Source organism: Variovorax gracilis, assembly GCF_030317115.1.
GTDB lineage: Bacteria > Pseudomonadota > Gammaproteobacteria > Burkholderiales > Burkholderiaceae_C > Variovorax > Variovorax gracilis.
This window is the reverse complement of record NZ_JASZYF010000030.1, coordinates 1-56884: the sequence shown is the minus strand read 5'-3', so window position 1 is coordinate 56884 and position 56884 is coordinate 1. Positions and strand designations below refer to the sequence as shown.

Below are 56884 nucleotides of genomic sequence, written 5' to 3'. Positions count from 1 at the left end.
GACGTGTCGAAGCCAAACGCTGCGGCCGGCGTGTCACTGCTGCCCCCGCCGCAAGCTGCAAGCGCCAATGCCGCTGCCATGGACAGAACGACGGGGCGAACTTGGCTGGTTGGATTCACGTTCATCTTCGCTCTCCTGTGGATGTGATGGGCGCCGAAGTCGTGGGCTCTGGCGCGCGCAGGATCAGCGAAACCGGTTGGAATTTCCTGAAAAAAAGCCAAAATTCGGCTGAAGCTTGGCTGAATCGATTTCCCGCCCGTGGGGGGAGGGCTCGCATGGATGCCGGACCGCATGCTCGAACCGGGCCCGCTCGACGGACCTTTGGCCCGTTCCTGATCGACTCGGATCGGAGCGAGCTCACGCGTGAGGGAGCAGCCGTCGCACTGCGACCGAAGACCTTTGCGCTGCTTCAATATCTCGCCGATCGCGCGGGGCACGTCATTGGCAAGCAGGAGCTCCTCGACGGCGTTTGGCCCGGTGTCGTGGTGTCCGACGACTCATTGACCCAGGCCGTGAGCGAGTTGCGCAGCGCGCTGGCCGATCGAGATCAGCGGCTGATCCGGACGGTGTCGCGAAGAGGCTACCTGCTTGACGCCAAGGTGCTGCCGGCGCCGCCTTTCAAGGACGCGCCTGAGACCTTTGCGGCGGATTCACCCATCGAACGCAAGCGCAGGCCGCTGGCAGCCGTGGTCGCGGTCTCGGTACTCGGGACGGTGCTGATCGTGGGTCTTGCTGACGCGGTGGTGCAATGGCAGCAGGACCGGGCGCCGATCCAGACCATCCGCGCTGCGGTGATTGAAGGTCGCACGTTGGTCGTGATGCCATTCACTGACCTGAGCGAGCCTCCCGCACCTCATATTGCACTGGCGGTGGATACCGAGCTCACAGTCGACCTCGGGCGATTGGCAGACGTGCGCGTCATGGCGCGGGGCTCTGCGGCGTCCCTGGGGGACAGTGCGAGCGCTGATGTGAAACGCATTGGCAAGGCGCTGGATGTGCGCTACGTCGTCACGGGCAGCGTCAAGCGCGAGGGCGAGAGGCTGCACATCACGACGCAGATGGCCCGAGCCGATACCGGTGCGCTGGTCTGGACGGAGCGCTTCGACTACGTCTCGGTGGCCGACTGGGCCGCGCGGCGCGACATTTCCGCTCGCATCGCCAACGTGCTCGACACCCGGATGCGCGATGTTGCGTGGCAGCAGACCCGGGGCGCGACGCCGGACCGTGCGGCCGTGGACCACTGGATGCGCGGATCCCTCGTTCTGTCTCGTGTCAGGACCAGGGCCGAACTGATCGCGGCGCGCACTGAGTTCGAGGCCGCGGTTGCTGCGCAACCCGACTCGAGTCATGCCCTGGCCGGCTTGGCCATGACGTACGTGGACGAGGTGATGTTTCGCTGGACCGAGGCGCCGGAAGACCGCCGCAGCGTCCTCGAAAAGGCGGAACGTATCGCGCGTCGCGCCTTGGCGATCGAATCGACCAATCAGGCAGGGCTGCTGGCGCTGGGCGGCAGCTTGATCTTCAATGGTCGCCTGGACGACGCAGCGGTCATCACCCGCAAGCACCTGGAACTCAATCCCAACGATGCCGCGGCGAACCAGGCCCTCGCCGCGGAACTGTATTTCTCCGGAAGATGGCAGGAGTCGATCGATCAGGCCGAATGGGCAATCCGGTTGAATCCACTGGACCGCAAGAACACCGCCATGTGCGAGAGCCTGATCGCGACAGCCCTGGTTCCCTTGCGCCGATACGATGAGGCGGTAGAGCGTGGCCGCAGGGTCCTGGATGGCCCAAGAGCCCCTGGCAACTTGATGATCGCCTCGGCGGAAGCATGGAGGGGCAACATGGATGCGGCGCGCGCTGCCGCGGGCGACTTTCTCAAACGCAATCCGACCAGCACCATTGCCCGCGACCGTGCGCTACGGGGCTCCACGGACCCGGCGTACCTGGCTGGAATGGATCACTTCTACGAAGGGCTGCGGCGCGCCGGCTATCCCGAGGGTGAGAGCCAGCCTAAATAGAGCGCCTTCGTCGAGCGAACTTCCGAACGCAAGGCCATCCGTGCGCCGAACATCCATGCGAAGCCGATCTTTTCCCGCGCGGCAGCGACGATCGCAACGTTTGGGCTCCTGCCCTTGGCGACCAGCCAGTCCTGACGGCGCTGACCCCCCGACGAGTGCTCCGACGGGATGTCGAGATCTCACGTGCGCGACCGTCGGCGCCCTTCCGGTGTCGGAAACCTAGCGCACGTCTGTCGCCAACCGGAGCGGGCCTTGTTCCAGCGATGCAGCCGGCGCGAGCATGCTGCCGCGGCAGGCGGGCGAACCACAGCGGCACAGATAGGCCGAGGGCGGCGAGCCGTCGTCACCCGTCAGGCTGTAGTCGATGAAGAGTTCGTCCCCTGCGCTCACGGCAACGAGGGTCTGGAACTTCAGCAGCAGGCGACCCGCCTCGTCGTACTCTTCGACTGCTTCGCAATTGGGCTCGCAGGAGTGATTCAGGTGGCGAGTGCCGTTGCCGCCCTTGGCGCCATCGATGAATTCATCGTTGGAGAGGCCGAACAGGTAGGTCAGCTGGTCGTCCCAAGCCCTGGCGTCGACCTCGGCCTGCGTGTAGCGCCGACCTTCATACAGGCCGAGGAATGCCTGCGCAGGCAGGTCACGCGTTGCGAAGGCGCCAATGCCGTGGATCCCGCTGGGTGCGACCCTGATGCAAGGGGTCGAGGAAATGCGTTTGCGAGGCTTGGACATGAAGGTGAGGCTTGGACATGAAGGTGAGGCTTGGACATGAAGGTGAGGCGGAGCGCGGACGCGGGAGGTGGACGAGGGGGACAAGGTGCGGCCGTCGGTTGTCGACGGTGTGCATCACCGGCGACGCTGCGAACCCACCACTTGACGCAGCACCGACGCTGTCGCCTGGCCGTGACCCATGCACTCCAGCCCACGTCGCAAGGCGTTGCAAGGCGTCCTGCATCCCCGCGAGGCGCATTCTGCACGCTGCACAATGCCACACGCCGTCGCAGGGGCTCGCAAGTGCCGTCGCCGGCCGCGCGTCGGCTCGGCGCTCGTCGCGCCGCGAGGGGGTCCAAGGTGGCGCGTGGTGGGCGGGGGGCGACCGGCCGAGCGTCCTCGGGCGGTGCGCGGCCCGTCGGCGTTGATCGCTAGACCGGCAACACCTCGAGCCCGCTGGCGCCGGGCAGGGCATGCAGGCTCATCGCCACGCGGGCGCTGTAGTCGCGACTCAGCACGGTGCTGACCTCGACGAAATCCGCGCGCGCTTCGGCCGGGGTCAGCGTCAGGACGAGGTAGCCGCGCTGGCTCGTCTCGGCGTAGCGCAGGTCTTTCACCATCTTCGGAAAGGCATCGGACAGCACCGTGTTGCCGATGAGCGGCAGCACGCGCTCGAAGCCGGGCGATGAGATCGAGGCGGTCGCGAACTCCACGCCGACGCGCTGGCCGCTGTCATCGGTCAGGTTGCTGGCCCAGGCGTTGTGCGTGTCCCCTGCCAGCGAGACGAGGCTCTTGCCCATCGAGCGCGCAGCAGCGAGCACGCTTTCTCGCGCGGCGGGGTAGCCGTCCCACGCATCGAGGTTGTAGGGAACACGTCGCTGCGCCAGCAGCGCGCGCTGCTCGTCGTTGCGCAGGGCCTCCGGGGTCGACTGGGCGAGCACGAAGTCGCCGAGGGTCTGCGCATTGAACGCGCTGGCCACGCTCAGCGGGATCTCCATGCGCGCCATCAGCACCTGCGAGCCGAGCAACTGCCAGGTCGCAGGCGAAGTGGACAGGCGCGTCGACAACCAGGCGGACTGCTCGGCGCCGAGGAGCTGGCGCGAGGGGGCGGAGGCACCGCCCGCGAGGTACGTGTCGAGCGTCACCTGCTCGTCCCGACCGATCAGCCGCGTGTCCAGCATGTGCAGCGACGCGAGCGTGCCGAAATCGAACGAGCGATAGATCTTTCGCGGATTGGCGGCATCGGGCATGCGAACAGGCAGCCATTCGCGAAACGCCTGCGTCGCGGCCGCACTGCGCGCGGCGAAGCTTCCCTCGCTCGCCGGATCGTGGTTCTCCGCGCCACCGGACCATGCGTTGTTGGCGATGTCGTGGTCGTCCCAGACCGCGATCACGGGCAGCTTGGCGTGCAGGGCGATGAGGTCCGGGTCCGATCGGTTCTGGCGATGGCGCTGGCGATAGTCGTCGAGCGACAGGATCTCGCGCGAGGGCTGCGACTCGCGGTCGATCGCGATTGCGAGTTGCGAGGCATAGCCCAGCTCGCCGTACTCGTAGATGTAGTCGCCCAGGTGCAGCACCACGTCGATGTCCGTGCGCTTGCCGAGATCGGCACAGACGTTGAAGTAGCCCGCCGGAAAGTTCGAGCACGAGACGACCCCGAGCCGCAGCTGCGAGACATTGCCCACCGGCAGGGTCTTGGTGCGGCCGACGGGCGAGGCCTCGGAGCCCAGGAAGAAGCGATAGAAGTAGACGCTCGCGGGCTGCAGCCCGCTCGCATCGACCTTGACCGTGTAGTCCTGTTCGGGCCCGCTGCCGATGCTGCCTCGGGCGACGATGGCGCCGAAGTTGGCATCGCTCGCGACCTCCCAGGTGAGATTGAGTGCGCCGGGGCTCGCGACCGTGACGCGCGTCCACAGGATGACGCGATCGGACAGCGGGTCGCCGCTGCCGACGCCTTGGGCGAAGGTCGGCGTCGACTCGGGCGGCGGGCTGCCCGCGCCGCCGCCGCTGCCGCCAACCCCGGGGCTGAAGCCGCCGCCTCCTCCGCCCCCCCCGCAGCCGTACATGCTCACGCCGCTGCCTGCGAACATCGCGTAGAGCACGGCACTGCGCAGGAACCCGCGTCGCGACGGCTCGGAGGGCCGCGCCTCGGAAGGGGACCGTGGGTCCGGGCCGGCAGGGCGGGTGACGTCGCGCATGGTTCGCTCCTTGAGCCCGGCAACCCGTTCACGACCGCCGTGTCGAGCCCTGCCGGATGGAAGCTGCATTTGAAGATGTCGCCGGCGGTGCGCCCTGTAGGCACGCGCCAAGGGGTAGCGTGCGACAAGAACTTACAAGTAGTCGCATCCGGTAGCGTTCCGACGCAAGTGGCAGCGTCGCCATTCGAGCGCGATCTGTCCCTGACAGCGACCTCTCGATCCGGCACGCCGCATCAGGAAGGGCTGCATGGAAGCATCAGCGACAGGGACCCTGATGAAGCTCGCACGCCCGCGCAGGACGCCAGGCTCGAGTCCTCAATCAGGGTCGCCGCGAGATGAGTTCGCGCCGCTTCGGGTGCTGCATCGACCGACCCGACAGGATCGAGGGTAGGCGCATGCCCACAGTGAGCAGCGGCGACGGCGCGCAGTGGATCCCCGCCAAACGGCGCCCAGTGGTGACCTCGAATCATCTGCAAGGAGACACCATGAGAACAGTCACAACGGCGGTGCTCGCTGCCTGCCTGGCACTCGGATCTGCTTCCGTGATCGCGCAGACCGCAGCCCCTGGCGGCGGCTCGACCGGGCCGACCGCGCCGAACCCCCAAGACCCATCCGTGACCACCAAGGATGCCAAGCCACTGAGCGACCATCCGGCTGTGAGCAAGGAGGAGAAAGCAAAGAGCACGGCCGCCGCAGCCCCGGAGCCGACGGGCAAGGATTCCATGGCAAAGGACAACAAGCCCAAGCATCCGGCAGCAGCCGACGGCAAGAAGGCGCCTGATTCCAAGTGAGAACCAGCGACGCCGACCGGCAAGGCGCCGCCGGCGTTTGACGCCGCGAGATGGCTTGAAGACCTGGCCGTGGGGCAGGCGTGCCGAACGGCAGGCTAGGCGCCGGGAGGGCTGGCCTTGTCAGGGGCTTCGGGTTGTTTCGCACTCGAAGCACCCTTGAACACGCTGAGCTTGCCGTCGCCTTCGAGGCGTGCCACCCGGACCTCCGACACCTTCTCGACGCCCGCTTCTCGCAGTTTGCTTTCCAGCTCGTCCATCGTGATCATTTCACGCTTGAGGGCCTTGCGATTCACACGCCCGTGTCGGATGAGCACCTCGGGCTGGGGTTCCAGGAACCTGGCCACGGCCTCGAAGCGATAGCTGAGCCAGTCGAGCCCGAAGTTCCACGCGACGAGCGTGGCGAGCAACACCAGGCCATCGTTGATGGACTTGTATTCGCCTTGCATGGCATTGCTGGCCGCATCGGCCACCAGCACCACGAAGAGGAGATCGGCCACCCCCATCGAGCCGACATCCCGGCGCAGGACGAAGCGGAAGACCAGCAGGAGGAACCAGTAGACCACGGTGCCGCGCGCGATCATGTGCCAGACGGGAAAGTCGCGCGCGAAGAGTTCCGCGAGTTCGCTCATGGCGCCGCTCCCAGTGGCGTGGCATCGGCCGACGCGGCCGCCAGGCGCCAGGCGACGGCGTGGATCAACGCGTCCGCGAACCCGCCGGATGCGCGGGCCACGCGCCTGGCGCTCGTGGTGACCCGCGGGCGGGAGGTCCAGGCGATGCGCGCACCGGTGGCCTCGAGGGCCTTGACCAACTCGACGTCCTCGCTGCAGGCGAGCGGCCGAAAGCCGCCGGCGCGCAGATAGGCGTCGGCGGACACCCCGAGGTTCGCCCCGTGCACATGCCGATGTGACTCGACGTCGAAATAGGTCTGCGAGAAATGCCAGCGCAACAGCTCCGCATGCTCCCCGTGAGGCGTCCAGTCGTCGACGCCGACGGTGCCGCAGACCACGTCGGCTTTCAGGTCGAGCTGCTCGGCGATCCAGTCCGGCGAGACCAGGGTATCGGCATCGGTGAAGGCGAGCCATCGGGCACCTTTGGCGAGGAGCGCGTCGGCACCGGCGGCGCGCGCTGCGCCGACGTTGCGGGCATTCACCGCCAGCGTTGCGGCTCCGGCCTGGCGCGCCAGCGCCGAGGTGTCATCGGTGCACGAATCCGCCACGACCACCAGTTCGACGGGCTCGCCGTCCAGGCGCCTGCTCCCCGCAGCGTGGAGAACGGCTCGGACGCAATCGACGATCACCTCCTGCTCGTTGTGTGCGGGAACGACGACGCCGATCATGTCACCAGGTCGGGCGAGGACCGTGAACGTCGCAGCGACGGCGCCTTGCTTGACAGCGGTTGGGAACGTCATCGTGAGGAGCCCCGCACTCGGCTGCCGCAACGGGCCGCGACGACACCGCGCCCGGAGGCAGCGCGCGCGCCTGGGACCTGGGGTCGAGCGGAGGAAGGCTCGCATGCTGAGGCTGGCACATCTTGGCGCGGGTTGCGAAAGCCATCCGGTCAACGCCTCGCCGGCTGGGCATAGGGCTCGAGATACCGGGCCTGGACATCGAGCGAGGACTCGGCACCGATCCTTGCGAGGTTGTCTTCGAGCCACCGTTCACACGCCTTGTGCCCGTCTTGCCGGAGGGCCTGGAACAGGCCTGCGCCGACGGTGCGCTTGATGGAGGGCTCGATCCGGATCTCGGAGCCTTCCTCGGGCAGGCTCAGCAGATGCATCCGGATGTCCGCCTCGGCCACGTTGCGGTTGATGCTGTCCAGCGCTCGCAACTCCGAGACCAGCCCGTTGATCGAGGCAATTTCATTGATGCGGTTCAGGATGTTCTTGGCCGTCGTCGGCGTTTCCGGCCGATGAAGCGGCGTGAGCTCGACCATCAGGATGTCGACGTCGAGGCGGTGCTGGTACAGGGGCCACAGCATCGGGTTGCCAGCGTAGCTGCCGTCCCAGTACGACTCGCGCTCGATCTGCGCAGCCTGGAACATGAGGGGCGCACAGGCGGACGCCAGGATGGCATCGAGCGACATGTCGTGCGGCCCGAAGACGCGGGAGCGCCCGGTGTGCACGTTGACGGCGTTGACGAAAAGCTGCGACCTGGACGTCCTCAGCGCGTCGAGGTCCACCACGGCGCCCAGCACATGCCGCAGGGGCTCCAGCGCCACCGGATTGGTCTGGTACGGCGACAGCAGTGGCATGGCGTCGTCCCAGACGCCCATGCCCGGCTTGCGCAGGGGCAGCAGCAGGAAGGTCAGCGGCGCACCGACCTGGGCGACCTTGTGCCAGAGCAAGGCCAGACTGTCCTTGGCAGCTGCCTTTCCGCCAGCGGCCAGGCCGCTCACCAGCGCGGCACCGTTGAGGGCGCCGGCGCTGGTTCCGCTGACATGGCCGATGTCGAAGTCGTCCTGCTCCAGCAGGCAGTCAAGGACGCCCCAGGTGAAGGCACCATGCGCCCCGCCGCCTTGCAGCGCGAGATTCAGGACCGGTCGGCCGGCCGCCGCGCGATGCGTGGCCATCAGCAACGGCCTCCGCGGCCGTGGGCGAAGCGCTCAGGCAGGACCCGGGCGCGATGCCGTTCCATGGCTCGCCCGGCCGAAGCGCCGGCGGCGTTCGACAGCAGAAGGTCGAGGGATTCGGCGGTGGGGTCGGCGCACTCCGCCTTGAAGGGCCCGCATGCCAGGAATGCCCCCCCCCGCTGCGTCCTCCAGCCCACTGGGCGCCGTGGTTGAACGCGGGTCCGAGGGGTGAGGGTTCGTGCGTGGCGTGGCATGGTGCCGAGAGCCTGCGTCACGCCAGCGCGCCCCAAGCTAGGCCGAAGGACTGTTGCCTTGTAGGCGCATATGACGGCGGCGCACGGACGGCGGACGCGCCGGTGGCGCGCCTGCGCGGCGTCACCTTGCCTGCCGGCGAGACGGCTGCCGCGGGCGCCGGAGGTGGGGTGCGCGTCGGGTCGCGGGCGTTGACTGCACCGGTCCCTCGGGGCGATCGGGCGCTGACAGGAGCAGTTCGAGCCTTTCGATCACAGAGGCGGCAGAGAGGGGCGTTCGATGAAAGGGGGTCCAGCCGAAACCGGGATGGCAATAGCGCACGATCGGGCGCCCTTCAAGCCCCGCGGAGACGCTGACGCGTGGGTCTTCGCACATCGCGACCCTGTCGAACTGCTGGAGATCCCACCGCAGTCGACGCTTGCGACGGTTTTATGGACGGGAAGGAAAAGAGCCGGAGGCCCAACGACACACGCGCTGCCGCGTTCATGCCCGGTTTGTTCGGCCCCACCACGCGAGCGGCGGCCCGGTGGGGAGGGCCGGGGTCCCGCGACCCGGCGCGTCCGACTCTCAATGGCCTGCGGGGAACAGCAACCCTCTCAGGGAGGAGGTTCGTGCCTGCACCCCGGTTTGAATGGAAGGTTGGCTCCACCACTCACCCAGTGATCCCGACGGACGGGATCGAGCCGTGCGGAGAGGTTCAGAAAAGCCCCTGCTGTGCGCTTGTCACGGACAGGAAGTTCTCCCCCATCGGCTGGAGGATGGCGTCGGCGATCGGCTGCAGCTGCTTGCTCAGGTAGTGCTCGTAGTCGATGCGGGAATGGCGCGTTTCCAGGGGCTCGGGCCCGTTTTGCGTCATGACGTACCGGATCCAACCGCCCTTCTGATACTGCCGAGGTCGATTCATCCGCCCGTTGTACTCGTCCGCCATGCGCGCGGCGCGCACCTGCGGCGGCACGTTGACCAGGTAGGCATCGAGGCGATGGCGCAAGCGCTTCGTGTAGATGAGAAGGTCATCCTTCCGGCCGGCGAGTGTCGACTGCGCGTAATCGATCACGAACTCCTGGTAGGGGTCGCCGCGGAAGATGCGCGAGAGCAGGCCCTCCTGGAACTGGCGCGCCAACGGGGTCCAGTCGCTGCGGGCCATCTCCAGGCCGCGGTAGACCATCTGCTCCTTGCCCGCGGCATCGACGCTCAGGCCTGCGTAGCGCTTCTTGCTGCCGACGTCCGAGCCGCGAATGGTGGGCATGAAGAACTTCTTGAAGTGGGTGTCGAACTCGATTTCGAGGAAGTTCTCCAGGCCCTGCTCCTCGCGGAGGGTCCGCGTCCACCAGTCGTTGATGTCCCTCACCAGGGTTGCCGCGATGGCGTGAGCTTCCTCGTTGGTGTGGCTGCGCTTCAGCCAGATGAAGATGGAGTCGGTGTCGCCGTAGATGGCCTCGTAGCCCCGCTCCTCGACGAACGTGCGCGTGAGCTTCATCATCTCGTGCCCGCGCAGGGTGATGGCGGAGACGACCTGGGGATTGAAGAAGCGGCAGTCGGCTGCGCCGAGTACGCCGGCGAAGGAGTTCATGAGCAGCTTCAGGGCTTGGGACAGTGACGCGTTGCGGACCCGCTTGGCCTCGTCCCGGGACCGCCAGAGGGTGGTCACGATCTCCGGCAGGCAATGCTTCTCGCGCGAAAAAGCGGTCCCTCGCGGTCCCTGGATGACCATTGCCGGGTCGCTGGCGTTCGAGCCTTCCACGAAGCCCACGGGGTCGACCAGGAATGTTCGAATGATCGAGGGGTAGAGGCTCTTGTAGTCCAGGACAACGACGGAGTCGTAGAACCCTGGTTTCGAGTCCATCACGTAGCCACCAGGAAAGGCCTTGCTGGGAATTTCTCCCACGTTCGGCGCCACGTAGCCCAGGCGATGCATCCGCGGCAGATAGTGGTGGCTGAAGGCAGCGATGGAGCCGCCGAAGTGGTCCATCGGCAGGCCCGTGGCGTGCGCACGTTCCATCATGAATTGCAGCAGCTTCGCCTGGTCGAAGATGCGCAGCACCAGTTCGCAGTCGCGGAGGTTGTAGGTGGCGAGCGCGGGCTTGTCTTCCTGGTACCGTCGCTCGATCTCGGCCATCTTGTCGTACGCGTCGCCGATGGCCTTGCCCTCACCCAGCAACGCTTGGGAGACGGCTTCAAGGCTGAAGGAAGGAAAGCTCCACGACGCGGCCTTGAGCGCGTCGATGCCGTCGATGACCACCCGGCCGGGCACGGCAGCGAACAGGTAGCCCTGCTTTCCGGGATGGGTCCGCCAATCGATGGCTCCGCGTTCTCGCCCGAGCAGGAGCTGAGTCCCGCAAGCGTCGGCGGCCTTTTGCAGGACGCGCAGGTCGAACTGGATGACGCTCCAGCCGATGATGACGTCCGGGTCGTTCCGCGCGAACCAGTCGATGAGCTGCTCGAGCATCGCCGTGCGGCTCGGGCAATAGACGAGCGAGAAGTCCAGGGGCTCCTCCGGCTCGAAAGGCGGCTCGCCCAGCATGAGGACCACACGATCCGCCGTGCCGTCCAGTGCGATCGAATAGAGTTCCTCGTCCGGGCTGGTCTCGATGTCCAGCGACACCACTTTCAGCGCTGGCCGGAAATGAGGCGCAGGCTTGAGCTTGCAGTCCAGGAGGGTAGCGCCCTCTGCCCTGCCTCCTTCCACCCGCACGCCCGCCGTGATGAACCGTTCCATCAGATAGCGCTCGGGCGGGCGCACGTCGGCCTCGAGCAGGGCGATGCCCTGGGCCTGGAGCGCGCGAGCCAGTCGACCCAGCGGGCGGAAGTGCTTTGCATAGACGCCGACGACAGGTTCCTGACGGAACGTCTTCAGGTCGAGTTCCCGCACCTCCAACCCTGGCAGGGCGGCGAGGTGCGCTTCGACCGACGCCCTGTGCTTCGTTTCGACGAATGCGACCGAGGTCTGGGAGGACAGGACCACTTTCATGGGCCCCGCATCGGTGGCGAGCCAGTACTCGATCTCGGTGCCGGCCGCGACATCGCGCCAGCGGCGCGTGAGGATGAAGCCCTTGAGTTCAGGGAGGGACACGAGAGCTGAAGGAATCGGGTGACAAATGCAGGGGGCTGGTATCGGCGATTTTCGCCCGGATGGGGCTGCATGCCGCAGGCACGCAGCGGCGCATCGTGCCGCGAGGCGTGGGTGACGCACTCCATGTTAAAACCGGCGCCGACCGCTCTGCCTCGTGGGGCGCCAGAGCAGTCGTCAAGTGACGCAGTAGCCGTTGTCCCCAGTCAAGAATGAGTGCCGCAGATTTTCTCCTCGCTCCGCAAGTCCAGAAGTTGCTGAAGGTTGTTTTCGCAGCACCGACCCACCGGTTTTCCGTGGCTGACCTTGCCAAGAAGGCGAAGTTGGATGCGGGTGATGTGGAGCGGACGCAGGAGCATCTCGTGAGCAGCGGCATCCTGACCCGCCACAAGCCGGTGGACGACGGCGCTGCCACGGTCGGCGCGAACGTGTCGTTCGTGTTCTACAACGAGCTTCGCTCGATCGCGCTCAAGTCGTTCGCGGCGGCGGAACCGATCCGCACCATGCTGCGTTCCAGGTTCAAGGACTCCGTGCTGTGCGCCTACATCCTTGGAGAAGGCAAGGACGCGACGATCGAACTGCTGGTGGTGCACGGCCAGCAGGTCCCCGATGAAGCGGCCATGTCAGCGGCCTGCCAGAAGGTCTCGGCCACCATCGGCCGGCACCTCCAGGTCCACGTGATTTCCAGCAGGCGCCACGCCGCCCTCACGACGCGCGACCACCTTGGCAGGCTGCTGGCTGCGGCCACTGCGTTCGAACTCATCGCGGAAGGTGAGACCAGGGCGAAGCGTGGCGTGGAGCGCGCAGGCTTCCTGCAGAGTGCCAAGGAGAAGCTCGCGGCCCTGGCCAGGTAGCCACGATCTTGCGTGGTGGCGGCGCGATCGACCGGAAAGAAGGCGATGCCCGACGACTCGAGTTGGCAACTCCTCGCCGGCGCGACGTTGCGCCCACAGGCGACATCCTTCGCGTCGCGACGGACAACGACAACGTCGGGTATACGCGCGGGTGCGGGCCGCTCGAAAGCCCCCTCGACAGCCGGAAGGCGCCACACCCTGCGACCGACGTGATCCCGCTCGCCCCTGCGCCATGCACCGGGCGACGTTCGTCGCCAGGAGCGTCCCGGGCATCCACGCCTGGCGACGTGATTTGCCGCGGTTTCGCGCAGTGCATCACGCCCTTGTCAGCGGGCCCCTGTCAGAATCGAGCGAATGCACCTTCCGGCCACGGATTCAGATTCGCACGCAGACGATGCCGTGCGTCCCGCACGGGGCGCGCCCGCCCCTGATGGCGATGCCCCGGAGCAAAAGCCCGAGCCCGTCAGTCGGTTCGGGGCGGCCGCAGGTCTCCTTGACCGCCTCGATACCCGCCCTCTTGACCTCCGCCGTCGGCGACCGTGGTGGCGCTTCTGGTAACCGTACCCGAGCGGCTCACGGCTCCGGTGTGCGCGACCGAGCGCTCGGCACATCCTTCGCCCGGCAGACGCGCTGCCCGCTGAGTGCTGCCAAGGTGGTCGCGCTGGATTACCGAGGAGATCAACAGCTTGCGAGCCCCACTTTCAGGTTGCGTCGCCCGCCTCTTCAATGCGGTTGGCCGGCCGGGATCACCGACGTCAAAGGACCGCTTCCGGGCGGCGACTCTGCTATCCGCCGTGGGTCGGCTGCGGCCCATGAGCGAACCTTCGATCACGGGGTTCGACATGCGTGCGCACTGACGGCGAAGCCGGCAACGATGAGCCACCATCGCGGCATGGAAGCGGCACTCAAACATGAAGTTCAGCCTTCGTCCGGCGGGCTATTGCAGCCCGAGGAGAAGCCCTATCCCTACGACTGCAACGAGTTGCCGAAGGCAACTTAGACGGTCGGCACGGGCGCTCTCAAACCCCTTCGTCGGAGCCGTGAGCGTCAATGGTCGCAGCGTCAAAAGATGCTCAGTCTCAGGTTCACCAGCGGCCCAGGCAGGACGCTGCCATCGACCGCTACGACAAGACGAATGGAGAGCGCGACAACGCAGCCTTGCCTCGGCAAAGTGACTGCGTGGTTGAAACCTCAAGAAGCCGAGGGGACGCCTCTTGCCGACTCGCGCTGCCGGCCGCCATCGCCTACCCACTCGGCTCGCCCTCCCCTGGGCTCGGCACCCTGCCGCGCGCCCGCTTTTGCGCAGGACGGCCTTTGGAGCGAGAAACCGTCTGAGACGTCACAAAGGCCCGCGGCAGCACCCGTTTTTTCCGAACGGAGCCAGGCCCTGCAGCCCTCGCACCGCAGCAGCGCCCGCGATCAACGCCTTTAGAGAATGAAGTGCGGCGGTGGGTGCGGCATCCACGGGCTCCTAGCTCAAGCACTCCTCGGATTCGGCAGCTTCCATCACAACCCGACAGGCCGGCCCTTCATCAAGATCGCGCTTCAACCCATTCATGTCTTCAAAGGCGACGCTTGCCCTCGCAGGAGGGCACCTACAGGCGGCGCTGGGCTGTCTCTACCGTTCCGATGGGCCGGGGTTCCCAAGGTGAAGTGGCCTTCCACTCGGAGATTTCGATGAAAGCTGGTGACTACGAGGGCCCCCGCAAGATTTCGGTGAAGGATGTGCCCGATGCCAGGATTGAGCGACCGACCGATGTTCTGGTCCAGATCATGAGTATCAATATTTGTGGCTTGACCCGCTCATGTACGAAGGCCGAACCGACATGGAGACCGGGAGTTGTGAGTTGCCTTTGCCGAAATGTTTGGATGCCACTTGGGGTTCGCTCGACCCATCGAATTGCGATGGGAGCGGCACCGCGAGTCGCATCGGCAAGGTGATTCCTTGATTTGGTCGCTTAAGACGCCGAGGAGACGTTGGCGCGCTCACCGTCGTCTGAGGCGACACGGATGCCCACGGCCACAAGGGGGTTTCCAAAGGGGGAGAGGCCTTGCAGAGCTCGAACTGCAGCCGCGCCTTCGATCAGCGACTGCGAGTAATCGAGCGCGGCCGTGGTCGCTGGATCAACGGGCGCATAGGTAAGGCATTCTTCAGATTCGGCGTCGACAGCTTCCATCACAACCCAGAAGAACTGCCCTTCTTCGAGTTCCAGCACAGTAAGGGCCAGATCGCGTTTGCTCATGTGATTCCGCTCATCGTCGTATTGCAATCGGCCCATTTTCAGAGACGGCAGCCTTGGGTACCAAGGAAGTTCCACACGCGAATCACAGATCACGAGCACCTCGATGGAGGCATGCCCCACCGGGAGTCCAGCGCTCTAGGCCAACTCCGCGCGGGTAGCCGTCCAGAACCAGTGGCGGAAGCGCCGTCCGCGGCTGGAGTGCAGCTCAAACGAAATCCGCACGCGTCCAATGCCTGGCACGTCGACTTCGACGGTGGCATGCGTGTCCTCGCCCGCAGAGGCAGGCGGCAGCAAGTTGCTGGCTCGGGCGATGTCGTCCCCGCGAATCTGAGCGAGCATTCCGTTGTCGTCGTCGACAGGGTTCATGCAGGCAGGATGAGCGCGCCGGCCTGTGCAAAAGCCGAGTTGTTGCGCCGACTCAGTGTCGGAGAGGATCGCCCTCCCCATTTCTGACCCAGCAGCGCGTCGATGAGAGATCGCCTTGGCCGGCCGGGTGCGGCCGGTCGTTGTGCGGCGCGAACAGCGGGGCGTTGACCGTGATCGCAGGCTCTTTGCCGCCCGCCCCTGCCCCGTCGCCTCAGGCCGGTGCAGCCTCAATATACGGCGACCGATTCCTCATCAAAGAACGACTCGCTGGCGCGCACCATCGTCAAACTTAGGCCTCAATTTGAATGACGGCAGGATCGCGCGCATGCGAACTCGTCACTTCTGACGCCCAGCGCAATCGGTGTTCCGCACAGCGGTACGGTTTCAAGAGAGATGTCATTCTTCGGAGACAACGCAGATGCAAACAAATCCTTCCGGTAGATGGGTCCTGGCGGCAGCGACGATCGGCGTGTCAGCGGCCGTGCTCGTCGCTTGCGGTGGCGGCGACCACAGGCCATTGCCTATCGTTGATAGCCCTCCCGCCGCAGCTACCCGACCGGTCGCCGATACTCGGACACTGTCGAACCGCGCAGACCTGATCAGCGATGGCGACGCGCTGGTGGAGATCGTCGTCCCGAACGGAACCGATTCGAGCGGCTTGAATGTCTCGGTCGATGGCCGCGATGTCACGAGTGCGTTTGCAAAGGGCAGCGACAGACGCATCACGGGCCTCATCGCCGGTCTCGCGATTGGCAACAACGTCGTGGTTGCCAAGACCAAAGGCACCCGCGCGGCGAAACTGACGATCACCAACGTCTCTCGGGGCGGGCCGGTGTTTTCGGGCGCCCAGCCGACACCCTTTGTCTGCGCCACTCCAACGCCGGCCAGGGCCTCCGGCAACAATCCGGCGACGAACGCGAGTGGACTGTCCACCGCGGCGACGGACGCCCAGTGCAACATCGCGACCGAAACCAAGCTTTGGTACAAGACCAACGTCGCAGGCTGCAATCCGGGGCTGCCGGATCCCAGCCCATCGGTGCTGCCCACGGCGACCAACCCGCCGCAGACCGGCACGCCGCCGGCGAATCCCTGCTTCAAGCCCTACACCGTCGGCACCACGCCTGCAGACCTGGCCATGACGACGACCGACAACGGCGCTACTGTCCCCTACATCGTGCGGGTCGAACGCGGCACGATGAATCGCGGCCTCTACGACATCGCCGTGCTGTTCGATCCCAGCAAGTCCTGGTCGGCGAATTCGGCTCAACCTCAATGGAACGGCAAGGTGCTCTACCAGTTCGGTGCCAGTACCGGACAGCCGCGACGCCAGCTTCGTCCGGCGCCGAGCTGGACTGATGATCGATCGCTCTCTCGCGGCTACCTGGTGGTGCAAAACAGCATGACCGACTCGCTGCAGAACTCGAACCGAGTCATGATGACCGAGACCGTGATGATGATGAAGGAGCACATCATCGACACCTACGGCAGCATCAAGTTCACGATGGGTAGTGGCTGCTCGGGCGGTTCGATCAACTCCCACATGAACATGTCCATCGCGCCGAACTTGATCGATGGTTTCACGGTGTCTTGCGCATTCCCGGACTCCGAGACGACAGGCATCGAGGTCGGAGATTGCGTGACCCTGGTCGAAGCTTATCAAAAGCCCGCCTGGCTGAACCTGATGGCCGCCAACTTTCAGACCCAGGCCCAGATCAACGCCAAGAAGGCCGCGATCAACGGCCACGAGGACCAGACTGCGTATCACGGATGGATGAATCTCTTCGGGAGCAACGCCAAGGCCGGGAACTACTTCGCACGCACGATTCCGCCGGCCAACAACGCCACGGGTGTGATCGTCCAGTCTGCGACGGAGACCAACAACTGCCAGTTGCCCGCCAGCCAGGTGTACGACGCGGTGACCAACCCCACAGGCCCGCGTTGCAACGCCTGGAGCTGGGCCGAGTCGATCTTCGGCAAGGCCAATGCCACCCAGGCCAACGACACACGTGACAACGTCGGAGTGCAGTACGGCCTGAAGGCGCTCAGGAACGGCAGCATCACAGCCGAAGAGTTCGTGACGCTCAATGAGATCGTCGGTGGTGTCGACCGGGACTCGAACCTGATGGCCAACCGCAACTCGGCGGATACGGCGCTGGCTCCGGGCTCGTTCCTCACGGGCATCCATCACGTACGCAGCTTCGCGATCCGCGATCGTCTCGACCGCGACGCCGGTGGACACGACAACCAGGTGATGTGGCGCTTCGGGCTCAGTGGCTTCATTGTCCCGCCGGGCACCATGGCCAGCGACGCGTTCCTCACGATGGACAAGTGGCTGACGAATCTGAAGGCCGACACCTCGACGGCAGCCATCGAGCAGAAGGTGAAGTCCTCGAAGCCCGCCGAGGCGTTCGACTACTGCGTGCTCAGCACGGATGCCGCGCAGTCGACGAAAGTCACCGACAAGTCAACCTGCGATGCCGACCCACTGCTGAACCCGGAGTCGTCGCCGCGTCAGGTCGCCGGTGGCCCGCGCGCGGAGGACATTCTCAAGTGCCAGTTGAAGGCGATCGATCCGGCTGACTACGCGCCGGTGACGCTGACGGGCGGACAACTCGGTCGGCTCCAGGCGGTATTCCCCACCGGCGTGTGCGACTGGAGCAAGCCCGGCGTGAGCCAGCAAGCGGCCGTCAGCCCCCTGACCTTCAAGTCGGGCCCCGGCGGCCAGGCCATGCCGCAGGCGCCGAGTGCCGTTGCGGCTGAGTGAAGACTCCGTTGCAGACAAACTGACTTGTGCCCAAGCCGGGGCCTTGGCCCTGGCCTTCCTCTTCGCTCGAAAGGATGACGATCAGGAACATGGCTCTCGCGATCCCACGCCCCTCTTCGATTCCCGCCGGGCCGTCCTCGCGAGCGCGGCAGGCGACGAGCGCGCCGACACGACAGCCCCATACCTGCTACGACTGTGTCATCAACCACGTCCCGCAGATCAACCTGGGCATGGCGTGGGTGCAGCCCTTCCTCGACTCGTTCACGGATGTTCCGCCGCGGCAGAGGCGGCGAGCTTTTCTCGATCAAGCCCTCGAAAAGACGAAGCAAGCCATCTCCGGACGGTCTTGCGCAAGAGTCGAAGGACCGTGGAGCAAACATCCAAGCTATCGCCCGCGTTGCCGCACTGTCGATGGAAGCAGCAGCAGCTTTCAGAGGCACCAAGCTCCCCCCGGGCCGTCAAGAAGAGCACGTTGAGTTGGGACGATGCGAGAGCGTTGCCAGCCTGTCAGCTCCAGATGGCGACCGGCTCGGCAGTTTTTCGTCATCGTGTCTTCCATCGGCATTTTGGGCGCACCAAGTTGCGGTGGGTCGCACAGGCGGCATAAACTGCACCACTATGCCTTCAGAGCCCCTCCGCGAACTGGCCGTGACCGTCCGAGAGCATGGCCCGCGGACGTTCTACTGGGTTTTGATTGAACGCGCGCCTGCTGGCGAGTGGGATGAAATCGCTGTGTCGAACGACTATCAGTCCAGTTGGATTGAAGCTTTCGACGCCGGCATCATTGAGTTGTACAGGCGTGTTCCGGACGAGCAAGGCGGCCCGCGCGAAGGCAGCTGAATGTCGCGGGGCAGCTCGCCCGTCGACATCGGATGGCGTTCCGAACGTCGGTCGTGGCCGAGAGCGGCTGCCTCAGAATCGGTAGTCCAGGCGCGAACACTCCGCCGGGCAACGGGCCAACTACAGGTTCAAGACGCTAGAGAAGAACGGCAACGAGGCTCGCGTCTACGGGACATGCGCTTGTCCCAGGTGCCCGATCAAGGATCAATGCACGCCGAGCGACCATCGGTGCACATCCGTCGATGGGAGCACGAAAAACTTCTCCAGCAACGCTTAGACCGCAAGCCCGTCGCGATGACTTTGCGAAGAGGCACGGTGGAGCACGTGTTCGGGACTCTTCAACACTGGATGGGCTGGCTTGCAAGATGGAAGCGAGTGATCGCGAACTTGGCTATCTGCAGAACAATGCGGGCAATCAGGTTGCGGGGGGGCGTGAGCCTTTTGATGTTCTCTGCCGCTCGCGGATCACTCACGAGCATGGTCAAGGCACACGGTGGCCGCGACAAGACGACGGGAGGACTCGATCGTTTCAATGACGGTCGTCCATTCGGCATGCTCGCAAGTCAAAGCCGTTTGCACACGGCCTCCGCCGACTGGCGCACAGTATGGAGGAATGCGCCGTCGGCTTCTCGAAGCCGAACAACCCATCACGGGGCAAATTCGAACTTGGCTTCACAGGCCTCGCAACGGACCGCTGCAAGTTGGCTGTCGACGGGCAAAGGCACCAGGCGCTCGATGCGCCCATCGAGGAAGCACGCCGGGCATGGCAGCGGCTCGTCAGGAAACGACAGCGCTGTGTGCCAGGCAAGCTCCCAGCCCTCGATCACAGGCTCCGTGGCGCCTTCAGTTTTCAGGAACCGAAGCAGCTCAAGTTGAAGACTTTCCATTCATCTCGCGCTCCAGCGGATTGATCGCCAGAGTATGTCGCTGACGAGGCACGAACTTCAAGGCGCAGGGACGGCTTCGTGACTCATCGACCTTCCGCGCACTGGCCAGCGCCATCGCGCGCGCCGTGCGCAACCAGCACTGACCGGCCCCTGCTTTCCGCCGCGCTGACCCGGTGCGCGTCTCCATGCGCTGCGTTGAGTGCAACGGCTGTCTCGAGCGCATGCATCCGCTGTTTCGGGCAAGACCACGGGTCGCGGCGCCAGCTCAGCGCCTCGCCAGGTTTTCTTTCTGCGCGATCTGACCCAGCGTCTCGTACACCAGACGGATGGGCGCAACGTCCCAGCCCAGGCGCTCGCGCATGGCGAGCACCGCGCGCATGGCCAACAGTGAGTGGCCTCCCAGGTCGAAGAAGTTGTCCAGCGGCGAGAGGTCCTCCACGCCAAGCAGGTCGGACCATATGCCGGCCATGGTGATTTCTTCCGGCGTTTGCAGGCGGGCGCTGCGGCGCTGCGGTGTCATCAAGACCTCGCCGACCGGCTTGGGCAACGCATGGCGATCGATCTTCCCGTTCGGAAGCAGCGGCAATTCGGGGAGTCGAACGATGTGCTGCGGCAGCATGTACTCGGGCAGGTGTTCACGAAGGAATTCCCGCAGTGCCGCTGGGTCGATCAGGTGCCTTTGTGGCACGCAGTAGGCAACCAGCCGGACATCGTCTTCGCCTTCGACGTGCGTGACGACCACGCAATGTGAAACCGACGGATGTGCCGTCAGCGCGGCCTCGATCTCGCCCAGTTCGATGCGAAAGCCGCGCACCTTGACCTGGTGATCGAGCCGGCCCAGGTGTTCGAGCAGGCCGTCGTGGCGCCAGCGAACCAGGTCACCCGTGCGGTACAGGCGCGCGCCGGGCTCGTCGCTCCAGCGGTCCGGCACGAAGCGTTCGGCCGTCAGCGCATCGCGTCGGTGGTAGCCCAGGGCCACACCCATCCCGCCGATGCACGCTTCACCCGGCACGCCGATGGCACACGGCTGGCCGTGCGGATCGAGCACCCACACCGACGTGTTGCCGATCGGGCGGCCGATGCTGATCCCCTGCGCCGGCGATTGCACCTGCCAGCAGGTCGACCACACGGTGGTTTCGGTCGGGCCATACATGTTCCACAGCGCCGTGCTACGTTCCATCAGTTGCTCGGCCAGGGCGAGCTGCAGCGCCTCCCCGCCCACCAGCGCACGAAAGCCGGGTCCGCCGGTCCAACCCGTGTCGACGAGGGCGCGCCAGGCCGACGGCGTGGCCTGCATCACCGTGGCCTCGCGGCGCTCCAGCAGTTCCCGCAGTTGCGTCGGCTCACCGACCTGCTCCCTGCTGGCCACGATGACCTCGGCACCGACGGCCAGCGGCAGCAGCAGCTCGAGCACCGCAATGTCGAACGACAAGGTGGTGACTGCCACCAGGCGATCGCTTTCGAGCAGCCCCGGCTCACGCGCCATCGCCACCAGGAAGTTGACCACCGCCCGGTGCGGCACGACCACGCCCTTGGGCTGCCCGGTGGAGCCGGAGGTGTAGATGATGTAGGCCGCATCCAGCGGCTGGGCGTCCAGCGCCACATCGGGCGCGAGCGCGAGTGGCGATGCATCGGCAGCCGTCCCGGGATCGTTGGGGTCGAGCAAGGGCACGCCGACGTCATCGAACGGGGCGCCAAGATCCGGCGGGACCAGGATGGCGGACAGATCCGCGTCCTGGGCCATGTAGCGCAGCCGGTTCACCGGAAAGGCCGGGTCCAGCGGCACATAGGCCGCGCCCGACTTCAGCACGGCGAGCAGGGCCGCCAGCATGCCGGCGTTGCGCCGCAGGCAGAGCCCGACGCGGTGCCCGCGGGCGATGCCACGCGCGCGCAGCGCACGGGCCAGCACGTTCGACTGCGCCTCGAGTTCCCCGTAGCGCATCTGGCGCCCCGACGCGTCCACCACGGCGACCCGGTCGCGCAACGCCTCGCTGGCGGTGCGCAGGTGGCGATGCAGCACCTGCTGCACCGGCAGTTGCAGCTGGGTGCCATTCCAGATGTTGCGCAGCAGGGCCAGTTGAGCCGGTGCAACGACCGAGTAGGCGGACAAGCGCCGCTCCGGTTCGGCCAGCACCTGCTCGATCACCGCGATGAAGTTCTCGAGCATGCGTTCGGCGGTCACGCTCGCATAGAGCTCGGTGGAGTATTCGAGGCGGATGCGGTGTGCGAACTCGGTGTCGATGTGAATCGAGAAATCGAATTGCGAGGCCGTGTGCTCGTGCTCGAAATCCTCGTAGCTGAAGTCCACCGGCTCCAGTCCGCTCACCGGTGCGTTGAGCACATTGAACAGCACGCGCACCAGGCCGTCGGGTTGCGTCATTCCGCCTTGCCCCAGGGCTTCCACGAGTTCGTCGTACGGTGCGTCCTGGTTGGCATAGGCCCCGAGCGCCGTGTCGCGCACGCGCCGCATCAGCTGCAGGAAGCTCGGGTCGCCGGACAGGTCGGTGCGCATGACCAGGGTATTGACCAGCGTGCCGACCAGTTGCTCGGTGGCCAGGTGATGGCGGTTGGCAATCGGTGTGCCCACCGCGATGTCGGTCCGATCGGCCTGCCGCGCGAGCATGACTTTGAACGCGGCCAGCAGCACGACGAACGGGGTCACGCTGTGCCGGGAACAGAAGGTACGCACCCGATCGCGAAGTCGCAAGGGCAAGGCCGCCGACACCCTGGCACCGTGAGAGGCCGGGTGCGGGGGGCGCACGAAATCGGTGGGCAGCGACAGGGGCCGCAGTCCGCGCAGGCGTTCCACCCAGTAGGCCATCTGGCGCTGACGTTGCTGCCGGGTCTCGGGCGAGCGCTGCCAGACGGCATAGTCGGCGTACTCGACAGGCAGGGTCGCGAGCCGGGGCTCGCGACCGCCGCGCCAGGCGGAATAGAGGGCGAGCATTTCGCGCATCAGGACCGCCATCGACCAGTTGTCGGCGATCGCATGGTGCATGAGCCAGAAGAACACGTGATCGTCCCCGCTCAGGCGCAGCAGCGTCAGGCGATGGAGAGGCGGATGCGCCAGGTCGAACGGCGTGGCCGCACGCTCGCGCAACAGGGCACGCGCCCGGGCCAAGCGCTCGCCCGGATCCAGCGCCTGGAGATCGATGTGCTCGACCTGAATGGGCAGGCTGGGCAGGATCAGTTGGACCGGTTCCGCCCCCTCCATCCTGAAATGGGTGCGCAGGCCTTCGTGGCGCTCGACCAGCCGGTCGAGCACGCGCTGGAGCAGGTCAGGGTCGAACGGGCCACGCAGCCGGAGCGAGACCTCGACGTGGTAAGCCACCGAAGCGGGATTGAACTGCTGGATGACCCACATGCGGCGCTGCGAAAGCGAGACAGGCAAGGGTTGGCCGCGCGGTACGGTGGCGATGGGCGTCGCGGGAGCGCGCGCATCGTCGCGCAACGCCTCCGCCACCCGCCCAGCCAGCGCGGCGACCGTGGCGTGCTCGAACAATGCCTCCAGCGGGAGCAGCACGCCCAGCCGATCGTGGAGCCGTGATGCGACCTGCGACATCGTGAGCGAAGTGCCGCCGAGCTCGGCGAAGGTTTCCAGCACGCCGAAGGCGCTGGTGCCCAGCACCTCCTGCCAGATGTCCCATACGGCCTGCTCACCGGCATCGCGCGGCGCGACCTGCGCCGTCCCGTGGCCCTGCCGCTCCATCGCCAGCAGATCGATCTCGCCGGCAATCCAGGCCTTGCGGGACGACTGGCGCTGGAGTTTTCCGCTCGAAGTCCGATGCAGGGTCCCGGCCCGAACCACTGCGACGGCGTCGATCGGCACCTCATGCGTCTGGGCGACCGCTCGGCGCACCGTGCGTGCGATGTCGGCTGCGTCGGCCGCAGTGGTTGAACGCTCCACTTCAAGCACGACGACCACCGCTTCGCCCTGCTCGCCGTCGATGCCGAAGGCGGCACCGAAGCCCGCGCGAATCGCGGGATGAGCTCGCTCGGCGGTTCGCTCGATGTCCTGTGGATAGTGGTTTTCGCCGTGAATGACGATGAGGTCCTTGTGCCGCCCGGTCACGAACAATTCGCCGTCGTCGATGAAGCCCAGGTCGCCCGTGCGCAGCCAGGGTCCCGTTTCGTCCGCCAGGGTGGCGCCGAAGGTATGGCGCGTCAGTTCGGGCTGCTGCCAGTAACCCGCGCCGACGGCGGGGGAGCGCACCCAGATCTCGCCGATGCCATCGGCGGCACGACGCAGGTGAGTGTCTGGAGCGACGATCGCCACCTCTGTGTCCTCCAGAGGCGATCCGCAGCCGACGAGGGTGCGGCTGGCGGCATCTGCACGGCACTGCTTGCGCACCTGATGCGCCTGCAATGCCGCCGCATCCAGGTGGAGCAGGCGTGGCGGCTGGTTGCGCCTGGCGAGAGTCACGCCGAGCACTGACTCGGCGAGCCCGTACCCCGGCGAGAACGAGGTGGGCCGCAGGCCCGCCGGCGCACAGGCCTCCAAGAAGCGACGCACGGTGTCGGCACGGATCGGTTCGGCACCGCAGCTGAGGGACACCAGGCTGGAAAGATCGCCCCCAAAGGGCTGCCCCGCTAAATGGCGCAGACAGGCCGCATAGGCGGAGTCCGGCGCGCCGCTGTGCGTGATTCGAAAATCGGCAAGGGCATCCAGCCAGCGCAAGGGACGGCGCAGGAAGGCCAAGGGCGACATCAGCCAGCTGCCGATGCCCAGTTCCATCGGTGCCAGCACGCCGAACACAAGCCCGTAGTCGTGGAACTGCGGCAGCCAGGTGAGCACCCGGCTGTCGGCGTTGCCGCCGTTGGCCACGATCAGCGCGCGCGCATTGGCCAGCGCGTTGCCATGGGTGATGCATACGCCGCGGGGCGCCGAGGTCGAGCCGGAGGTGTATTGCAGGTAGGCGAGGGTTTCGGGTCCCGCGGGCGCATCGGCCAGAGACAGCGCCGGCTCTGCGGGCTCCAGGCTCAGGAGTTCGCTTGGCGTGAGCCAGCGCGCGCCGGTGGCGTCCTGCGAGCCCAGCACATCGGCCGTCAATTGCAGGATCGATTCGCCCACCAGCACCAGGCTGGCACCTGCATCTTCGATGATGAGGCGCAGCCGGGGCGCTGCGCGAAGCAGCCGGATCGGGTCAGGCGGCGGCACCGGAACGGCCACACGGCCGGTCAGCATGCAGGCCCAGAAGGCGCGCACAAAGTCCAGCCCCGTCGGCAAGGCCAGCAACACCCGGTCACCGGGCCGCGTGACGGTGGACAGGCGCGCGGCGAGCGCGCGCGACTGCTCACCCAGTTCGGCATAACTCAGGCGATGGGCAATCGACAGGCTGTCGCGCAGCACCACATAGGCTGGACGATCGCCTCTCTCAGCGCAGCGTGCGTCGAATAGCCTGGCAAGCGTGTCGGCGGAGGCCGCATGGTGCGCGCTGCACTCGGAGGGGACGGATTGAATCAAGGGAAGTTAACAATCTCTCGGTCGCGGGCTCGCAGCGGCGTATCAAGCGAAACCACCCAGTGAAATACAAGATACTGTCGCCGCACGCAGCCCCGCTTTCGGTTCCACATGCGTCGCTAGGCTGCAGTTTCCCGGTCGGATGCCATTCTGTGTGTAGGTCGAAAGCCCGGAAAAGGCGGGGATGCACGGCACCCGGCCCCCGCCCTTCTGCTCGGCTGATCGCCACGGCTCTCCTTCGTGGCTTCGCGTCGGCGAGCACCTGGATCTGCTGGCCGCCACCCGGGGGGAGAGGCCCGTCCGGGCGTATCGCTGGGGTCAAATGCGCATCGGCGACCGCGGGCTCGAGCGCAGCGACTGTCGCTCTCGGCACTCCCCACGGAGCTTGAACCGCGCCGGCACGCCGCAAACACTATCGAAGTTCGCCAGGCTGGAAAGGCGTGGGCGGCCGTGCGGAACATGCCGCGCGATCCTCTGCCTCCAGCCCTTTTTCATCGAGCATCGGCCCTCCCTTCTCGTCGAAGGCCACCTGGAGGTCCTCAAGCGCGGCCTGGACCCGCTGTACTGCGGTGGCGAGGTCGATCTGCTCCTGCGCGACGACACCTGCGGGCGGGTCAAGAACAAAGCTGAGTTGCTCGCAGGCGACGGCCCACTTCAATTGGGCCTTCGTTTGCTGGGAGGTGCGGTTCATGTCGGTCATGGGCATCGGTGGTCAAACTATCCTACTCAGTTATTTTGAGAGCGCCCGCTCGCGTTTTGAATGCCCGGCTCTAGGCTGCGCGCCCTAGAAGGAGCGTGGGCGCACCGGGCTGGTGTGTCAGTATTCCTCGCAGCGGGCAGCGACGGAATCCTCCGAGAACGCCTTGGCGTCGCAGTCGCACATTTCCCACGAAGAGGCCGACGCGTGGCTGCCAGCGAGACGCACCCGCGCGATGCAGTCCCCATTCTGACGGGTCAGGAACAAGACGAGCCGTTGCCCGTGACCGCATCGCGCCAGTTGGCGGCGCGGCCGCCGAGGTGAGGCAGGGCCTCCAGTACCACGACGCGCAGACCGCAACGCGCCAGCGCCGCGGCGCAGGAAAGTCCCGCGATCCCTGCGCCGGCGACCAGAACGTCGGCTGCAGAGCGCTCATCCGCGTCCGCGACTGCGGCCAGAAGCGATCCGATCAAGGTCTGGGAGTGCTGCGACACGCGATGCGCGCGCGCCGTGCGCGCGCAGCCCGTCTGTGCGCCGCTGCCACCGGAGTGGAAGGTGAAGGCGGGCTGGCATGAAAGCCCCTGCGTCAGGTCTCGGCCAGCAATTGGCATGCCGCTTGCCGCGTCTGCGGCAGGGCAGCACGAGGCCCAGCGCTTCGGGTCGTGGCGACGTCGTCGGCAGAGGGGCTTGGCGTGAGCGGCAAGTCTTGCTGCAATCCCTGCCGATGGTTGCTTCTCGGAGCAAGACCAGGCGCTTGATATGCGCGCATCGGACTACTGCGGAGGTGGGGCGAACCGTTGCCACCGCATTGCGCACGAGTACCCTATCACCAGAAGACAGCCGCTACTCAAACCAGCTCGTCGCGCAGCGAACCGGCCTGAGCCAACAGGATGCGGAAAAGCGCGTCAACAAGGTCTACACGCGCGACACAACGACTCTCGAAGACACCAAGACCGAGGCGAAGGCGATGGCCGACTCAGCACGAAAGGCGACCGCCGATGGATCGCTTTGGCTGTTCATGTCGTTGGAGGGATGGGGTCCGTAGCGGCGCACGGCCTCTCGTTGAAAACGATTGCGCCGGAGTGGCGCTCCGCTCAGGTCGTGCCGCAGCGTGCTCGCCCCGATTTGCGCCCGCCGTTGCCCGACATCAGCCTGAGCATCGGCCTTTCAATCCACAAATGGAATGCCACCGAGGTCGCCACGCATGCCAACGTGATCGCGACAAAGGCCACGCCCACGCCGGTCACGCCACGCAAACCGGCGGCGACTGCGAGCTTGCACAGCACGGCGATCAACGGAAAGTGAATCAGGTAGAGCGCGTACGAGGCATCGCCGAGCAGCGACAGCATGCGGCTCGCGAAGCGCGCCGGCTGCGCGCGCTCCGCCTGCGTCAGAGCCACGATGGCAAGCGCGCCGCAGACGCCGTAGCCGAGATTGAAGTACGCATTGTGCGACTCGTCTCGCCATACCGACGCGGCACCGATGGCGAAAAATGCCACGCCCACCAGGATGGCCACGCTGAGCGGGCGGCCGAACTGCCAGCGACGGTGCAGCGCGGCCGCGGCCCCGACCCCCATCGCGAACAGCAGCATCAACTCGTTCGCGAAAAAGGACGCCGGAAACTGCCGCGCACCGCCGAGCATCTGCCAAACGAAGTTGCCAGCCAACGCCAGTACGGCGAACGCGCACACCAAGGGATGGACGAACGCCAGCGCGACCACCGCATAGAACACAACTTCGTACTGCAGCGACCAGGCCACGACGATGACCGGCGCGCCGGTGCCGCCCACCATGGCCACATCCTGCGGAACGAGCAGCAGGGATTCGAGCAACACGCCCACATCCGTCGGCATGGCGTCGCGCAAGGACGGCACTAGCAATGCGGCGGCGTAGACAGCACAGAAGATCAGGATATAGGTCGGGTAGATGCGCACCAGCCGCTTGCGCAGGTACGGCCTTAGGCGAGCGGGCTGCCCGAAATCCTGCCAATGGATCATCACGATAATAAAACCGCTCAAAACGAAGAAGAACGCCACACCCGCAGACCCGCCGAAGAGGAAGATCCGCTGAAGGGGAACGGCGTGCGCACCAAAGTACTTGTCCTTGGCGAGATTGCCGCCCAGGTGGAAGAACACCACCAGCAGGGCCGCGAGCGCTCGGCACGCTTGGATCGACTGATACAAGGGCGGAGCGGACAGCACGCGGCCCGTCGACCGCGGCTCTGGGTGGGATTTCCGCACTGGAATGGTCATCAATGTCCGATAGCTTGCAAATCGCGCTTCGCGTTGAGCGCCGGTCTCAAAGAACGCCATCAGAAATTGCGCGGATCGCCGGCATGCAAGGCAGCAACTGCCGGGCGACGTTGGTCGGACGCGTTTCCGTCCCGAGCGCTACGCCGTGCGAGATCAGTGAGGGCTCATGGTGCACGGACTCTCGGCCGAATCTGGTGGCAGCCTGTCGGACGATGGCCCGTCGTCACGTGCTCATGCTCATCGCTTGCGATAGTCTGGACGGGCCCGTCGCCATGCTTTCGAACAGCCTCGCAGGCGCTCAGCCCACAGCAACTCGCGCGAAAAAAATGGGAGATCGAATGAGCTCACCGACCTCGTGGATCGCCGGTGCTGGCCTTGTGCTGCCTTCGCGTTGTTTGCGCAGGTCTTGAGGCGACGTTGGAATTCGTCCTTGCCTCGATCTCTCCGACCTGGCCTCGCCCACGATCACAAACGATCGCTTCGGAGATGGAGAACATTCATTCCTGGAGGTGCAGCGCATCGAGCAAGCCGAGGAAATGCAATCGGCACGCCGCTTTACCTTCGGCCACTCTCCCGCCGCGACGACAGCCTTCGGCGAAGCCCGCAGGGTTCCAAGGCATCGGCGAGAGTCGCCCGCAAGTCATCTGCGTCAAGTTGCAGCATCTCGTGAATGCATCGCGCCTGTGCAACGCTGAAGCGTTCCGCGGACCATGCACTGAGCAAGTGGTCGGCGAGTTCGCTGTCGATCGCGCTGATGTTCATTAGGGCGAAGATCGTCTCTGCCTGCGCCTCGGTGAACGTCGCTGGGATGTCCGCCAACACCGGGAGGAGCGGGTCTGACTGAGAGCGGGAAGGACGCTTCAATTCTTTCATCTCCAACCCTTTCTTCCTCCTTCCCGGCAAGACGGGTGATCGCGCGCGGACAGATTGGGCCCGGCCGGGTTGACTGATTTGAAGTTCGGAGCCTGAAAGGCGGTCCAGCCTCTTCGCTTGCTCACAAGCCACACGCTGCGTCGCTCCGGGGCTACTTCGTCTACGGAAACCGGAACCCGCCTGTGCACACCTGCAGGCCATCGACAAAAAATGGTGTCAGGTCCGATGAAGTTGCGCTATGTCGCAGGACATTGACAAGAAGGATATGGACGCTTCGGTGAGAGGATCTGAGGCTTGGCGATCAGGGACTGCGCGGTCTCGGCCGGCGGCTGTCAGTCAGGCGCACGATCGCCGATTCGCGGCTCTTACCGAAAGGATCGCTTCGCGCCGCAGTGAGCGACGGTGAGCAAGGCCAGCAAGGGCGCGGCAATCAGGGGGTGGCTTTCGTGCGGTTCATCTCAGGGCGCCAACGAAGGAGATCGACATGGAACTGTATGCGGCGATTGACTTGCATTCGAAAAACAGCGTATCGATGGTGATCGATGCGCAGGGTCGAACCATCCTTGCTCAGCGCCTCTCAACCGATCTCGATGTCATCGTGGCCGCACGTTCGATCTTGCTCGGGTACGTTGCATGGCCCTGGTGATGCGCGCGCAGATCGTGCTCCGCTTGATCGGAGACGCCTTGCGGTGGCCGATGCCGCTGGCGCGCTTGGATGAGTGGATGAGTTCGTCCGCGCCGAGCATCTTCTGCTGCGTCGCTCACGTTCATCGACCGGGCGGTCGGCGCCAATCAGCCTGGCCGGCGCCGGTACCAAGCAGCTTCTGATGGGGCAGCGTCTCTGTTCTCGACCTTGATTTCGCCAAGCGCCGAATAAGATTGGAGCATGTCGGTGATTTCATCGACCCGCATGAGGATGTCGGCACCCTTAGCGCGTCAATTGTCGACATGGAAACTGACGCGGATCAGGCATCAGCGCACTGCTGCGCGATGTACGCAGCTTGGTCTGCGCGCTGTCGCTCCGTGAGTTCGCGCACTTCGATCCGCCTGAGGTCGGCAAGGATTTTTCGCCTGGAATCGTCGCCGCTGGCTTCGGCTTCGAGCAATCGTCGCCGCAATTCGAGAGCTTCCTTGTGTTGACGAATCTCGCTGGCCAAAGCTTCCTCCTGCTGGAAATGCCTATCGATTGACACGCCCCTCTCGTGAGCGGCGACGGACAATACAAGGCCGCCGGGATTGGCGCCTCCCCACATTTGATGATGCTGGAAACCCTTGGCCGAGGAAAAGGATCGAGGGCTTTGATGCGAACCTTTTGCGCTTCGCCGTAGCCCTCACAAAGGGCGAGTTCCGGGGGCTCGCCTGGTGTGAATCGCGCTCGTTGCGACAGCGATCCTTGGGCGCAAGGCCCGAAAGCACGTTGATCGCGATGAGGAAGCTGAAGCAACACCTGGGCGGCTCGCCTGGGCCGTCGAGCGCGCAACGAAGGACTCCAACGGGTACCTCTCGGAAACCTCAGCCGCCCGGAGCGCAATCGCCAAGCTTCACGCCACGATCAAGTCCGAGCAAGGGTGTCTCGCGCCCAGCGACATCGGCGGTGCGCGGCGCTGCCTGCCCCATACGAAGGGCGAAAGCGGCGATGACGGGACAGCCGGCGGCCTTCATGCGGTCGAAGTCGGGCTTGCGCCGCGCGCCAAGGTCGCTGCCTCAATGCGCAGCCCGAGCAACTGCAGCGAAGCGATCTCCAGTTCGAAGCGACTCTCGGCGCCCGACCCCCCCAGGCTCGCGCGCAGCTGGCCGGCAATCGTTTCGCATTGGCCCTCCAACCCGCCGAAGTGCGCGCAGGCCGCGCGCACCGCCAGCGAGGCCAGCTCCACGTCCAGGCCCGCGGCCACCTTCGGCGAGCGCAGCCGGAGGGTGTTGTCGCCCGCACGGTCCCGTTGAAGCTGCGCGCGGGCGCCGGGCATCGCGACAGAGCTGTCACCCAGTCGGATCTCGCCTTCCAGCGACGTGCGCCCCAGCAGGGTCCGGGCCTGCTCCGTCAGCCCCTGGCCCGCGTGGGATGCGGCGGCGCTCAAAAGCGACTCGGCGAACCTCTGCAGGTCGATCCTGCCGCGCTCTGCCACGAAGGGGCCGAGCGGAATCCCCCGTCGTTCGAATTCGACCCCCCTGATCGGAGCGGCCGCGAACTGGAACACATAGCTGCGGCCGTTGGGCGCATCGACATAGATGCCCATGCGGCTCACGCCCATGCGCGAATCCGGACCCACGTGCCCGACCGTCGCATCGCCGAAATCGATGCGGCCCCCGCGGATCGGAATCGTGACCTCAGCGTCGAAGAGAAGCTGCGCGTCCTCGATGTGGCCACGGATGCTGCCCTCCGCCGCGGCCAGCGGGCCGAGGAACCAATCCGGCAACGTAGCCCCGGCCGAGGGGTTCGGTGCTGGCGCGGCGGCACCCGCCTGGCGCAGGCGATCGGCGAACGGCTGGAACTGCGACGGCATCTCCAGCGGACCAGAGAGCTTGAGGCCGGCGACTTCGATCCGTTCCGCCGTCATCGCGCCGAGCCGCATCCGGCCCTCCGCCGATTCCAGCGTGCATCGCAGGCCCTGAACGGCCACCCGGCCGACGCGGATCTCGTGCGGACCGCTGCGCAGCATCACCGATGTCGCTTCGAGCCGGGCGATGCCGATCTCGGCTGCGCCGCCGATCCCGGCAGCCCAGCTGATCCCTTCGAGCGTCAAGCGATCCCGTCCAAGGCCGTCAGAAACGCCGAGCTGCAAGCCAAGGAGCGTGTCGACGATCGAAACGGCGGATGGCGTGGTCATGGCGTGAAGATTGTGCACGTCGAGGGGGACCGCCGTCCTGGCGGCACTTCCTTCGCCAGGTTCAGCACGGAGCTTTCGGCGCCCGGGGGCGCCAAGGCCCCGCCGGGCAGCACCGCGCAAGGCGACGCCGGCAGCTGCTTTAGCGCGCCGACGCGCTCGGAAGCCTGTCGCCAGCACAAGGGCGTGAAGACGTGGCTGGGTGCCCCTCGGAAGCCGTGCAGACTCGGTCGCTGCGCTCACGCACCGAGGTCGCGCCCAGCACCGCCGTGCCGCGCGCACGCCCGGGACGCCGGCGGTCTGCGAAGCCGAGGTCGTCCGGCGTACGCCCGCGTGGCCGCACGCTGCGGCCTGTTGCTCGGACGGGTGTGGAAGCCGGGCCGGAGTCGGATGGCGCGACGCGTGCACGCGCTGCGGCCGACGTCATTGCTGGAGGTGGGCGTCGAGACCGGGCTCGCGCTGGGCGGGCTACCCGCTAGGCGCCCGCATCGTCGGCATCGCCCTCTCGCATGACAGGCTCGAGCGCGCGCCAACGCGCGGCGCGCCCTGCCGCAGCACGACATCCAACTTGCGCACATGAACGCCGAGCGGATGAGCTTCCCCGATGCGTCGTTCGACTGCGTCACGCTGCCCTATGCGCTGTCGATGACACCGCGACCGGCTGAGCTTGTGCGCGAGATGCGCCGAGTCTGCAAGCCCGTTCTGGTGGCTGCTGCAGCGCGCTGTCCGAGCTGCCGCGGGGCGTGGGGGCTTTCGTTCGGAATGTCGCTTCGACGAGCAGATGCTGGCCCACGACTGGCAGCTGCTGGCGTGGAGTCGATCAACCGGTTCGGGCCTTCGAAGCTCGTGGTGCTGCGCAATGCCGGCACGCGCTGCAGTCCGCCGTCCCGTGGCTGCGAGTGATCCGACCGGGGCGGCGTTCGGCGCGCTCGTCACGGGCGTCTGCGGCGCGCTGAACAACGCGCTGAGCATCGCGCCGGCTGCAGCATGCCGCAGCGCATGGCCTGCTCGCGGCCGGCAGGCGCGCGCTCTGGGAGGCGAGACGATGGTCACGCGCTGTGGACGGCAGGCGGGACGGCGGCGCGGTGCGCCGGGCGCCGCCGTTCAGCGAAGTAGAGGCCCGCTGAAACTGGAGAGGCTGCGATCGGGAAAGCCTGGCAGGTACAGCGTGCGCTCGGCGACGTCCCAGGCGTCCCCGGGCGTGTAGCCCATCGCTTCGATCGACTCGATGAATCGGTGCTTGTTGAGCACATGCGGCAGCTTGTTCAGGAGCACGTGCTTCGGCCGCGCGATGCATCGACGCAGGAACGGTGCGAGGGACACCTCTTCGAGACATTGAAGGGCGCCCGCCGACAGCCAGACGTCGCTGGCGGTCGAGCGCACCGCCTGGGCCAGGTCATCGGTGAATGACAAGGCGGACGCGGCGCTGGTTGTCGCCAGGGCTCTTCCGATGGTCACCATCGCCGGCACTTCGACGATGCGCCACGCGAGCGCTGCGGGCATCTGGAGGTAGCGGCCGTGGGCATCGTAGTGAACGCCGACCGACCCGCCGATATCGAGCTCGCTTGCCGCTCCTTCCCGAAACGCGCCCTGCAGCCAGAACAGGACCGGATAGTCGTAGGCGAAGATCCGTTTCGAGCGGACCTCTATGTACTCTGCGGCAAGGCAGGCCCGGTTGAACTCGTGGCTTGGAGGAAGCCAGGCCCGCGCCTCGGCGAAGTTCTCTAACTTGCCGTAGTAGAACCCGCAGCCCTCGCTGGAGAGGAAGTGTTCGCGCCTCAGCTGCAACAGCACCGGCCGGGCGGCCGGGCCGTCGAGCAGCCGCCGAACCATGCGGGCCGCGGGGAGCAATGACATGGTGACACCGGGGAGGGGGTCGTCGGGCACCTTCTTCACTAACGTCGAGGTCGCGCAAAACGCCAGCGACGCGACGTCACAGCTGCGGGGCAATCGGGGTGCCCGAGCGGGCAAGCGTGGACGGAGGCACTGGCCAATGGAGCGGGATGGCCGCGCGATGCCGCCGCGCGACGCGCCGTTGCTAGGACAGCCGCTGAAGGTAGTCGTCCAAGCTCGCGGAGAGCTGACCCCCTTCGGGCAGGCTACCGCTGGGCGTGAAATGGTCGACCACGTCGGGCAGCAGCTGCGACAGGCCGCTGCGCGCCTCGTCGTCTCCGACGCCGGCCTGCTGCGCGATCCGATGCAATTCGTCCTGCCCGAAGACCTCCTCGATGGCCTCGGGTGGCAGGGCTTCGTTCGGCCCGGTGCCGACCCAGGAATCGGCTTGTCGGCCATAGCCCCGCTGGGTCAGCTGGCCAAGCAGCTCGCCGATGCCGCCCGCGCCGCCCGCCGTGCCAGTGCCCTGCTGGCCGCGCTGTTGCAACATGCTGAGCACCACGGGCAGGAGGGCCATGAGCACCGGGCTCAAGCCAGCTCCGCCGCCGCGCTGGCTGTCGCGACCGCCCAGCGCACGACCGGCCAGGCCACCGAGGATCTGTGTGAGCAAGCCCATGGCGCACTCCTCAGCGGACTCGGCCGCGCCGGACCAGATTGACGATCGCCAGCAGGATGACCGCACCGATCAGCGAGGCGAGCAGGCCGCGCACGCTGAAGTCGTTCTGGTTGACCGTTGCGGCCCCGAGCAGCGGCGCCACCAGCCAGCCCCCAAGAAGCGATCCGACGATCCCGACGATCACGTTGAGGACCATGCCTTGCTGGGCATTGGTGCGCATGATCATGCTGGCGACCCAGCCGATCAGGCCGCCCACGACGAGCCAGATGATGAGGTTCATGGAGTGCTCCTTGGTTGAGGTGGCCGCAGCGTCGAGCCGCTGGCGTCGAGCGCGTATAGGACAACACCTCCAAACGCCGAGGTCAAGGACCGCAGCCCGACGACCGCGCAGCGCTGCCGCATCCCTCAAGCGAGCCGCCGCCTACATCGATACGGCTCGACGGCCGATCGAGCCGCAGGACGGCAAGGTCGATAAGCCTCCTATGAGTGCGCCGTGCGCCCAGCATCGCTGCCGCCATCACCCCTTCCGATCTTTACCACTGTTTGAGGACCACACCATGGAAACCAACTCACCCAACTTCCAGGCCGACGGCGCCGAGACGCGCAACGACAGCGGAACCGACGCCGGTCGCAGCGCCATGGACTCGAACACCTTCGCGCAGGCCGACAGTCCCCGGTCCGATCAGGCGGATCGAGCCGGGTTCGCGGATGAGGCATCGATGCGCAAGGACACGCAGGGCGGCTCGACATTGCGTGCGGCGGCGGAGGCGACGCAAGGCTACTTGCAGGACGCGAAGAACAAGGCGAGCGCCGCGGCCGAGACCGGGAAGGCGTATGCGCAGTCGGCAGTCAACGCCGCGGGCAAGAAGATCAATGACGTGAAAGACCAGGCCGCCGATCTGAAGCAGCGGGGCATGGAGTACGCTGCGCAGGAGCCCATGAAGGCGGTTGCGATCGCCGCCGCCGGCAGCGCGGTAGTGACCGCGCTATTGATGACGCTGATGCGCGCACGTCGCTAGACCGCCCTGCCGCGTCACGCCAGCCGATGATCCGGGTCCTGCGGCATGTCGGACAAGGTCCCCGGACGCCAATACGCGACGTCCGGCATGACCAACGTCTGCGACCGCTGCGGTCGAGGCAACCGTGCCCTGTTCTGCATCGGCTGCGCCGGCAAGTTGCCCGGCTTCGCGGTCTCGGGCACGTCGGCGCCGCAGGGCATGACGTCGTTGGAAAAAGGGCGCGCTGCAGCACGACTCTCGGGAGGCGAGCAGGGCGCACCGGGCCACCAGCCAGATCATCCGGACCACTCGGACCACTCGGACCACCCGGCCCATCCGGACCACCTGGGTCACAGGGCCCTGCCCTTACTGCCCGAGACGAAGTCCTTCTGGATGGTGCTGGGCGCGCTCGCCGTGGCGATGACGATCGGCTTCGTGGCCGTGTTCGTGCACGTGACGGACGCACCCTCCCCTGCGCGCGGCGGCAACGTCGCACTGCCCGCTGCCACCACGCCGCCCCCGCCGCCCGATCGGATGGCGGCTGCATTGCCGCCACCGCCTGTGTGGCATGCGCAAGGCCCAGGGTCGCCCGCCGCGCAGGTGCCGCAAGCGCCTGTCTCGACCGGGATATCGTCCGGGGTGTCGCCTGTCGGCGGCAGCAGCGCAGCGCAGGTCCGTCGAGACCTTCTATCGTGCGTTGTCTGCGGCGGACGGCCAAGCGGCCGCAGCGGTGGTGATTCCCGCAAAACGGGGGGTCGGCCCGTTCAGTGAGCACAACATCGCGCGGTTCTTCGGCTCGTTGGACCGGCCGCTGGTCATCCGCTCGATCCGCCCGATCGATGACCGCCGCGTGGAGGCGAGATACAGCGATCGGGTGTCGAAAACCACGTGCGAGGGCACGGCGATCGTGGAGACGCAGCGCGTGAGCCAACAGACCCTGATTCGAAGCATTCGCGCCAACTGCTAGCGCGGCGCGTGGCCTGCGCTAATCGCACGAGGGCGCAGAAAGCGGCGGCGTCCGACGGCGGCGCGCGGTGCACTCGCCTACGCTGCGGCAAGCCCACGGGCACGAGGCAGGCACACACACAATGAACGATCCCCCCGACACGCTTCCTGCGTCGATCACCACGGCGTCGGTACCGACGGACTGGGTCGTCGCCGACACCGACTACCGGGCCATGGTCGACGCGGTGCTCGACTATGCAATTTTCTTCATGGACCGCCACGGACGCATCCTGACCTGGAACGCGGGCGCGCACGCCCTGACCGGGTACGGTGCTGACGAGGCGATCGGGCAAGACGTGGCGTTCTTCTATCCGAGCGAGCTGGTGGACGTGGGAGGTCCTGCGCACGAACTCAAGACGGCGGCAGAGCGCGGCCATTGCGAGGAGGAAGGCTGGCGCCTGCACAAGAACGGAACGCGCTTCTGGGCCAGCATCGTCGTCACGCGGCTGGGCAATCCGGACGGATCGCTGAAGGGCTTCTCCGCCATCGTGCGGGATCTGACGAGCCGACAGCGGCACGAGGAGCAGCTGCGCGCGAGCGAAGAGCGCTTTCGGCTGATCGTGGACGGGGTCAAGGACTATGCGATCTTCATGCTGGACCCGACGGGCCATGTGGTGAGCTGGAACACGGGAGCGCGCACGACCAAGGGCTATGAGGCCGCGGAGATCATCGGCAAGCACTTCTCCGTGTTCTACCCTCCCGAGGTGGTGGCAAGCGGCTTTCCCGAGCTGGAGTTGAAGGCGGCGCTGGAGACCGGCCGCTACGAGGACGAGGGGTGGCGCTTGCGCAAGGACGGCAGCCGCTTCTGGGCGAGCGTGGTCATCACGGCGCTGTTTGACAAGGCGGGCAACCACCGTGGATTTGCCAAGGTGACGCGCGATCTCACCGAGCGCCGGCGGGTCCGGGCGCTCGAGGACGAAGGGCGACGCATCGCCACGTTCCTGGCCATGCTGGGACACGAGTTGCGCAATCCCCTGGCGCCGATCGCCAACGTCGTGGAGATTCTGGAGCGTCAGGCGGTCGAGCCGCAGATCAAGCGTCTCACTGCCGTGGCGTCGCGGCAGGTGAGGCAGATCACGCGACTGGTGGACGATCTGCTGGACGTTGGACGCATCGCGCATGGCAAGATTCATCTCGAATTGAAGCCGGTGAGGCTGGCCACGGTGGTGATGGAGGCCATCGAGGCCACCAAGCCGTTGCGCGATGCCAAGCGCCATCTGCTCGACGTCGAGCTTCGGGATAGCTCGGCCTGGGTCAGCGGCGACCATACCCGCCTGGTGCAGGTGGTATCGAACCTGCTGCACAACGCCGCCAAGTTCACGCCGCCCGGTGGCCGCCTGAAGGTACGCCTCGACACCGCACAGGGACGCGCGGAGATCAGCGTGGCCGACAACGGACCCGGCATCGCGCCGCAGGACCTGCCGGGCATCTTCAACCTGTTCACGCAGGGCGATCAGGACATCTCCCGTCCCCAAGGGGGCCTGGGCCTGGGGCTGACGCTGGTTCAGAACATCGCTGCCCTCCACGGCGGGGACGTGAGCGCATTCAGCAAGGGCGTTGCCGGAGAAGGCAGCGAGTTCATCGTGAGTCTGCCGACCATTGCGGCACCGATAGAAGCGCCTGAGCAGCCCGGGCCCCAGACCGGGAAGCGCGTGCTGGTGGTGGACGACAACCAGGACGCTGCGGAGACGCTCTCGCTGATGGTAGAAGCCTTGGGCTACTTCCCGTCCACGGTCTTCGACGGCGACGCCGCGCTTCGTGCCATCAAGAGCACACAGGCTGATGTGGTGTTGCTGGACATCGGTCTGCCGGGCCTGAGTGGTTGGGAAGTGGCGCAGAAGGTGCGCAGCGAGGTGGCCGATCCGCCGGCGCTGATCGCGGTGTCCGGCTTCGGCCAGCCTGCCGACCGTGCGAAGAGCCTGGAACTGGGTTTTCATGAGCACTTCACGAAACCCGTCCAGCTCGACCAGTTGTCCGCCGTCTTGAAACGCCTGATCGGCTCCTCCTGATCGCTGGACGGCGTGTGCCGCGCGAGCCCCGGGGTCACACCAGGGCCGAGAGACGTTGGCGGTGCCGCCGCCTCGTCCTTGGGTAGTCGGGCCACTGCCTGAACGCGGGGTGAGAGGGTCGCTGCTCGCGCAGCGCGCGTGCGCCAAACCGCGACATCGTGTGCAGGACAGGACACACGGCATACGCGGATTCCTTCTCCGGGGCGGCGCAGCACGGTTGCCGACTTTCACGGCGAAACGCGGCTGGAGGCCGAGCCGTCCGCCGGCCTTGGAACGTCGGCCGCGCGACGCGGCTGGCAAAAGTGCAGGGGGTGACGTCGCTCGCCGGTAGCGGCATGCGTGAACTTCCTACGTCGAGGGGCGCTGGCGGATCCGAATCTTGCGATCCGACCTCCCACCCAGGAAAGCGAGCGATGTCAGCCGATTCCTCCACGCTCGGGCCCGCCCGCGCCATCGCGCCCGCGACCTTGATTCGGCCCACCGACGCGGAACGACGGGCGGCGGAACTGGAAACCCGCGAGCTGCATGCACGCACGCCTGCGCCCCGGGTGCAGGAAGCCGGTGCCAGAAGCGAAACGCGAGTCGGCCGTCGGGCCCCCGCCCGGGCCGGGTATCCCACCTCGGGAACGCGCGCCGGGCGCTGGCTGAAACCGAGGGAGTTCGTGGTGCTCTGTCGGACGGCCGCAGGTGCCTGGATCGATGACTATGCGCCGAGCATGGGGGCCGCCATCTCGTACTACACGATCTTCTCGATGGCACCGCTGCTGGTGATCGTGATCGCGGTCGCCGGGGCGGTCTTCGGCCGCGACGAGGCTCAGGCGCAGGTGGTGGAACAGATCAGCGGACTCGTCGGGGCGGAGGGCGCTTCGGCGGCCGAGAGCCTGCTGCGCAGCGCCAGCGACCGCGACGAGGGATGGATCGCGGGGCTGGTCAGCGCGGCCGTGCTGTTGGTGGGCGCGACCACCGTGTTTGCCGAATTGCAAAGCGCGCTGGACCGCATCTGGCATGTGCCCGAGAAGGACAAGCCGCAGGGCATCTGGGCCGTTCTGCGCGCACGCATCCTGTCGTTCGGGCTGATTTTGGCCATGGCGTTCCTGCTCATCGTGTCGCTGGCTGTGAGCGCAGGCCTGTCGGCGTTCGACGGCTGGTTCGCAGGCCTCCTTCCGGGTTCATCGGTGCTGTTGCACGGGGTCAACGAGGCGATATCGGTCGCCGTCTTCACGCTCCTGTTCACGTTGATCTTCAAGTGGATGCCCAGCGTTTCCATTGCGTGGCGCGACGTGTGGATCGGTGCGTTGGTGACGGCGCTGTTCTTCGTGATCGGCAAGTCCCTGATCGGGCTCTACCTGGGCGCAAGCGGCGTGAACGAATCGTTCGCCGCCGCGGGTTCGCTCGTCGTGGTCGTGGCATGGGTCTATTACGCGGCACAGATCTTCCTCTTTGGAGCAGAGTTCACGAAGGCTTACGCCGACGCGCACGGATCCTTGGCCGCTTCGCAAGCCATGGCCGCAACCGAGGCGCAGGGTCGGCAGGCCGTGGTGGTGGCCGTGTCGCCAGGCCAGGGCGCCGCTGCCGTCCCCGACGCCCGCTTTGGCCAGAGCGCCGCCGCGCGCCACGAGGTCGATGAGCGCCTCGCGCGATCCGCGCGCGCGTTGGCCGAACGGCTTGTCGTTCTGGGGGCCTTGGCGGTGGGGAACGCCCTCGTCAAGCGCTGGATCGGCCGCCAGCGGAAGGTGGCGCGGCGACGTGGACGATGAGTCCGCGGGACCTTGCCGTGCGCGCGATCGGGCACTTCGATTGCCGCGACGAGTCAGCCGTCACGGAGAGCGAGCCCGTTGTCGCGATCGCATGGCTGACTCGTCTGGGCTCACATTGCACCGCCTGTCGAAGGTGGAAGGTAGAAAGGAACGGTTCCATGATCACCGATGCAGATGCGGGCAAGGCGCACGCCGCGAGGGCAAAGGAAAGCGCAGCAACGCACACGAAGGCAGGCCAGCCGCCTGGGCCCCGCACGCTGCGGATCGCACCCATCCAGCAATTGCCCGGCTTTGGGGAGCTCAGGCTGGTCGCAACGGACGCGGGCGCGCTCACCCTGGCGCTGAGCGGCAGCGCCGTCTTTCTTCGCAGCGCAGAGCAGCGCCTGCTGCGCGGCGGGGTGCCGGCGATGTGGGGAGACGAGGCAGTGAGCCTGAAGGCACTCTGGTCCCAGATGCTCAGCGGCAATCAGATGAAGCTTCGATGTCGGGTTCAACCGCTGTGACGAGCCGAGGCCTTTGGGCTCGGGGTAGGCCGGGCGAGGCGACGGTCGCGCATGGTCTCCGCGAGGCTGCGGCGATGGGTGCACACCGCGATGTCGTCGCGCCCTCCTTCGGGTCGACGCGCATGCCCGCGCAGGGAAAGTGAGGGCCGCGCGACGGCGTTCTTTGCGGGCGTGGACAGGTCCAGCCTCCCCGGCCGGTTTCAGATGAGAGGCACGCCGCCGGTGACCGCAAGGGTGGCCCCGGAGATGCGCGCATCGTCGCAGGCCGGCAGCACGTAGGCGGCCTGCAGTTCGGCGGGCTGGCCGGAGCGCTTCATCGGTGTCTGGGAGCCCGACGCCTTCACCTTGTCATCCGGCAGGGTGGAAGGGATCAGGGAGTTCAGAACGGACCAGGCGCCACGCAGTTGACGCGGATGCAATTCTCGGCGAGCAATTGGGCCATGCCCTCGCTCGGGTTCTGGACGGCCCGCTTGGTGGAGGCATAGGCCACGAGGGTGGCGTTCGGCTTGTCGTCGTTGACGCAGGCCGTGCTGAAATGGAGAAACCCGGCCTCATGTGGCCGACCGCGGCCTTTCAAAGGAAGAAGTTGGCGTAGCCGTTCGTGTGGAACGTCCAGTCAAACTCCTCTTCCGTGATTTCCTCGAGCGCCTTGTGCTGGAAGGCCGCGTTGTTCACCAGCACATCGAACCGGCCGAAGTGCTGGACCGCGGTATCGACCAGATGCTGGCAGTGCGCTTCCGTTCGGGCAGGTCGGAGATCAGGACGTCCGCGCCTTCGCGTGCGAAGGCGACGGCCACGGCGCGGCCGATGCCGCTGTCCCCGCCTGTGATCAGGGCCGCCTTGCCGCGCAGCTTGACCGAAGTCCGGCAAGGGCGTCATGTTCGACTCGAATCCCGGCGGCCTTCACCGCGGTCGGGAACGGGGGCGTGGGGCGACTCTCGAGGGCATCGGTCATGGAGTTCTCGCATCCCGCTTTGCGCGCCCCGGTCGCGATTCCGGGCAATCCGCGTGCCGCAGCGGCGCTTCGCCCGGCCATCCGCCAGCCGGCGCCCGGCTTTTCGAGGGCCATTGGACTTGCCCCAGGGCACGCCGTTTGCCCCTTCCTGGTGTGCGCGGCAGTGGAAGCCGGGCCATGGCCGGTGGATGGCGCCTTCCGCGAAGACGCTATCCGCAGTGAGGCGAGGGAGGCGACGATGCGATGCGAAGCGGTTCACTGTTTCCACCGGGCGAGCGTCCGGTTTGCGATGTTTCCCGAGGACTTGGACGGTTCGCGCGTGCTGGCCGAGATCTCGGACAACGCGCCGCGACACCTGTTTCATGCGCGCGCAGGCGCTGCAAGCCTGCTCGAAGCGTGCCAGGCGCATTTCGAACTCATCGAGGCGGTGGCGTTGGAACGCCATCAACGCCAGCCGGGGCAACCGATCCGCCTGGAAAGTGCCGATTTCTCTAGCGCGCGCCGGTGGGCTCCCCGCAATCAGGTGCAGCAACGGAGACAGGCCAGGATCCACCGCGCGCGGCACGCACTCAACTGTCGAGGGCTTCGCTGTCGGTCGCGGGGGCCGGTTCACGGGGGCCGGCCTGGCCCGCTGCCCACCTCGCCGCCGTGCGTCAGCGGCGGGTCCAAAGGGGCGCCGGCATCGTCGAAGCCGGGGCGTCGTGGATCCCGAGGTACTTTTGCACCGCGGCCAGCCGGGGGCCGGCCGCTGCCACTGCTGCGCGAAGGCGCCCTTCGCTGACCCGAAGTTCGCGCACCCAGTACCGCAATTCGTAGACATCGCTCAGATCGATGCGCGCGAGGTCGTGGGGAACGAATTCGAAACTCACGGTGAGGACTCCTGGGTGGTGGGGGGGCGAAGAGGCGAGCCGTTCTCAGGCACGCAACCTGGTCTCGTCGCTCGTCAAGGGCAATCCTGAGGGCAGTGCGCTCGCCATGGGAGCTTGCGCCAGGTGTTCCGCCGCTTGCTGACCATCAAGCATTGAGACGCGACGGCGCCGCACGCCGCAGCCGCCGCGACCGTGTGGGCTACCCGTCCTTGGCTCCGCCCGACGGCTTGTCGATCGCCTTCTCGGCCTCGAGCCAATCCTCGACGTCTCCGCCAGGCTGGCCGCCGCGACGTTGATAGGCGTCATACGCAGCCCGGCGGATCCTGGTGACGCGATCCTGCTCCGGATCGTCTGCGCGCTCCTCTTCCGCTGCACGCTGCAGCGTGTCGCGCTCGAGATCCAGCGCACGAATCTCCGCTTCGAGCGGCAATGCGCCGGGTGTGAGGGGGTTGGGCTGGCCGGGCGGCAGCGTCGATGAGGCAGTCATGCGATCTCCATCTGAAGAAAACCAGTGGGGCGGAAAAGCGGAGCTCTGACCGGCGGCGGTGGGAACGACAGATGTTCAGAAGATGTGGGCGGCGCGGGGAGAGCGAGCGCCTCAACAGATCCAACGCTTGCGCCGAGGCCCGCTGCCGCGGTTCAGCCGCCGGCGTCGTTCTCACGTTCGTCGCCGCGCGAGGCGCGCCGCCTCATCGGCTGTGTGTCGTCCGAGCGCGGGGAGGTATCGACTTGACGTGCCGCCTTCTTCATGGCGCCCTTGAGCGCGGACGGGTCAGGTTCTGGTCGAGACGGTTCCGCGCCAGTGATGGCACGTGGTGCGTTGACTCTGCCGCTGTGCGTGCGGGGGTGGGCGGTGGCCATTGGCTCTCCTCTTGCCGTGTCGGTTCAGGTGAATGCGTGTGGCGCTTGACATTTCGACGTAGAGTGGACCGACGCATTCGCTGCGAGACCAACGAAATCACGCGATGTGATGAAATCCAACTCCTACATGGCATGCGCGCATCGGGCTGGCTCGATGAGGCAAGGCGAGTTGTTTGAGACGGACCGACACGACGCGGCGCCTGAGGGCTGGGCGTACGAGCCCGAATTTCTGGCGCCTGAGGAGGAGACGCGCGTGCTCGCATGGATCAGCCGGCTTCCGTTGGCACCGATGCGCTACAAGCAGTAGGTGGCTCGCAGGCGCGGCATCAGCTTCGGCGGCCACTACGACTTCGACGCCAATCGGCTGATGCCCTCCCGCCGGCGCCGCCGGAGTTGACACCGCTCATCGGCAGGGCCGCAGCCTGGCTCGGACGGCCGCCTGCAGCGTTCGTGCACGCGTTGATCGCAAAGTACGCGCCGGGCACGCCGCTCGGTTGGCATCGCGATGTCCCGGATTTCGAGGACGTGGTGGGTGTCTCCCTCGCCGGTGAGGGGCAGCTGGAGTTCCGGCGTTATCCGCCCCGATCGATGCGCAGCGATCCGCTGGGCGGGCGGCTTCGCCTCACGCTCGCGCCCCGCTCGATCTACCGCATCACGGGTCCGGCCCGGTGGGAATGGCAGCACGCGCTGCTGCCGTCTGAGACGCTTCGCTACTCGATCACGCTCAGGACCGCATGCCGGCCTGGGGCGGCGGGCGACCGGCGCTGAGGGCCGCCGGCAGGCGCGCACGGCCGTCGCGCGCCACACCGCGTGCAGCGCGGGCCCGCTCGGCGTGCTGCACGGGTGGGAGCGGGAAGGTTGCCACGAAGGCGAGCAGGGGTTTCCCGACCGGTCGGCCAATGAAAGCCTTGAATCGTGCGCGCTGGGCCATCGTGGCGGCGCAACGCAAGACCGTGCCTGTCTTGACCCATGACTCCGCTGGCCAAGCAAATACTTGCTATGTGCGCCGGCATATGACGTTGAACTGTCGATGCGCGAGACTTGTGGTTGGTCTCACGACGCACTCACCACCGAGTTGCTCCATGCCCAATGCCCAGCCTGCTCACATCGACCGCCTCCGCGCCTTGCCGAAGGCAGAGGTCCATGCTCATCTCGAAGGCTGTTTCGAACCGAGCGTTCTCCCGAGCAATGCGCAACGCGGGCGAGTGTGCCCATGCCCAGGCCCCGCGAGCGCTTGTTCGAGTTTGAAGGGCTGGCGGACTTCCTGCCTATCCTCGACTGGGCCTGTAGGCTGGCATCGACCCGTGAACGCCTCGACACGCTGGTGGCTCTGCAACATCCACGGTTGGTGGCGCTCTCGATCGATGGCAATGAGGCGGCCGCCGGTCGCACCGGCCCCCGTTTCGCAGAGGCGTTCCGACGCACGGGGGCGGCGGGACTGCGGCGCACCGTGCATGCTGGCGAGTCCAGTGGCCCCGACGGCGTGCGGGATGCGATCGAATTGCTCGGTGCCGATCGCATCGATCACGGTGTACGAGCAATCGAGGACCCCGAACTCGTTGGACTGTTGGTCGATCGGCAGCTACCGCTTGGCATCTGCCCGACCTCCAATCTGACTTTGGGGGTCTAACGTAGCATTGAGGATCAACTGATCGATCGCTTGCGCCGTTCCGGCGTCCCCGTGTCGATCAACAGCGATGATCCGGTCTTGCTGGGGGCCAGCCTGGTAGGCGAGTTCGCGTTGTGCAGCAAGGCGTTCGCCTGGTCAGATGACGACCTGCGGTCACTGGCACGCAATTCGATCGATGCGAGCTTTGCCAACGCCGACGTCAAGGTAAGGCTGACCCAGGCGCTGTCGTATTGGTGAAGCCGCAAGGTTGTTGGATCGACCAGCGACGTGACAGCATCAACAGTGCGCAACGGCGGGCGATCGCTGGGATTGTTTGCTCCGCGGGCCTTTCGAGCGTTGCTCATGATCGTCCGGCATAGCTTGCTTCATGTTTTCGACGGCCGCCTGATCGTGCCCAGCTTGATCTGCGGGTCGTGGTTGATGAACCAGTCGTAGTAGGTATTCGACGTAATGTCCGCGCGCTCGTAGGGATCTGTACGGGACTTGAACGACTTTGTATCCGCAGGAGAACGAAAGGCTCTCCCCAGATCCTCATCGTGCAGGCCGCGCTGCTCCATGAAAACCAGCTTCCAGTTGCGCGTGCTCAGTGCCACTAGGTCACCGTCGTCATCGAAATAGAAGATTGCGCGAGCGGCAGTGTGAACTTGAAGACCGCCCCACCGCCTTGATTGTGTGATGCCCAGAGCTTACCGCCCTGCGCCTCGATCAACCGGCGGCAGATCGCAACGCCAACACCCAAGCCGCCGGACTTGGTGGTACAGAACGACTGGAAAATGCGCTCCAGCTCGCCGTCGGCGATCCCGTGCCCATGATCGGCGATCTCGCCGCGGCCAGCCAGTGAAGCGGGACGTGCGCGACGGCAAGGCCGACTGATGTCAACACGTTCCTCGAGGACTTCAAGGGGCGCGACGTCGCATGACGTTCTACGTGAGGCGAGCCTCTATGCTGATTGCGTCAGCCAAGGCGGAGGACTACCAGATTGAGGAGACCGAGCCGGCAAGACCCGGTTCACCGACCACAGCCTTGGCAGGCCGTTGTCAAGGATGTACTTCGAACGACATTCGAGAGCGCCTGCAAGCACTTGCAGGCCTGCGTCACACAATGCCTCGGGGCGTCGTTGCACTCGCTACCAAAGCCCGATCCGGCAGTGTCGCAGCGCGGGCGAGGAGGCATTTGAACCTCATCCAATGCGGTCGAACCAAACTGGATGGGCAGGACCGCGCTATTTCGCTGGCGTCGGCGGGGCGCCCGCCTGGGAGGCCGGAAGCGGATTCTCGGGCGTCGCCGGCGTTCGGGACGGCACGCCTGTGGTCGGCGCTTGCCCAGTGGCGCTCACCGCGGCAGATTGGGTTTGCACGGCCGCGGTGGCCGGCCCATACCAGGTCCTGACGCCGCGATGGGCCGCGCACGGCCGGGCTTTTCTGCCCTCGCTGGTGAACGTGCCGTCCTTGCACTGCGCCGTGGTGCCGGCGGGTGCCTTTGCGGGCGCTCCCGCGTGCCCCGGTGGCGCGACGCAGAAAAGCACGGTGCAGATGAGAAGGAAGGAAGGTGTGCGCATAGCGGTTCTCCGTGGATCGTTGGGGGGACACGCTTCATTTCCGCCCGTCCAACCCGTGCGCGACGACAGTCGGCGTGGCCGCTGCGAGTAGGAGAGACCCTCGGCGGTCTGTGTCGGACCGCAGGCGTGCAGCGTCGCAGGCGGGCAGCAGCCTGCGCCGCTGTGCTTCATCGGCAGACAGCTGAACTTCGAACCGTACGGAATCGACCCCGGGCGCCGGCAACGGGCCATCGATGCGTCGAGACCATCGGTCTCGACGGGAACCCGAGGCCCTCATCGAAGCGTCGGAAGGCGAGTAGCGTCAAGGCAACCGCGCGCCACACAGTGGATGACGTGATCGCACCGGGGCAGCTTCCGCCTACACGCGCCGGTGGGGCCGGGCCTACGCGGCACGCCGCAACGGTTCGTACAGTGACGCCATCACCGGATCACAAAGGACTCCATGGCCAACAGCAGCATTCTCGGAGGTGAGCACGCGCCGGCTCGCCGGCGCGGTACGGACGTTGACGCGCTCGGACCCAGCGACACCAGCGACAGCGGCAGCGACGTGCAATCAGACCGCGGCCGGTCTGCGCTTCCCGATGACACGTTACAGGGTGCGCCGGCGATCTTGCATGGCAGTAGCACCGATGCAGCCGGGACCGGCGAGCGCGCGTCGGCGGGCGCGAGCACGCTTCGACCTGATGCGGACGTGCTGCCCGATCGCGTTGGCACGGTGCCGCAAGATGCGCTCGACGCCGCCGTGTCCATGGACGATCCCGCTGCCGCTTCACCGGACGAACTCGCCGCGACCGGCGAGGACGATGCCCAAGACGACGAAGACGACGCTCAGGGCTGAGCGTCCGACCGCCTCCCCGGGAACCGATCCGGTGGAGCACGTCCTGCGCAAGGTGTTCGGCCTACGCAGGCTGCGTGCGGGACAAAGTGAAGTCATCGCGCGCGTCCTCGACGGTCGCTCCACGCTCGCAGTAATGCCGACCGGTGCGGGCAAGTCGCTGTGTTACCAACTGCCCTCGGTGTTGCTCGAAGGCCGCACGGTCGTGGTCTCACCGCTGATTGCGTTGATGAAGGACCAGTGTGAGAAGCTGCTCGCGCGCGGTATTGGGGCCGTTCAGCTCAACAGCCAGTGCCCGGCCGAAGAAATCAATGCCGCCCAGGCTGCTATCGAGGACGGTTCGGCGCGGATCGTGCTGACCACGCCCGAGCGGCTTGCCGACCGCGACTTCATGACCCTGATCCAGAGGGGGCCCACGGCGCTGCTGGTCGTGGACGAGGCGCATTGCATCTCGCACTGGGGACACGACTTTCGACCGGCCTTTCTCGAGATCGGGAATGCAAGGCGAGCGTTAGGAAACCCTCCCGTGCTGGCACTGACCGCCACTGCCAGCGACGAGGTAGCGCGCGACGTGATGGAGCACCTGGGCATCCCGAGAGCCGGCCTCCTCGACACGGGCAGCTACCGGCCCAACCTGCGCTACGCGGTCGAGCAACTCGCCACGGAGGACCGAAAGCGCGAGCGCGCGCTGGCCTTGGTCAAGGGGATCGGCGGCAGCGGCATTGTCTACGCTGCCACCGTCAAGGGGGCTGAAGCGGTACATGCAGCGCTCGAGTCCGCGGGGGAGTCGGTGGCGCTGTACCACGGCAAGCTCGGGGGCGCGCAACGCCGCGAGGCTCAAGACGCATTCATGAGCGGCGAGGTGCGTGTCATGGTGGCCACCAACGCTTTCGGAATGGGCATCGACAAGGCCGACATTCGCTTCGTGCTTCACTACCAGATGCCGGCCGGACTGGACAGCTACTACCAGGAGTCGGGCCGCGCCGGGCGCGACGGGGCGCCGGCCGACTGCATCCTGCTGTTTCACCGGCGCGACCGTGCGGTGCAGCAGTTCTTCCTGGCGGGACGCTATCCCGATGCGAAGGAACTCGACGAGGTCTATGCGCGCTTGCGTTCGCAGCCCCCCGACGACGCCGGGTGGACCTTGCAGACGCTGCAAGGCAAACTGCATGCGCCGCGCAACAAGATCCAGGTGGCGTTGACCCTGCTGCGCCAACGGCGGATCGTGCGCCAGGGCGCCGATGGCCGCCTCGCGCTCCTGCGTCCGGCCGTCTCGCCAGAAGCACTGGTCACGATGCTCGACCACTACCGCGAAAAGCGTGAGCAGGATCAGGCCACGCTCGAGGGCATGGTGTTCTATGCGCAGACCGGCCTGTGCCGTTGGCAGGTGCTGTTGACGCACCTCCAGAACGGCGACCCTGCGACGCGTTGCACGACCTGCGACAACTGCAGGCGCATCGCCCTCCACACCGCACAGGCGCAGGCGCAAGTCGAGGAGTCGGCGGGCCGCCCGATGGAGGCCGTCAGCGAGCCGCCTCCCTTCCGACCGGAGGCCACCGTGCGGGTTCGGCGCTACGGGGTCGGCCAGGTGGTCGCAGCGACCGCAATGGCAGTCGAGATCGAGTTTGCCGATGGAAGCAAGCGGTCGTTTCACCCGGATTTTGTCCGCTCCGTTCGCTCCATGCGGGCTACGCTGCAGCCCCCGCTCCCGGCGCTCGGTTGAGTCGATGCGAACCCCATGGCTTTGCAGGCGCGCCGCACGGGTCCCACCGCAAGGGCGCTCGTGTGAGCCTCAGGCAGTCGCCTGTCGGCCGAGGCAGACGACTGGCACTCAGCCGCGTCTGCGGCGCACCGCCAGGTAGGCCACACCGACAACGGCGGCCAGCGTGAGGGCCTTCCTTGCGGCGCCCTTGGGGTTGTGCTTCAGCTCGGCGGCGCCGCCCATTTCGCTGTAGACGCGTGGCAGATGGCCGCGGGTGAGGTCTTCGATCAAGCCTTCGCCGACGTCGACGCGATCGGCCAAAAGAAGCAGCAGCCAGTGGCGCAGGTCGTTCTCGCTGAAGCCGAAGGCCGAGCGGCGCACCACGCCGCTCAGGCCGCGCGGCGGGCAGGTCGAACCGAACACCGGCGTCAGGGTCGGCCGCTCGTTCGAGCGAAGCACTTCGACATGCCTTCGCTGAGGCTCGGGCGGTTCCGACCAGTGCAGCATGTCCAGGCGCGCGGGCGTTCGCTCCATGGGATAGGCGGGCCGGTTGGACCTGTCGAGATCGGCACCCCAGCCGACGATGTGTGCATGCTGCTCGCGGTCTTGGTTTTGGTTTTGGTTTTGGTTTTGGTTTTGGTTTTGGTTTTGGTTTTGTTTTTGCATGATCGTGCTGCCTCGTTCACGCCGTCACACCCGGCGGTATCAGGACCGTCTTGATGCATCCGTCGAGCTTGCTGGAAAAGATGTGATAGGCGTCGGCCACCTCTTCCAGGGGCATGACATGCGTGATCACCCGGTGCGGTTCGATCCGCCCTGCTTGAATGTGCTCGATGAGTCTCGGCAGGTGCCGCTTCACGCTGGCCTGGTTCATGCGCAAGGTCAGTCCCTTGTTGACGGCGTTCCCGATCGGAACCGCGTTGAAGGTGGGCCCGTACACGCCGACGATCGACACGTTGCCGCCCTTGCGAACGGAATTGATGGCCCAGTGCAAGACGGTTGCCGAGCCGCTCTGCATCTTGAGCTTCACGCCGGTGAGATGCTGAAGTGCGTTGCCTGCCGCCTCGCAGCCCACGCAGTCGATGCAGACGTCGGCGCCGAGCCCGTCGGTCATCCTCTTGATGTGAAGCGCCATGTCGTCGACCGATTTGAAGTCCACCGTTTCGCACTGCGCGAAGCGACGCACGAATTCGAGGCGATAGTCCACATGGTCGACGACGATCACCCGGCCCGCGCCCATCAGCCAGGCGGACTTCGCAGCAAAGATGCCGACCGGACCCGCGCCGAAGATCACGACGGTGTCGCCTTCGCGGATATCCCCCATCTCGGCCGCCTGGTAGCCGGTCGGAAAGGCGTCGGTCAGCATGACGGCGTCTTCGAGCAGCAGCTCGTCCGGAATCTTCGTGGGGCCAACGTCGGCGAAGGGTACCCTGACGTACTGGGCCTGCCCTCCGGCATAGCCGCCCGCCGTGTGCGAGTAGCCGTAGATGCCACCCACTGCCGTGGCCTGGGGGTTTGTGTTGTGGCAATTCCCGTACAGCTCGCGTTGGCAGAAATAGCACGTGCCGCAAAACACGTTGAACGGGACGATGACCCGGTCTCCGAGCTTGAGATTTTGCACCGAGCTGCCCAGGTCGATGACCTGTCCGACAAACTCATGGCCGAATGTGGTGCCCACCCGGGTGTCGGGAACCAGGCCGTGGTAGAGGTGGAGGTCAGATCCGCAGATGCAGGAACGCAGCACTTTGACGATCACGTCATTGGGGTGTTCGATGACGGGGTCCGGCATGCTGACCGCGCGAACGCGGTAAGGGCCTCGATAGTTCATGGCGAGCATGGAGAGTTTCCTTTTCGGGGGAGCCGCAGGAGCGAGCGGCGGCAGGGGACGCCGGAAGAACAGAACAGGTCATGGCGCTCGCGGGCGCGCTCAATCAGCCTTCTTGGGTGCCTTGTCGGCTTCGGGGATGAACTTGCTCACTGTCACGGAGACCGGATCGCTGGCCGGAAACGACTCTTCGACACCCGAGTCGAGGGCCTCCTCTGTCGGGTCGATGACGCTCGGCTTCTCCGCGTCGGGAAGGGGTTGGTGGGAATCCGCTGTGGGAAACGGCCAGCGGTCCTGGGAAGGGTTGGTCATGTCGATCCTTTCGGTGTGATTGGCGCGCGCTCGCTGCCAAACGGTGCGCTGGTTCATCGACGCGTCTCATCGACGCGTTCCTTGGAAGCCATTTGTTCGGCGCGCGGCGCCCGGAGGTAGACCACCTCGCCGCGATCACCCGTAGGCCGATGCCGACGAGACCGAAGCTCTCGTCTCGTGCAGCTGCCCGCAGCCGGTCAGCAGCGCGGCCGAGCGCGCAGCGACCGACGTCCATGGGTGGAGGCGGACCCGGTCGTCGTTCGATCACAAGGCTGACGAATACGTCGCCCAGCATTCGGGGTATGTGCAGGGCCAGCACCCTGGAGAGGCCCAATCCCCATCACCCTGAGCGCCTCGGACACGCGCGATCTGCTGTCCTTCGATTCCGCCTTCGAATCCACACGGTCCGGGATGTCGACTCCGACATGCGTTCTCCGTGCGCATGTGCGTCTGCTGCGTTGATCGATCGCGCGCTGCGCCATGGCGCGGCTGCGTGGGACAGGGCTGGCGAACACAGGCCGCTGCCGACCGCCACGAACCTGGATTTCACCAGGCGCCGATGCCGCGGCCACGGAAATGGAGGCACCAAAGAAAAGCCCCGGGGTGGAAACCCCGGGGCAAATCCACCAAGAGAGGGTGGAGGAGACAATCGATGCACCACATGCAAGCATGCAGACGGTCCGCAGCGTGCTTGGAGAAAGCCTACGCAATCCACGTGCCAGCGGCGCGTGCGGTCCCACAGGATGGCGTGCCAAGCACTGGAGAGTGTGGACAACGGAGGTCCGGCGGCGTCGTGCGATTCCTGCGCCTCATTGCGAACGAACACTCACAAACGGCGGGCGCGGATGGGGATGGCTGGATGTGGCTATCGCCGACCGGCAGGCAGGATGGCGCCATTCGACCGGTGCGAGTCGCAGGGTTGCTCATTGGCTTTGACAAAAGCGAACGTCACGGCAACAGCAGGCCCGACGCGGCAGACAGATCCTTGAGCCAAGCCGTCCATGCAGCCTCCCGCTGCGCGGGATCACCGCGCAGCAGCGCAGAGGGATGAAGGGTGACCAGCACGCGTCGCCCGGCGGCGTCTTCATGCCACTGCCCGCGCTCGCGCATCACGGCGACCGGCCGCTGCAGCAGCGCGCGCGCAGCGGTCGCGCCGAGTGCGAGGAAGGCATCGGGTTTCACCCGCGCGATCTCCGCTTCGAGCCAGTGGTGACAGGCATCGATCTCGCGCTGCGCCGGCGTCTTGTGCATGCGGCGCTTGCCGCGCAGCTCGAACTTGAAGTGCTTGACGGCATTGGTGACGTAGAGCCGTTCGCGGTTCCAGCCGAGCTCCGCCGCGGCGCGATCGAAGAGTCTGCCCGCCGGTCCGACGAAGGGGCGTCCCGCCAGGTCCTCCTTGTCACCGGGCTGCTCGCCCACCACCATCAGCACCGCGTGCAGGGGGCCCTCACCCATCACCGACTGGGTCGCACGGGCGCCCAGGGGGCACTCGCGACAGGCATCCGTCGCTTGGCGCAGGACCTCGATCGGCCGCGGCCGGATCGGGAGAGATTCCGGCTTCGTCATTTTGGAGGCCGGCGCCGAGCGCAGGGGGATTGCCCGGGATCGATGGAATGAGACCGGGTAATCATCGCCCCGCCCCTCCCGACAAGACTCCGGCGAGCCGCTGGCGCGGTGGGGGATGCGGTGCACCTCATCAAGCTGCCCGGTACGGCCCAGGTTCGCGACACGGACGGGGTCGCTGTGCCTTCAATACGGCTATGCACGAGGCAATGCGTCGGGCGCCGGGCAGCAACTTCTCTGCGTGAGGGAGATTCCGGCAGCTGATCCAGCAGAGCAGTCCCGCCTGGCGCGGTGCCCGGGCGATCGGATCGCGTGAAGACAAGGGCATGCGTGGACACAGGACAAGCCCTGTTACCGGCCCGGCGCGGGCGAAGGGCTGGATGGCGCCTGCGTACTGGGCTGTGGGGCAGGCGCCTCCTGCGCTTCTTCGCGCGTAAAGAAGTTGTAGGTCATCGCGCCCACCACGAGGACGACGACCACGATTGCCAGCGAACGCAGGGCCCGCCGGTCGGGTTGAACTGTGTCTTGCCGGGCGTCGGTTTTCATCCTCGTCGCTTCCGCGTTCCGCAAATCGAAGGTGCGCGCCGACTGCATGAGATCCTGTCGGAAGAAGGCGCATGAGGCTGCGCGACAAGGCTGAACGAGGGAGCCTCGCAATCACCATCCCATCGCCTGGTCACGGTGACGGAGGCCGGCCGGGGGTGCCACGTTGGGAGTTCGTGGCTTGTGGTGCCGGCGCTCCGGACGAGCGTCCCAGCAGAGCCCCTGACTTTTCCACCCATGCCTTTCGCGCGCGGTGCCACCCGGTGGCCGCCAAGAAGAGTCCGGCCTGCGGCGACCGCGCCGAGAGTCGGCAGTCGTGCAGTTTGCGACGCGCTCGCTCAGCGGCTCTGCCCCAAAGGACAATTGCAACGCCTCCGATCAGGCGCCAGACTTGACGGGATCGCGTGCCCGAGACGGCCCGCTCCGTTGGAGCCCGCACTAAAGATCGCTCAGATCGGCCAGTTCACCAAGGGGCAGCTTTGTGGGATTTACCGAAATCCTGGAGGACTTCGCCGCGTGCGTCGCCGTCGCGGCTCGCGTTGCACCGGACCGGTACCCCGGTTGGAGCAGCGGCTGGAAAGGCAATCTCGAGGAAATGATGAGCCTGTGGAACGAGATTCGGCCCCTGCTGCGGCGTGATGTCGAGCAGGCTCAGCGGATCGACTCCGTGCTACAGGAGATGGTTTGCGTCGCAGAAGCGGGCGACACGAGCGGCTTCCAACGGGCCGCCCGGGCGTTGCACGGGTTCGACCTCTTGAAGCTTCGGTGAGGCCCGGTCGCCACCCTCCCACTCCTAGGGGCAGGCCCGGCGAACCGCCGCCCGGAGCTGCCGCGCGCCGACAGGCCGCTCGAGGAAATCGGTTGCCTCCAGCTTGGCAATCTCCACCGCTGTACGAAATGCCGTGGATGGGCCCAATACGATCACGGCAAGGGCACTGCCGCGTCGTCTGAGCTCACGCACCAGCTGCAACGTCGCGGCGTCGTCCTCGTCTGCGGAAAGAATCAGACAATCCCCTGGGCCGCTCGGCAGGGCCGCGATCTGGGCCGCGTCACCCGCGGCGAACGTCACGCGGTCCACCACGCCACCGGCGAGCGCCTCCGCGATCCATGCACGATCCGACGAGCGAGCGACGACGACGTACGCGGTGGTTGTCATACACCTTCCGGCGAGAGAAAGCACGCCCGACCGACGATGGCAAACGGCATGCTGCCCTCCGCCTTCCTGATCTCGATCGTGGACCGACGCCTTCACAAAGTCCATCGGGGCGGCCACGCAGCGCCACGTACGCGCCATCCATCAGCGGATGGCTCTCAGTGCCGCGCGCGGCGAACAGGACCACGAGACAGCGCGCGAATCTCGGCAATGACCTTGCGTCGCATGCCCCAAAGGGCAATCGTCGCTGCACCTTGGGCGCATCGCGTCATGGACGCGAGCGATGCCATGATCCCGTTCTCACAATCCCGAGTGAAGGAGATCGACCTTGACAACGACAAGACAGATGCTCGCGCGCTTCGCGGCTTTCGCACTGGCGCTGCTGCTGGCGGCCTGTGCGGCGCCGGGCTCGCAGTCGGACTCGATGGCGGTGCGACAAGGCGTGATCGAGCAGATCTCGCCGACGCAGATCCGCAGCTCCCATCACACCGGTGTCGGGGCCGTGCTCGGCGGCCTTGCGGGCGTAGGCCTCGGCAGCCTGATCGGCGGCGGCACGGGGCGCGACGTGGCCATGGTGGTGGGCGCCATCGGCGGGACGATCGGCGGGGCGGAGGTGGCAAGGAGGTACGACCAGCCAGTGGCAGGCCAGGAAATCTTCGTTCGCACGACCAGCGGCGTTCTGGTCGAAGTGACGCAGCCTGCGACGCCGGGCCTGCGCGTGGGGCAACGTGTCTATATCGAGGGCCAGGGAGACGCCGCGCGCGTCATTGCCCAGGCGCAATGACCTGAGGGGCCGGCGGCCGGACATCGAGGGGGTGGCAAGCGCCCATGAGCTGAGCCGTTGAGGCGCGTCGCGGCGCCACTCCACCAGTGGCGAAAGCCGTCGCGACGCGTCTCGTCTCATGGCGCGCCGTCCTTGCGGCACAGCAGGCGGACGCGCAGGGCACGCTCAGGGACTGCGCGGCGAGCCACAAGGGCGCGAGCACCACCGACTCTCGATGGCACGGCTTCGCCCCCAGGATGGCCGCACAGCAGGCTCGCATGAGATCGAGCCACGGCCGGCCGCCTGTATCCCGCGCCACTGCGCGCGGCACCAGGGTGCCGGTGGATTGCTTTTTCCGAAGGGGTCATCGGTCTCGTGCCGGCACGGACCGTGGGCAGACCGTGAAGTCGTCGAAGGCAGCTTCGTCGCCGGCGCAGCGGCCGCTCGCGCAGGATCGGGCGCCGCGAGCTAGTGAAGCAGCGCACGGTCTGGCACGGTCTGGCAGTGTATGGTCTGCCCCTCGATGAAGATGCAAGACGAACCGAAATGGTCGCGCGCCCCGGAGGGCGCGCTACGTGAGCTGCCAAGGCGCGAGGGCGAAGGGGCCGACACGTCACCGGCCGCCGCCAACGCCCCGCATTTCCTTCCTTTGGCACAGCAGGAGGCGGCGCAGGCCAAGGCGTTGCGGCGACAGAAGCTGCTCGTGGGCGCATGCCTGCTCATCGCATTGGCGGCGTCGATCCTGGCGCTGATCGCATGAACGGCTGCGCCTTCGCAGCAGCTTGCCGTGGGCCCAAGGTCGGCCGGCGCCCTTGAGCGCGCCGCCCGGCCCGGTCCTTACCCGGTCCTGGGCGTGGGGAGAAGCCGGTCGTATTCCTTCTTCACGACGGCATAGCACTCGCACGAGCGCGCTTCCACGGCGGCCCGGTCCAGCACCTTGATGCGCCCGCGCGAGTAGCGGGTCAGGCCCGCGTCCTGCAGCTTCAGGGCGGCTTCGGAAACGCCTTCCCGGCGCACGCCGAGGATGTTGGCGATCAGCTCCTGGGTCATCACGAGGTCGGGCCCCGGCAGACGGTCCAGCCTCAGCAGAAGCCAGCGACACAGCTGCGGTGGACCTCATGGTGGCGGTTGCACACGGACATCTGCGCCATCCGTGTGATGAGCGCTTGGGCATAGCGCAGCAGGAGGTGCAGCACGGGCCCCCGCGGTCGAACTCGTCCTTCATGGCCTTGGCGCCGAGTCGCAGGCCCTTGCCGGCGCTTTGGACGACAGCGCGCTTGGGCGCCGAGTCGCCGCCCATGAACAGGGCGACGCCGACGATGCCCTTTGCCCACGACCGCGATTTCTGCGAAGGCACCGTCCTCCAGGACGTACGGGAGGGAAACGATCGCGCTGGTGGGGAAGTACACGTGCGAGAGCGTGACACCCGGCTCGTACAGCACCGCGCCGAGCGGCAGGTCCACCTCTTCCAGCTTCGAAAGGCAGGGCTTCAGCGCCTGCTTCGGCAATCCGGCCAGAAGGTCATTCTGGATGGCACGCGAATGATCAACCATACCCATGCTCTGCACGCGAGACGCGCAATCGCGTCGGATCAAAGTATGGCATCGGTCCCGTGCCGCACGAGCAAGCGAAAGTTCGCAGGCATGCCGTGTCTGTGCGAGTCTTGGGATCCGATGCCGGATTTCATGCGGCCTTCAGCGGCGGCGTTCGGGCTTGCGCGCCTGTGCCGCCGCACCGCCGACCGCCTTTTGCACCGCGCCGCAGTCCGTGTTTTCGCCCGGCCCTGTCTCGATGAGCGGCAGCAGGGCCGCCAGTGGATTGATGGTCGCCAACGCGACGGCGCCGCCCGCGCGAGCAAGCAACGGCCCCT

At 66.5% G+C, this 56884-nt stretch carries 50 protein-coding genes and 5 pseudogenes (1 of these 55 cut by a window edge); 23 read left to right on the top strand and 32 right to left on the bottom strand.

Annotation, left to right across the window (positions count from 1 at the left end):
• Positions 1-221: the beginning of a vanadium-dependent haloperoxidase gene (locus QTH97_RS30895; protein WP_286572412.1), read on the bottom strand. It extends 1216 nt beyond the left edge of the window; only the first 221 of its 1437 coding nucleotides appear in the window; its start codon is at positions 219-221; its stop codon lies off the left edge, out of view.
• Between QTH97_RS30895 and QTH97_RS30890 the strand changes: the two genes are divergently transcribed.
• The gene (locus QTH97_RS30890; protein ID WP_286572411.1) at positions 147-2021 is read left to right on the top strand and encodes a winged helix-turn-helix domain-containing protein; all 1875 of its coding nucleotides are present in this window, start codon (positions 147-149) and stop codon (positions 2019-2021) included. The genes QTH97_RS30895 and QTH97_RS30890 overlap by 75 nt on opposite strands.
• Before the next feature lie 219 nt (positions 2022-2240).
• Here the strand turns inward: QTH97_RS30890 and QTH97_RS30885 are convergent, their stop codons facing one another.
• Together QTH97_RS30885 and QTH97_RS30880 are read right to left on the bottom strand one after the other, a co-directional pair.
• Positions 2241-2750: an SET domain-containing protein gene (locus tag QTH97_RS30885; RefSeq protein WP_286572410.1), complete on the bottom strand. Its 510-nt coding sequence runs from the start codon at positions 2748-2750 to the stop codon at positions 2241-2243.
• Between the two features lie 410 nt (positions 2751-3160).
• Positions 3161-4927 (bottom strand): alkaline phosphatase D family protein, encoded by a 1767-nt coding sequence (locus QTH97_RS30880; protein WP_286572409.1) that lies wholly within the window; start codon positions 4925-4927, stop codon positions 3161-3163.
• Between the two features lie 485 nt (positions 4928-5412).
• On the opposite strand from QTH97_RS30880, the gene QTH97_RS30875 reads away from it, so the two are divergent.
• Positions 5413-5718, top strand: a complete 306-nt coding sequence (locus tag QTH97_RS30875; RefSeq protein WP_286572408.1) for a hypothetical protein — start codon at positions 5413-5415, stop codon at positions 5716-5718.
• A 95-nt stretch (positions 5719-5813) separates the two neighbouring features.
• On the opposite strand, the gene QTH97_RS30870 is transcribed toward QTH97_RS30875, so the two are convergent.
• From QTH97_RS30870 to QTH97_RS30855, 4 genes are all read right to left on the bottom strand, one after another.
• Positions 5814-6347 carry a DUF421 domain-containing protein gene (locus QTH97_RS30870; RefSeq protein WP_286572407.1) on the bottom strand — a complete coding sequence of 178 codons (534 nt, stop codon included), beginning with the start codon at positions 6345-6347 and terminating at the stop codon, positions 5814-5816.
• Entirely contained in the window at positions 6344-7054 is a 711-nt protein-coding gene (locus QTH97_RS30865) for a glycosyltransferase family 2 protein (RefSeq protein ID WP_286572406.1), read from the bottom strand. The genes QTH97_RS30870 and QTH97_RS30865 overlap by 4 nt, the downstream gene beginning before the upstream one ends.
• Positions 7055-7275: 221 nt before the next feature.
• A complete protein-coding gene (locus QTH97_RS30860) occupies positions 7276-8286 on the bottom strand; it encodes a patatin-like phospholipase family protein (protein WP_286572405.1) in 1011 nt (336 codons plus the stop codon).
• A 949-nt stretch (positions 8287-9235) separates the two neighbouring features.
• Positions 9236-11608: a DNA polymerase II gene (locus QTH97_RS30855; protein WP_286572404.1), complete on the bottom strand. Its 2373-nt coding sequence runs from the start codon at positions 11606-11608 to the stop codon at positions 9236-9238.
• 359 nt (positions 11609-11967) lie between these two features.
• Between QTH97_RS30855 and QTH97_RS30850 the strand changes: the two genes are divergently transcribed.
• Positions 11968-12459 carry a hypothetical protein gene (locus QTH97_RS30850; protein ID WP_286572403.1) on the top strand — a complete coding sequence of 164 codons (492 nt, stop codon included), beginning with the start codon at positions 11968-11970 and terminating at the stop codon, positions 12457-12459.
• Positions 12460-13333: 874 nt separating this feature from the next.
• Positions 13334-13459 (top strand): hypothetical protein, encoded by a 126-nt coding sequence (locus QTH97_RS30845; protein WP_286572402.1) that lies wholly within the window; start codon positions 13334-13336, stop codon positions 13457-13459.
• 958 nt (positions 13460-14417) lie between these two features.
• Here the strand turns inward: QTH97_RS30845 and QTH97_RS30835 are convergent.
• Both QTH97_RS30835 and QTH97_RS30830 read right to left on the bottom strand, forming a co-directional pair.
• Positions 14418-14702: a hypothetical protein gene (locus tag QTH97_RS30835; protein WP_286572400.1), complete on the bottom strand. Its 285-nt coding sequence runs from the start codon at positions 14700-14702 to the stop codon at positions 14418-14420.
• 135 nt (positions 14703-14837) lie between these two features.
• Positions 14838-15041: a hypothetical protein gene (locus tag QTH97_RS30830; RefSeq protein WP_286572399.1), complete on the bottom strand. Its 204-nt coding sequence runs from the start codon at positions 15039-15041 to the stop codon at positions 14838-14840.
• A gap of 388 nt (positions 15042-15429) precedes the next feature.
• Here QTH97_RS30830 and QTH97_RS30825 point away from each other — a divergent pair, with 388 nt between their 5' ends.
• The 3 genes and pseudogenes from QTH97_RS30825 to QTH97_RS30815 all read left to right on the top strand — a co-directional run.
• Entirely contained in the window at positions 15430-17832 is a 2403-nt protein-coding gene (locus tag QTH97_RS30825; RefSeq protein WP_286572398.1) for a DUF6351 family protein, read from the top strand.
• A 267-nt stretch (positions 17833-18099) separates the two neighbouring features.
• A complete protein-coding gene (locus QTH97_RS30820; RefSeq protein ID WP_286572397.1) occupies positions 18100-18672 on the top strand; it encodes a hypothetical protein in 573 nt (190 codons plus the stop codon).
• Between the two features lie 103 nt (positions 18673-18775).
• A pseudogene (locus QTH97_RS30815) lies at positions 18776-19101 on the top strand (IS5/IS1182 family transposase); the annotation flags it as partial.
• Between the two features lie 723 nt (positions 19102-19824).
• On the opposite strand, the gene QTH97_RS30810 reads toward QTH97_RS30815, so the two are convergent.
• The 3 genes from QTH97_RS30810 to QTH97_RS30800 all read right to left on the bottom strand — a co-directional run bounded on the left by QTH97_RS30810 (position 19825) and on the right by QTH97_RS30800 (position 26328).
• Complete coding sequence (locus QTH97_RS30810) at positions 19825-25023, bottom strand: non-ribosomal peptide synthetase (RefSeq protein ID WP_286572396.1); 5199 nt, start codon at positions 25021-25023, stop codon at positions 19825-19827.
• A 409-nt stretch (positions 25024-25432) separates the two neighbouring features.
• Entirely contained in the window at positions 25433-25726 is a 294-nt protein-coding gene (locus QTH97_RS30805; RefSeq protein ID WP_286572395.1) for a hypothetical protein, read from the bottom strand.
• 248 nt (positions 25727-25974) lie between these two features.
• Positions 25975-26328, bottom strand: coding sequence for an FAD-dependent oxidoreductase (locus QTH97_RS30800; protein ID WP_286572394.1), 354 nt, complete (start codon positions 26326-26328; stop codon positions 25975-25977).
• 95 nt (positions 26329-26423) lie between these two features.
• Here QTH97_RS30800 and QTH97_RS30795 point away from each other — a divergent pair, with 95 nt between their 5' ends.
• Positions 26424-26762 (top strand): hypothetical protein, encoded by a 339-nt coding sequence (locus QTH97_RS30795; RefSeq protein WP_286572393.1) that lies wholly within the window; start codon positions 26424-26426, stop codon positions 26760-26762.
• Positions 26763-26811: 49 nt separating this feature from the next.
• On the opposite strand, the gene QTH97_RS30790 is transcribed toward QTH97_RS30795, so the two are convergent.
• Positions 26812-27900 (bottom strand): acyltransferase family protein, encoded by a 1089-nt coding sequence (locus QTH97_RS30790; RefSeq protein ID WP_286572392.1) that lies wholly within the window; start codon positions 27898-27900, stop codon positions 26812-26814.
• 624 nt (positions 27901-28524) lie between these two features.
• Positions 28525-28842 (bottom strand): hypothetical protein, encoded by a 318-nt coding sequence (locus QTH97_RS30785; RefSeq protein ID WP_286572391.1) that lies wholly within the window; start codon positions 28840-28842, stop codon positions 28525-28527.
• A gap of 484 nt (positions 28843-29326) precedes the next feature.
• Between QTH97_RS30785 and QTH97_RS30780 the strand changes: the two genes are divergently transcribed.
• On the top strand, positions 29327-29488 hold the full coding sequence (locus QTH97_RS30780) for a hypothetical protein (protein ID WP_286572390.1): 162 nt from the start codon (positions 29327-29329) through the stop codon (positions 29486-29488).
• Positions 29489-29807: 319 nt separating this feature from the next.
• Here the strand turns inward: QTH97_RS30780 and QTH97_RS30775 are convergent, their stop codons facing one another.
• Positions 29808-29999, bottom strand: a complete 192-nt coding sequence (locus QTH97_RS30775) for a hypothetical protein (RefSeq protein ID WP_286572389.1) — start codon at positions 29997-29999, stop codon at positions 29808-29810.
• Between the two features lie 501 nt (positions 30000-30500).
• Complete coding sequence (locus QTH97_RS30770; protein WP_286572387.1) at positions 30501-31667, bottom strand: hypothetical protein; 1167 nt, start codon at positions 31665-31667, stop codon at positions 30501-30503.
• A gap of 528 nt (positions 31668-32195) precedes the next feature.
• Between QTH97_RS30770 and QTH97_RS30765 the strand changes: the two are divergent.
• Positions 32196-32567: pseudogene (locus QTH97_RS30765) on the top strand (class I SAM-dependent methyltransferase); the annotation flags it as partial.
• Positions 32568-32768: 201 nt separating this feature from the next.
• Here the strand turns inward: QTH97_RS30765 and QTH97_RS30760 are convergent.
• From QTH97_RS30760 to QTH97_RS30750, 3 genes are all read right to left on the bottom strand, one after another.
• Positions 32769-33560, bottom strand: coding sequence for a methyltransferase, TIGR04325 family (locus tag QTH97_RS30760; RefSeq protein ID WP_286572386.1), 792 nt, complete (start codon positions 33558-33560; stop codon positions 32769-32771).
• 142 nt (positions 33561-33702) lie between these two features.
• Positions 33703-34173, bottom strand: coding sequence for a YidB family protein (locus QTH97_RS30755; protein ID WP_286572385.1), 471 nt, complete (start codon positions 34171-34173; stop codon positions 33703-33705).
• 10 nt (positions 34174-34183) lie between these two features.
• The gene (locus QTH97_RS30750; protein WP_286572384.1) at positions 34184-34453 is read right to left on the bottom strand and encodes a GlsB/YeaQ/YmgE family stress response membrane protein; all 270 of its coding nucleotides are present in this window, start codon (positions 34451-34453) and stop codon (positions 34184-34186) included.
• A 277-nt stretch (positions 34454-34730) separates the two neighbouring features.
• On the opposite strand from QTH97_RS30750, the gene QTH97_RS30745 reads away from it, so the two are divergent.
• The 5 genes from QTH97_RS30745 (at position 34731) to QTH97_RS30725 (ending at position 40445) form a co-directional block, all read left to right on the top strand.
• Positions 34731-35192: a hypothetical protein gene (locus QTH97_RS30745; RefSeq protein ID WP_286572383.1), complete on the top strand. Its 462-nt coding sequence runs from the start codon at positions 34731-34733 to the stop codon at positions 35190-35192.
• Between the two features lie 45 nt (positions 35193-35237).
• Positions 35238-35942, top strand: coding sequence for a hypothetical protein (locus QTH97_RS30740; protein ID WP_286572382.1), 705 nt, complete (start codon positions 35238-35240; stop codon positions 35940-35942).
• Positions 35943-36259: 317 nt separating this feature from the next.
• Complete coding sequence (locus QTH97_RS30735) at positions 36260-38185, top strand: PAS domain-containing hybrid sensor histidine kinase/response regulator (RefSeq protein WP_286572381.1); 1926 nt, start codon at positions 36260-36262, stop codon at positions 38183-38185.
• Between the two features lie 311 nt (positions 38186-38496).
• On the top strand, positions 38497-39942 hold the full coding sequence (locus tag QTH97_RS30730; protein WP_286572380.1) for a YihY/virulence factor BrkB family protein: 1446 nt from the start codon (positions 38497-38499) through the stop codon (positions 39940-39942).
• A 158-nt stretch (positions 39943-40100) separates the two neighbouring features.
• A complete protein-coding gene (locus tag QTH97_RS30725) occupies positions 40101-40445 on the top strand; it encodes a hypothetical protein (protein ID WP_286572379.1) in 345 nt (114 codons plus the stop codon).
• A 200-nt stretch (positions 40446-40645) separates the two neighbouring features.
• On the opposite strand, the pseudogene QTH97_RS30720 reads toward QTH97_RS30725, so the two are convergent.
• The 3 genes and pseudogenes from QTH97_RS30720 to QTH97_RS30710 form a co-directional block, all read right to left on the bottom strand.
• Positions 40646-41296: pseudogene (locus QTH97_RS30720) on the bottom strand (SDR family oxidoreductase).
• Between the two features lie 757 nt (positions 41297-42053).
• On the bottom strand, positions 42054-42269 hold the full coding sequence (locus tag QTH97_RS30715; protein WP_286572378.1) for a DUF3606 domain-containing protein: 216 nt from the start codon (positions 42267-42269) through the stop codon (positions 42054-42056).
• Positions 42270-42468: 199 nt separating this feature from the next.
• Complete coding sequence (locus QTH97_RS30710) at positions 42469-42756, bottom strand: DUF2934 domain-containing protein (protein ID WP_286572377.1); 288 nt, start codon at positions 42754-42756, stop codon at positions 42469-42471.
• A gap of 483 nt (positions 42757-43239) precedes the next feature.
• Between QTH97_RS30710 and QTH97_RS30705 the strand changes: the two genes are divergently transcribed.
• The 3 genes and pseudogenes from QTH97_RS30705 (at position 43240) to QTH97_RS30695 (ending at position 44997) form a co-directional block, all read left to right on the top strand.
• On the top strand, positions 43240-43437 hold the full coding sequence (locus QTH97_RS30705; protein ID WP_286572376.1) for a hypothetical protein: 198 nt from the start codon (positions 43240-43242) through the stop codon (positions 43435-43437).
• 86 nt (positions 43438-43523) lie between these two features.
• Complete coding sequence (locus tag QTH97_RS30700; protein ID WP_286572375.1) at positions 43524-43898, top strand: 2OG-Fe(II) oxygenase family protein; 375 nt, start codon at positions 43524-43526, stop codon at positions 43896-43898.
• A 262-nt stretch (positions 43899-44160) separates the two neighbouring features.
• A pseudogene (locus QTH97_RS30695) lies at positions 44161-44997 on the top strand (adenosine deaminase family protein).
• Between the two features lie 128 nt (positions 44998-45125).
• On the opposite strand, the gene QTH97_RS30690 reads toward QTH97_RS30695, so the two are convergent.
• The 3 genes from QTH97_RS30690 to QTH97_RS37225 all read right to left on the bottom strand — a co-directional run bounded on the left by QTH97_RS30690 (position 45126) and on the right by QTH97_RS37225 (position 46318).
• The gene (locus tag QTH97_RS30690) at positions 45126-45353 is read right to left on the bottom strand and encodes a hypothetical protein (protein ID WP_286572374.1); all 228 of its coding nucleotides are present in this window, start codon (positions 45351-45353) and stop codon (positions 45126-45128) included.
• A complete protein-coding gene (locus tag QTH97_RS37090) occupies positions 45353-45580 on the bottom strand; it encodes an ATP-binding protein (RefSeq protein WP_353655684.1) in 228 nt (75 codons plus the stop codon). Before QTH97_RS37090 ends, QTH97_RS30690 begins: the two co-directional genes overlap by 1 nt.
• 402 nt (positions 45581-45982) lie before the next feature.
• Complete coding sequence (locus QTH97_RS37225) at positions 45983-46318, bottom strand: DUF3761 domain-containing protein (protein WP_506555391.1); 336 nt, start codon at positions 46316-46318, stop codon at positions 45983-45985.
• Positions 46319-46760: 442 nt separating this feature from the next.
• Here QTH97_RS37225 and QTH97_RS30685 point away from each other — a divergent pair, with 442 nt between their 5' ends.
• Both QTH97_RS30685 and QTH97_RS30680 read left to right on the top strand, forming a co-directional pair.
• Positions 46761-47156: a hypothetical protein gene (locus tag QTH97_RS30685; RefSeq protein WP_286572373.1), complete on the top strand. Its 396-nt coding sequence runs from the start codon at positions 46761-46763 to the stop codon at positions 47154-47156.
• Positions 47122-48876, top strand: coding sequence for a RecQ family ATP-dependent DNA helicase (locus QTH97_RS30680; protein ID WP_286572372.1), 1755 nt, complete (start codon positions 47122-47124; stop codon positions 48874-48876). The genes QTH97_RS30685 and QTH97_RS30680 overlap by 35 nt, the downstream gene beginning before the upstream one ends.
• Before the next feature lie 108 nt (positions 48877-48984).
• Here the strand turns inward: QTH97_RS30680 and QTH97_RS30675 are convergent, their stop codons facing one another.
• The 5 genes from QTH97_RS30675 to QTH97_RS30655 all read right to left on the bottom strand — a co-directional run bounded on the left by QTH97_RS30675 (position 48985) and on the right by QTH97_RS30655 (position 53101).
• The gene (locus tag QTH97_RS30675; RefSeq protein ID WP_286572371.1) at positions 48985-49521 is read right to left on the bottom strand and encodes a hypothetical protein; all 537 of its coding nucleotides are present in this window, start codon (positions 49519-49521) and stop codon (positions 48985-48987) included.
• Between the two features lie 16 nt (positions 49522-49537).
• Entirely contained in the window at positions 49538-50692 is a 1155-nt protein-coding gene (locus QTH97_RS30670; RefSeq protein WP_286572370.1) for a zinc-dependent alcohol dehydrogenase, read from the bottom strand.
• Positions 50693-50782: 90 nt separating this feature from the next.
• The gene (locus tag QTH97_RS30665) at positions 50783-51049 is read right to left on the bottom strand and encodes a hypothetical protein (protein ID WP_286572369.1); all 267 of its coding nucleotides are present in this window, start codon (positions 51047-51049) and stop codon (positions 50783-50785) included.
• 891 nt (positions 51050-51940) lie between these two features.
• Positions 51941-52558: a UdgX family uracil-DNA binding protein gene (locus tag QTH97_RS30660; protein ID WP_286572368.1), complete on the bottom strand. Its 618-nt coding sequence runs from the start codon at positions 52556-52558 to the stop codon at positions 51941-51943.
• 348 nt (positions 52559-52906) lie between these two features.
• Positions 52907-53101, bottom strand: a complete 195-nt coding sequence (locus tag QTH97_RS30655) for a hypothetical protein (protein ID WP_286572366.1) — start codon at positions 53099-53101, stop codon at positions 52907-52909.
• Between the two features lie 478 nt (positions 53102-53579).
• On the opposite strand from QTH97_RS30655, the gene QTH97_RS30650 reads away from it, so the two are divergent.
• Entirely contained in the window at positions 53580-53867 is a 288-nt protein-coding gene (locus tag QTH97_RS30650; protein WP_286572365.1) for a hypothetical protein, read from the top strand.
• A gap of 24 nt (positions 53868-53891) precedes the next feature.
• On the opposite strand, the gene QTH97_RS30645 is transcribed toward QTH97_RS30650, so the two are convergent.
• Positions 53892-54254, bottom strand: coding sequence for a response regulator transcription factor (locus QTH97_RS30645; RefSeq protein ID WP_286572364.1), 363 nt, complete (start codon positions 54252-54254; stop codon positions 53892-53894).
• Positions 54255-54579: 325 nt separating this feature from the next.
• On the opposite strand from QTH97_RS30645, the gene QTH97_RS30640 reads away from it, so the two are divergent.
• Both QTH97_RS30640 and QTH97_RS30635 read left to right on the top strand, forming a co-directional pair.
• A complete protein-coding gene (locus tag QTH97_RS30640; protein WP_286572363.1) occupies positions 54580-55035 on the top strand; it encodes a hypothetical protein in 456 nt (151 codons plus the stop codon).
• Positions 55036-55537: 502 nt separating this feature from the next.
• Positions 55538-55774, top strand: coding sequence for a hypothetical protein (locus QTH97_RS30635; RefSeq protein ID WP_286572362.1), 237 nt, complete (start codon positions 55538-55540; stop codon positions 55772-55774).
• Positions 55775-55851: 77 nt separating this feature from the next.
• Here QTH97_RS30635 and QTH97_RS30630 read toward each other — a convergent pair.
• Positions 55852-56573 (bottom strand): annotated as a pseudogene (locus QTH97_RS30630) (Crp/Fnr family transcriptional regulator).
• Positions 56574-56884: the final 311 nt, after the last annotated feature.

Bases quoted from the DNA above. Each gene is read 5' to 3' on its own strand.
- QTH97_RS30785 (WP_286572391.1), bottom strand. From the start codon at position 28,842: ATGAAAGAATTGAAGCGTCCTTCCCGCTCTCAGTCAGACCCGCTCCTC.
- QTH97_RS30820 (WP_286572397.1), top strand. From the start codon at position 18,100: ATGTTCCGCCGCGGCAGAGGCGGCGAGCTTTTCTCGATCAAGCCCTCG.
- QTH97_RS30835 (WP_286572400.1), bottom strand. From the start codon at position 14,702: ATGAGCAAACGCGATCTGGCCCTTACTGTGCTGGAACTCGAAGAAGGG.
- QTH97_RS30635 (WP_286572362.1), top strand. From the start codon at position 55,538: ATGAAGATGCAAGACGAACCGAAATGGTCGCGCGCCCCGGAGGGCGCG.
- QTH97_RS30780 (WP_286572390.1), top strand. From the start codon at position 29,327: ATGGAACTGTATGCGGCGATTGACTTGCATTCGAAAAACAGCGTATCG.
- QTH97_RS30655 (WP_286572366.1), bottom strand. From the start codon at position 53,101: ATGAAAACCGACGCCCGGCAAGACACAGTTCAACCCGACCGGCGGGCC.
- QTH97_RS30770 (WP_286572387.1), bottom strand. From the start codon at position 31,667: ATGACCACGCCATCCGCCGTTTCGATCGTCGACACGCTCCTTGGCTTG.
- QTH97_RS30750 (WP_286572384.1), bottom strand. From the start codon at position 34,453: ATGAACCTCATCATCTGGCTCGTCGTGGGCGGCCTGATCGGCTGGGTC.
- QTH97_RS30870 (WP_286572407.1), bottom strand. From the start codon at position 6,347: ATGAGCGAACTCGCGGAACTCTTCGCGCGCGACTTTCCCGTCTGGCAC.
- QTH97_RS30885 (WP_286572410.1), bottom strand. From the start codon at position 2,750: ATGTCCAAGCCTCGCAAACGCATTTCCTCGACCCCTTGCATCAGGGTC.
- QTH97_RS30880 (WP_286572409.1), bottom strand. From the start codon at position 4,927: ATGCGCGACGTCACCCGCCCTGCCGGCCCGGACCCACGGTCCCCTTCC.
- QTH97_RS30800 (WP_286572394.1), bottom strand. From the start codon at position 26,328: ATGCCAATTGCTGGCCGAGACCTGACGCAGGGGCTTTCATGCCAGCCC.
- QTH97_RS30680 (WP_286572372.1), top strand. From the start codon at position 47,122: ATGCCCAAGACGACGAAGACGACGCTCAGGGCTGAGCGTCCGACCGCC.
- QTH97_RS30745 (WP_286572383.1), top strand. From the start codon at position 34,731: ATGGAAACCAACTCACCCAACTTCCAGGCCGACGGCGCCGAGACGCGC.
- QTH97_RS30755 (WP_286572385.1), bottom strand. From the start codon at position 34,173: ATGGGCTTGCTCACACAGATCCTCGGTGGCCTGGCCGGTCGTGCGCTG.
- QTH97_RS30705 (WP_286572376.1), top strand. From the start codon at position 43,240: ATGAAATCCAACTCCTACATGGCATGCGCGCATCGGGCTGGCTCGATG.
- QTH97_RS30860 (WP_286572405.1), bottom strand. From the start codon at position 8,286: ATGGCCACGCATCGCGCGGCGGCCGGCCGACCGGTCCTGAATCTCGCG.
- QTH97_RS30735 (WP_286572381.1), top strand. From the start codon at position 36,260: ATGAACGATCCCCCCGACACGCTTCCTGCGTCGATCACCACGGCGTCG.
- QTH97_RS30845 (WP_286572402.1), top strand. From the start codon at position 13,334: ATGAGCCACCATCGCGGCATGGAAGCGGCACTCAAACATGAAGTTCAG.
- QTH97_RS30645 (WP_286572364.1), bottom strand. From the start codon at position 54,254: ATGACAACCACCGCGTACGTCGTCGTCGCTCGCTCGTCGGATCGTGCA.
- QTH97_RS30725 (WP_286572379.1), top strand. From the start codon at position 40,101: ATGATCACCGATGCAGATGCGGGCAAGGCGCACGCCGCGAGGGCAAAG.
- QTH97_RS30675 (WP_286572371.1), bottom strand. From the start codon at position 49,521: ATGCAAAAACAAAACCAAAACCAAAACCAAAACCAAAACCAAAACCAA.
- QTH97_RS30890 (WP_286572411.1), top strand. From the start codon at position 147: ATGGGCGCCGAAGTCGTGGGCTCTGGCGCGCGCAGGATCAGCGAAACC.
- QTH97_RS30865 (WP_286572406.1), bottom strand. From the start codon at position 7,054: ATGATCGGCGTCGTCGTTCCCGCACACAACGAGCAGGAGGTGATCGTC.
- QTH97_RS30665 (WP_286572369.1), bottom strand. From the start codon at position 51,049: ATGAACCAGCGCACCGTTTGGCAGCGAGCGCGCGCCAATCACACCGAA.
- QTH97_RS30740 (WP_286572382.1), top strand. From the start codon at position 35,238: ATGTCGGACAAGGTCCCCGGACGCCAATACGCGACGTCCGGCATGACC.
- QTH97_RS30660 (WP_286572368.1), bottom strand. From the start codon at position 52,558: ATGACGAAGCCGGAATCTCTCCCGATCCGGCCGCGGCCGATCGAGGTC.
- QTH97_RS30710 (WP_286572377.1), bottom strand. From the start codon at position 42,756: ATGACTGCCTCATCGACGCTGCCGCCCGGCCAGCCCAACCCCCTCACA.
- QTH97_RS30875 (WP_286572408.1), top strand. From the start codon at position 5,413: ATGAGAACAGTCACAACGGCGGTGCTCGCTGCCTGCCTGGCACTCGGA.
- QTH97_RS30830 (WP_286572399.1), bottom strand. From the start codon at position 15,041: ATGCTCGCTCAGATTCGCGGGGACGACATCGCCCGAGCCAGCAACTTG.
- QTH97_RS37225 (WP_506555391.1), bottom strand. From the start codon at position 46,318: ATGCGCACACCTTCCTTCCTTCTCATCTGCACCGTGCTTTTCTGCGTC.
- QTH97_RS30805 (WP_286572395.1), bottom strand. From the start codon at position 25,726: ATGCCCATGACCGACATGAACCGCACCTCCCAGCAAACGAAGGCCCAA.
- QTH97_RS30670 (WP_286572370.1), bottom strand. From the start codon at position 50,692: ATGCTCGCCATGAACTATCGAGGCCCTTACCGCGTTCGCGCGGTCAGC.
- QTH97_RS30685 (WP_286572373.1), top strand. From the start codon at position 46,761: ATGGCCAACAGCAGCATTCTCGGAGGTGAGCACGCGCCGGCTCGCCGG.